The sequence below is a fragment of the Mesorhizobium neociceri genome (genome assembly GCF_013520985.1).
Taxonomy (GTDB): domain Bacteria; phylum Pseudomonadota; class Alphaproteobacteria; order Rhizobiales; family Rhizobiaceae; genus Mesorhizobium; species Mesorhizobium neociceri.
Map to the genome: position 1 here is coordinate 56,664 of NZ_JACDTY010000020.1, position 41,665 is coordinate 98,328.

Sequence of the window (41,665 nt, forward strand, 5' to 3'; positions counted from 1 at the left end):
GATGCACGGAGACGATCCCCTGGGAGTCTCGATCGAGCAGGGTGCTCCAATTTGTTCGAAGAAACTTGGCTGCGTCCGCGGTCGTTTTTGAGGCCTCATCGGACAGTTTTGGAGGGATGATGCTCACCTCCACCTCGCTGTATCGATTCGCAATGAACCCGAGGGTCGCGATGGACTTCCACCCCCACTTTAGCGCGGACGTGACCTGATCCACTGCTCTCTTGGATGCAGCCTGCAAATTGTCGCGTTGGGTCTTGAACCGAGAGAAGGCCTCTTCCGAGATCGTACGCAATGCGCTTCGGCTCACAAAACCACAAAAGGACGGAAATTCATTTGCGGCTTCGAGTGGCAAAAGCTCCGGCGGCGTATCATGTTCGGATTTGCCGAAAGCAATCCACTGATCAGACAGATAGTCGACTTCTGCCGCGATCCGTTTTTCATCCTCTCTTGCGACCCTTTCCCGCTCCGCCCTCTCTTTTTTCGCGGCTTCATCCTCAGCGGCCTTCAGTTGCCGCCAAGTTAGCTTCGGCTCTTGTATTTCTACTTCGATTTCGGGCGACCGCGTCCGCGTCCGTGGCACTTCGCGAGTAACCATCGGCATCCCCTCTATTCAGCGAAACATAATATACAATCTTTAAGATCGGTCTACGTGTGAAATCGAGCCGCTGAGTCGATGTCACATGCCTAGTCCGTAGCTTTGTCTGCATGCGAGCGGATCGCCCGGCAGTCAGATCAATGTATGGCTGCCAAGTCTCCTAATGCTGGTCACAACTCGTTACAGTAGTGGGACGCCGTTCTATTCCGCAGTCCGGCCAGGCGCCGCTGCGGGCGCTCGCCGGCTGCTTCGGCTTTTCCGGCGACGAGATAGAGAAGAAATGCCGCGTGCTGTCGGGCGGCGAGAAGGCACGGCTGGTGATGGCGCTGATGCTGTTCGATCCGCCCAATCTTCTGGTGCTGGACGAGCCGACCAACCATCTCGACATCGCCACCAAGGAGATGCTGATCACGGCGCTCTCCCAGTACGAAGGCACCATGTTGTTCGTCTCGCACGACCGGCATTTCCTGGCCGCGCTGTCGAACCGCGTGCTGGAACTGACGCCGGAAGGCATCCACACCTATGGCGGCGGCTATACGGAATATGTCGAGCGTACGGGGCAGGAAGCACCGGGGCTGAGGGGGTAGCCCCGCGCTCGGCAGAGACACGTCGCGCCCCCGCTGGTTCCCCTCGCTCATTGTCGATCGGGTCAGCCTGCGAGAAGCCACATTTCCACTGCGAAAACTCGCCGGTGTCGCCTAGAGCAATTCCAGGAAAGTGTGAAGCGGTTTTCCGTCCGGAATTGCGTCAAAACAAGGAGATAGAGCGGTTCTGCGATTCCGTGAAACGATGAACCGCTCTAGGTGTTTAGTCCCGGCATTTGCTGGAGCGGATCAAGCTTGAAGCGCTCGGGCTGTGTGGCCCAACCTTGCAGATGAACTCATAGGGCGTGAGGCCTTTGAGGGTCTTGAGCCTGCGGCCGAAGTTGTAGGCCGAGATGAAGTCGGCGAGGTGCTGGCGGAGCTGGTCGTGGCTCTCGTAGTAGAAGCGCCTGACGGTCGCATCCTTGATGGTTCGGTTCATCCTCTCTACCTGGCCGTTGGTCCATGGGTGCCTCACCTTGGTCGTGCGGTGCTCGATGTCATTCCTGGCGCAGGTGAGCTCGAAGGCATGGGCCCAGACAGTCTCGCCATTATCGAGAGCCTCCTTGATGAGTGGCACGGCCGACCCGCCGGCGCCGGGCGTGGTGAACTGGATGCCGTTGTCGGTGAGCACGGTGTGGATCTTGTAGGGAACGGCCGCGATCAGGCGCAGCAGGAAACCCTTGGAGACGGCCGTGGTGGCCTTCTCGTGCAGTTCGACGAAAGCGAACTTCGAGGTGCGATCGATGGCGACGAACATGTGCAGCTTGCCCTGTTCGGTGCGCACCTCGGCGACGTCGATGTGGAAGTAGCCGATCGGGTAGCTCTTGAACTTCTTCTTCGCCGGCTTGTCGCCTTCTACGTCCGGGAGCCGGCCGATGCCATGGCGTTGCAGACAGCGATGCAATGAAGACCGCGTCAGGTGCGGGATCGTTGGTTGTAGGGCATAGAGGCAGTCATCGAGCGGCAACAGCGTGTAGCACCGAAAGGCGACGATGACGGCCTCCTCCTCGGGCGAGAGCACCGTCGATCTCGGCTCTCTCGGACCGGTCGGCAGATCGGCGACCGAAGCTCGCCTCTTCCACTTCGCAACCGTCTTCTGGTTGATCCCGTAGCGTTTGGCCAGCGCCCTCAGGCTCTCTTGACTATGCTGTATCGCTCGACGGACCGCCTCTGTCGTCGTGGCGCTCCCGTGTAGAATTTGGCCCATAGTGCATCCCTTGATTCGGAGGATAAGGATGCCCCATCAAAGCTTGGGATCAAACATCTAGGGTTGCTCATATGCTGCGAGTGCCTTGGCGACGCCGGCAATGACGTGCTCAACATCGCTCGCGTGTTCGAAGGCGATTCCGGTTTGCGCAAACTCCAGTGGCGAATAATCAGGCGCTATCCGCTTGACCTCTGCCATGATGCGCTGGGCTTCTCCGAGATCGCCGAGTTGAGCGTGGCACGCCGCCAGCCTTGTCAGCCGCCAGGGGGTCTTCAAGGGGAGCTTGGACATGCTGACGAGCGCGGCCTTGTAGTCTCCAACCGAGTATAGCGCGATGGCGCGATCGGCGTGGTACCAGTCTGGATGGATTGGGTTGATCCGTATTGCGCCGTCAAATGCCGCAAGAGCCTCAAGAGGCCTGCCTCGCATCGTGAGTAAGTATCCCATTTGCGCGATTGTGTCGGCGTCATATGGGTTTAGCTGAAGTGAGCGTTGAAGGTGATGTTCAGCCGCTTCGAACCGGCGGGCAAAGAGGAAAGCCTGGGCGAGTACGCGATGACAGCGTGGCTCTTCCGGCGCCAAGGTCACCGCACACTCCGCGCGGTCGATCACTGAACCAAGCAACGCCGGGGATGCCTCGGCACAGCCACCGATAAGGAGATCGGCGAGCGCGATGTAAGAATGCGCCAAGGCATAGGTCGGGTCCTTTTCGACCGCAGCCTGGAAAAGACCGCGCGCGGCCTCATTGTCATCATCGCCGTAACCGCGCAGCCGGACCAGTCCACGCAGGAAAAGCTCGTATGCGGCCAGGCTGTCGGGAGGTTTTGGGGTTGCTTGCTTGACACCTGCGTCGTCGAGCCGAGCGACCAGCCGGTTCACCACACGGTGGGCGATTTCTTCCTGCATGTCGAAGATCTCGCCGCCGGACGCGGAAAAGGTTTCGCTCCAGAGGACTCCACCCGTCGAAGCAATAATGAGACTGACGGTGACCCGCATGCCGTCTGCGCGGGTCGTCGCCCTGCCGCGGACCAGATAGGTTGCGCCAAGGCTGTCGCCAATGGCACGCCAATCGGAAGCGGAACCCGAGACAAATTCAAATCCGGAATTGCGTGCCAGCACGACGACCGTTCCGAAGCGAGCCAACGCATTGACAATGTCCTCGGCGAAACCGTCGATCAAAGGGGTGTCTTCCGGCGCACCTTCATTGCTGAAACGCAGCACCGCAACACTCGGATATCCAGAGCACTCTTGCTTTGGCGCCTCGAGAAGAGAGAGGATGTAGCCGCGTTTGGCGACCGTGCGGATAATGGTTTGGCTTTCGTCGTGCAGCGCCTTTCGCAACTCCCTGACCGCCTGCGTCAGTGAGTCCTCGGTCACAAAGACATCGGGCCACACCGCGGACATCAGTTCCGACTTGGTCGCGACGCGCCCGACATTCCTGCTGAGATAGGTCAGCAGGTCAAACGCCTTGGAGCGCAGAGCAACAGGTTTGCCGTCGCACAGCAGCAAACCGCGGGCAAGATCAAGCTCGCAACTGCCAAGTGCCAGTACGTGCCCTGGGTTTTCTCGCGACATTGAATGCCGATCTGACCAGCTCGACCAAACGCTGCCTGATTGGGGTCTCAATCGGCGCGGACGTCAAGGGATCAGGAGAATTTGATCCGACTTCACCTTGGCTGGAGGTCATGCGCCTCTCCACGGCGATGATCTCGAGCATTTCGAACATTGTTCCAGGCATGGGCGCACAAGGGGACCCAGCCATGACGCTGGATGCAAATTCCAGGAGTTCCTGCCGGGCGGCTTGGCGCGTGTTCTCATTCGGTGACATGGTCGACCTCCTCCAGTTCGCCCTTGAGAACAATGAAGCCAAAGGACTGGCGCGTACCGGAAGATTTCTGAAATTCTGCTGAATCTTTCTGTCGATCCATATGTCGAGCACAGGGGACAGGAAGCGCCGGCTGCGGAGCTAGAGCCATTTCAGGAAACGGTTCTTCCGTCCGCAATTGCGTCAAGCAGGGTTTGTCAGCTCGCCGCCAGCCATTTGCGTGACTGGGCGAATGTCTTGAAGGCTTTTGCGTCCATCGGGTAGCCGAAAAGGAAGCCTTGCAGGATATCGCAGCCCAGCTCTTTCAGGATCTGCGCGTGCTCCATCGTCTCAACGCCCTCGGCGATCACTTCGATACCAAGCGACTTGCCGATGTCGATGATGGACGACACCAGCTGCCGCTGCGCGGTTGAGCTGGTGATGGGTGTGACCAGCTGGCGATCGATCTTGAGGCGACGCGGCCGCAACTTCAAGAGCGAGACGATCGAGGCATGCCCGGTGCCGAAATCGTCGATCTCGATGTCGATGCCGAGCTCCTTGATGTGTTCGATGTTCCAGCTGACCAGTTCGTCGTTTTCGTCGAGGAAAATCGACTCCACCAGTTCGAACGACACGGTTCCTTGCCTGATGGGAAGCTTGCGCAAACCCTTGATCAGGTCCCTGTCTTCCAGGCGCCTGGCGGAAACGTTGACCGACACGCGCGGGATGTTGAGGTGGCTGTGCGACCAACGCTCGAAATTATCAAGCGCCTGCTCCAGGACAGTGCGGTCGATAAGCGCCACGACATTGAGTTCTTCAGCCACCTTGATGTAGGCGTCGGGGGTCAGCATGCCGCGTTGTGGATGATCCCAACGCGACAGCGCCTCGACGCCGACGATCTCCAGCGTCTTGGCGTCGAACTGCGGCTGGTAGTAGACGACGAACTCGTTCCGCTCGAGACCGCCCAGAATTTCGTCGGCGGTTTGCTTGGTCCGCACGATCTCGCTCTGCAGCTCTTCGTTGAAAAACTCGTAACGGTTGCGGCCACGGCCTTTCGCCCGATACAGCGCGAGATCGGCATTGACGAGCAGCTGCTTGGCATCGACGCCGCTGTTGGCCGCAATGCCGATGCTTACGCCGAACCGGCACTGGTGACCCAGATAGTCGATCGGCTGGCGCATCGCATCGATGATGTGGTCGGCAAGCGCGGCAAGCTCCTTGTCGTCGCGTTCATGGCTCAGCACGAAAAACTCGTCGCCGCCGATGCGCGCAACGAAATCGGCCGGACCGACGCTGGCCTTGATGACTTTCGAAGCATGCACCAGCAGTGCATCGCCCGCCGCATGGCCGAGCGTGTCGTTGATCTGCTTGAAGCGGTCAAGGTCGAGATGCAGCAATGCTGCGCGGCCCTCGGCTTCGCGGTTTTCGGCTAGCATCTCGTCCAGATACCGACGGTTGGGCAGACCGGTCAGCGAATCGTGCAGCGCGACATGCTCGATGCGGGCCTTGGCCATGTTCAGTTCGGCATTTTTCGATTCTGAAAGGCGACGTTCGCGCACGAGATTCTCGTTGAGCAGCACGTCCCAGGTCACGTCCCATTCAGCGCCGATCATTTTTGATCCGCCGTTGATGTCCTGGAAGAAACTGGCGCGTGTGCGGACATGGCGAATGGTGCCATCTGGGCGCAGGAGCCGATACTGCGAAGAGTAGGGGCCCTGTGTCGCGGCAGCCGAATCGAAGTCCGCTTTCGCCCGCTCGAAGTCTTCAGGGTGGATCGACAGCGCCCAGTCGTTGTAGCCGCGGGTCTTTCCGTCGGCGGGTTTGCCATAGATTTCGTTGATGCGGTCGTCCCATACGAGCTCGTTGCTGACGATGTCGTGCTCCCACACGCCTATCCCTGAGGCTTCCAATGCCAGCTCCAGCCGCCGGGACAGGCGCCTCAACTCGGCGTCATTTTTCTGTCGCTCACCGAAAAGACGTCCTGCCACGAGGATCGGCAGCACCACCAGCGCGCCGGCGAGCGCCATGAGCGTCCGCAGCAGCCACTCATTTTTCGGACCGGTCGGCCAGCCGCCCTTCGGTATGGCCGAAATTTGCCAGGAGCCTGAAGGCAGTTGCACCTCTGCCGTCACTGGATTGCTGGCCACGACATTGTCGCCGCCGAAGAACAGTTCGCCACCGCCCCCAAGCGCATCCTTGCCGATGAGCGCGACATCGATGTCGAGCTCAGGGTCGGTCAGTCCGCTCGCGCTGTAGAGCCGATCGATATCGATCACGGCCGAGACAATCCCCCAAAACCGGTCGCCGCCACCCGCCGTCGGCACGAAGACGGGGATGCGGCCGATGAAACCTCGCCCGCCTTGTGCCAATTTGACCGGCCCGGCGAGCACCAGCGCGCGCTGGTCACGAGCGCGAAGCGCAGCCATGCGTTGCGCCTCGGTCTTGCGGTAGTCCAGACCGATGGCTTTCTCATTGCCTTCCAGCGGGTATATCAGCGTGATGACGAGATCGGGCGCGCCGGCGATATCGCGCAGTTGCGATTTTTGCTCGAACAAATTACGGGCGAGCGCCGCAAATCTCTGCTGGCCCATATAGGGCTCGGTAACGACCGCTGAAACGAGACCCTGAACCAGCTGGAGATTGCCGGTTATGTTGCCTTCGAGCTTGGCACGTATGATGTTGACCTTGGCCAGGACGTCAGCGCGCGCGAGCTGATCGGAGACCTCTCTGTTCCTCTGGTCGGCAACCAGGGCACAGACGAGAAGCACAACAAAGGCAATCGCCGCCGGCAAGTTGGCGGAAGAAAAAATGGCCCGTTTCAACCGGCCGGGATTGAACCTCGCTCCTGCCAATTCGATTTGGGTACCTTTCCAGTAGTCCGTTCGCCGACCATAGTAGCTAAAGTTTAAATTTGAACTTCAAGACGGTCCTGAGACTATACGTCGAGATCTTGGTTGTCAGCATAGGGGGCGAAAGCTGAGTGCCATGCGACGAAAACAAAGGTCCAGAGCGGTTTCCTGAACAATGAATTGCGCAAGCAGCATCGGGCGGCCGCTCGCAACTTTCACATCTGAAGTCGCAAAAAGCCGCCTGATCTTGCTGCGCAGGGCCCGTCCGGGAGCTTATTTTCCCGCCATCTGATCGGCCAGCGCCTGCGCCTGGGCGAGCAGCGCCGGGAAGGCCGGATCTCCCGGCAGATGCTGGCCCATGCAGGCGCGATAGTCGCTATCGCCCTTGTCCCAGGCGGCATTGGAGGACTCGAACGCTTTTTCGTCTTTGAGGTCCGAAGCCTGGTAGGCCTCCTGGAATTTCTGCGCGGCGGCATCCGCAGCAGCCCAGACGGCGTCGCAGGCGGGGATCTTGGGAACGGCAGGGGCCGCCGGCGCCGCTGTGATCATGACGCTGTTGCCTTTGACGAGCGTAACGATGACTTCCTGCTCGTAGATCGGTCCGACGTCCTGCGTCCAGCCGCCGAGCCGTGCGAAGGCAATGTCGGCGCCCTCAGGCCTCTTCAGCGGAAGGTCGAGCGTTCCCTCAAAGGCGGCGTCGCTGTTGATCGCCTGGGTATAGAAAGCATCGAGCTTCAGCGCCTCATCGATGCTGGCGGGCAGTTTGAAACTCTCGTCGGTCTCGGCGGCTTTGGCCTGGAGCCAGCGCTCCAGCAGCCCTCGCGTCGTTGCCACCAGGCTGGGGCCGTCGTCGCCTTTGGTGTATCGCAGCCCATCGAGCATGCCGTAGCCGATGTCGGAGTCGCTGAGGCTTTTGATATTGATCGTGCCGGTTGCCGGAAAATCCTTGACCGCCAGCGGGCCGATGATGCCGGCAAGACGTTGTTGCAGGTCGGCCAGCGCCTTCTCGTTCTGGGCGTCGATCGTTTCGGTTGCCGTGTTCGCGTCGTTCAGCGCCGCGATGGCCGCAATCGCCTTGTCACGCGCGGCGATATAGTCATCCTCCGGCGAGGCCGCGAACGCCACGCTGGTCGCCAGCGCGAACAGAAACGTCCAGACCATCCGCACGACGCAGCCCCCCTCATTGATGATCGACAGGCTCGAGAGTCTCCGGGGACTTCGCGGCTATTGCGTGGCGGAAATCAACGAGATGCGGTTTTCGACGCTTGAAGATCGAAGGCCTCAGCCTGTCTTGCGCTTCTCCACCTCGGCCTTCCTCAGCAGAAAACGCTGGATCTTGCCGCTCGGCGTCTTCGGCAGTTCGGTGACAAACTCGACCTCGCGCGGGTAGGCGTGCGCCGAGAGACGCTTCTTCACATGCTGGGCGAGCTCTTCGGCGAGCTCCGGGTTGCCCTTGTAGGCTGGCGCCAGCACCACGAAGGCCTTGACTATTTCGGTGCGCTGCGGATCCGGCACGCCGACCACCGCCGCCTCGTTGACCGCCGGATGCTCGATCAGCGCGCTTTCAACGTCGAACGGGCCGATGCGATAGCCGGCCGAGGTGATGACGTCGTCGGCGCGACCAATGAAAGACACCGAGCCGTCCTGCTCGTACTCCACCGTGTCGCCGGTGCGATAATAGCCGCCCGCGATGGCCGGCGTCTGCGCCTGGTGATAGCCATCGAACCAGCGCAGCGGCGACTTCGCGATGTCGACTGCGAGGATGCCGGGCTGGTTGGGACCGAGTTCATTGCCGGCCTCGTCGAGCACGACCATGCGGTAGCCGGGCATGGCAAAGCCGGCCGAGCCCGCGCGCACGACATGCGCCAGGCCATGATGGTTGTTCACCATCATGCCGTTCTCGGTCTGACCGTAATGATCGTGGATGGGCGCGGCGAGATTTGCGTCGAACCAGCGGATCACTTCCGGATTGAGCGGCTCGCCGGCGCTGCTCACCACGCGCAGCCTGCCTTTTACACGAGCGGCCGCCTGTGGCCCTTCCGCCATCAGCAGGCGATAGGCGGTGGGCGAGCCGGCAAGGCTGGTGACGCCGAGCCGCTCGATGATGTCGTAGGTACTTTTGGCGTTGAAGGCGCCCTCATAGAAGGTGGTGGCGATGCCGAGCTGCAACGGACCGGTGATGGCGTAATAGAGGCCGTAGGCCCAGCCGGGGTCGGCGATGTTCCAGAAGACATCGTCGGGCAGCAGTCCGATCGCCTCGCGCATATAGGCGCCGAAGGCCATCAGGGCGCGCAGCGGCACCGGCACGCCCTTGGGCAGGCCTGTCGTGCCGGACGTCGACATCATCATGAACAGGTCGTCGCCCTTGCGCATCACCGGCTGGCAGTCGGGCGAGGCCGCGGCAAGCGCGGCGCGAAAATCGATGTCGCCTTGAGGCAGAGCCTCGCCGGGGCCAAGAATGGTCGCGATTTGCGCCGGTGTTTCGACCTCGTCGAGCTTGCCGCGATTGGTCGGGTTGGTCACCACGATCTTGGCGCCGCTATAGCCGAGACGGTGCTCGATGGCCTTCGGGCCGAAGGCGGTGAACAACGGCTGGTAGACCGCGCCGATGCGCCATGTGCCGAGGATCAGCGCCACCAATTCGGGGATGCGCGGCAGCATGCCGGCGACGACATCGCCGGCACCGACGCCGGCGGCCTTGAGCACATTGGCGGCGCGGCCCGACATGTCGGCGAGATCGTCGAAACTGAACTCGCGCAATTCGCCGCTGGCCGAGATGGCGCGCAGCGCCAGCCGGTTTTCACCGGTATAGCGGCCGCAGCATTCGACATAGGCATTGATGCTGGTTGTAGGGTTACCATGCAACCGGGCCATCTCATCTTCGATGCGGAATTGCGCGAAGGCGTCGTCGTAACGCGGCAGATCGGCCGGCGTCTCGGTCATGGCAGTCCTCCCTTGCCGCCGCTCCATCTCCCCATGGTGCAGCCGGCGGCAGAATGCCTCAAATCGATGCTCTGGTCGATTGCGGCGAAAGTCGATGGGGCGGGAATGCGACGGAGAACAAGTCTGCGACAACCACCGCCCATTGACCTCACCGGCCATACGCTTGATAGCTCGCCCAAATTGCTGCCCTCCGAGACCCCGATGACCACAGACACCAATCTCAAAGCCGCCAATGCCGACACCGCCTGGCAAGACGACGTCCGCGCCGGCGTCCGCCACGTCCGCGATCTCGCCTCGCTGCCGCTGTCGCCTGCTGAACGCTCGGCGGCGCAAGAGGGGGCTACGCGGCACAAGGTGCGTGCCCCCAAAGCCTATCTCGACCTGATCGACTGGAACGATCCCGCCGATCCCATCCGGGCGCAGGTCATTCCGTCGCCGGATGAACTGGTGGAAACGGAAGGCGAGCTCGACGATCCGATCGCCGACCATCATTTCAGCCCCGTGCCGCGACTGACGCATCGCCACGCCGACCGCGTGCTGTTGTTCCCGACTTACCAATGCGCGGTCTATTGCCGTTTCTGCTTCCGCAAGGAGTCCCTGACGTCGATCGGGCGCGGTTATACGCGAGAAGCATTGGAAGAGGCCTTTGCCTATATCGATGCCCACACCGAAATCCGCGAGGTGATCCTGACCGGCGGCGATCCGCTGTCGCTGCCGGACAAGGCGCTGGCCGAAATCCGCGCCCGCATCGAGACGATCGCGCATGTCAGGCTTTTGCGCATCCACACGCGCGTGCCTGTCGTACTGCCCTCCCGCATCACGCCGGGGCTGGTTGGTGCCTTGCAGGGCCGGCTGATGGTCACCGTCGTCACCCATTTCAACCACGCACGCGAGATCACGCCGGCCACCGAATTGGCCTGTCGCACCATGCGCCAGGCCGGCTTCGTGCTGCTCAACCAGAGCGTCCTGCTCAAGGGCGTCAACGACACGGTGGAAGTGCTGGAGGAACTCTGCCGCGAGCTGATGTATCGGCTCGGCGTTAAACCCTATTACCTGCACCATGGCGACCTCGCGCGCGGCATGGCGCATCGGCGCACCACCATTGCCGAGGGACAGGCACTGGCCGGCGCGCTGCGCGCCCGCCTGTCGGGCATCTGCAATCCCGTCTATGTGCTTGACCTGCCGGAAGGCGGCGGCAAGGTGCCGCTGGGCCCATGCCATATCGAGGGGCAGGACGGGCGGGACTGGCGCATTCGCGGCCAGGATGGCGAGGTGAGGGTGTATCGGGAAGTGGTGGGGTAGTAGGAAGGCGTAGCCTTAGTTTGCTGTCGACGCCGTCAGCCGTGACAGCACCGTTCGCATTCCGTATATTGACATAAAGATATCCTTATGTGAAATTTGTCGCGCAAGGATAAAAAATGTCGCAGAATTCTGCATCGCTGGACGCATTGTTCGGCCCCGTCGCGGCCAAGCCCGACGGCTCCGAAGTGCTTGCGGCGCTCACCGCGGCCGCGCGCGAGCGCATCCTCATCCTCGATGGCGCCATGGGCACGCAGATCCAGGGTCTCGGTTTCGACGAGGAGCATTTTCGCGGCGAGGCTTTCGCCGGCTGTGCCTGTCACCAGCAAGGCAACAACGATCTCTTGATCCTGACCCAGCCGAAAGCGATCGAGGAAATTCACTATCAGTATGCCATCGCCGGCGCCGACATCCTCGAAACCAACACCTTCTCCTCGACCTCGATCGCCCAGGCCGATTACGGCATGGAGGACGCGGTCTATGCGCTGAACCGCGACGGTGCGCGGCTGGTGCGGCGCGCCGCCATCCGGGCGCAGCAGGAAGACGGCAAGCGCCGCTTCGTCGCCGGCGCGCTCGGGCCGACCAACCGCACCGCCTCGATGTCGCCCGACGTCAACAATCCCGGCTATCGCGCCGTCACCTTCGACGAATTGCGCCTGGCCTATGGCGAGCAGCTGCGCGGGCTGATCGATGGCGGCGCCGACATCATCCTGATCGAAACCATCTTCGACACGCTGAATGCCAAGGCGGCGATCTTCGCCTGCAACGAGATTTTTCTCGAGAAGGACGTGCATCTGCCGGTGATGATTTCCGGCACCATCACCGATCTCTCCGGCCGCACTTTGTCGGGTCAGACGCCGACCGCCTTCTGGCATTCGGTGCGTCATGCCAGCCCCTTCACCATCGGCCTCAACTGCGCGCTCGGCGCCAACGCCATGCGCGCGCATCTGGCCGAAATATCTGATACCGCCGACACGTTCGTCTGCGCCTATCCGAATGCCGGCCTGCCCAATGAATTCGGCCGCTATGACGAGAGCCCGGAATTCATGGCCGCGCAGATCGAGGATTTTGCCAGGGAAGGGCTGGTCAATGTCGTTGGCGGCTGTTGCGGCTCGACGCCCGACCACATCCGCGCAATCGCCGAAGCCGTGAAAAAGTATCCACCGCGCGCCATCCCCAAGATCGAACGCAAGATGCGGCTGTCCGGGCTGGAGCCGTTCACGCTGACCGACGAGATCCCCTTCGTCAATGTCGGCGAGCGCACCAATGTCACCGGATCGGCCAAGTTCAGGAAGCTGATCACGGCGGGCGACTATGTTCCCGCCCTCGACGTGGCCCGCGATCAGGTCGCCAATGGCGCGCAGATCATCGACATCAACATGGATGAAGGCCTGATCGATTCGAAAAAGGCGATGGTCGAGTATCTCAACCTGATCGCGGCCGAGCCGGACATCGCCCGCGTTCCGGTCATGGTCGACAGTTCGAAATGGGAGATCATCGAGGCCGGCCTGAAATGCGTGCAGGGCAAGCCGCTGGTCAATTCCATCTCGATGAAGGAAGGCGAGGAAGCCTTCCTGCATCACGCGAAACTGGTGCGCGCCTATGGCGCGGCCGTGGTCGTCATGGCTTTCGACGAGGCCGGCCAGGCCGACACCAAGGCGCGCAAGGTCGAGATCTGCACCCGCGCCTACAAGCTGCTCACCGAACAGGCGGGCTTCCCGCCCGAAGACATCATCTTCGACCCCAATGTCTTCGCGGTCGCCACCGGCATCGAGGAGCACGACAATTATGGCGTCGACTTCATCGAGGCCACCGGCGAGATCACCTCGACGCTGCCGCATGTCCATATCTCAGGCGGCGTGTCGAACCTGTCCTTCTCGTTCAGGGGCAACGAGCCGGTGCGCGAGGCCATGCACGCGGTGTTCCTTTACCACGCCATCCAGCGCGGCATGGACATGGGCATCGTCAACGCCGGCCAGCTCGCCGTCTACGACACGATCGAGCCGGAGCTGCGCGAGGCCTGTGAGGACGTCGTGCTCAACCGCGTGCCCAAGGCCGGCGGCACCGCCACCGAGCGCATGCTGGAGATCGCCGAGCGCTTCAAGGGCGCCGCCGGCAAGGAGGGCAAGGAGCGCGACCTCGCCTGGCGCGAGCTGCCGGTCGAGCAGCGGATTTCCCATGCGCTGGTCAACGGCATCACCGAATTCATCGACGCCGACACCGACGAGGCGCGGCTCGCCGCCGAGCGTCCGCTGCATGTCATCGAAGGTCCGCTGATGGCCGGCATGAATGTCGTCGGCGACCTGTTCGGCGCGGGAAAAATGTTCCTGCCGCAAGTGGTGAAGTCGGCGCGGGTAATGAAGCAGGCGGTGGCCGGATTGCTGCCGCATATGGAGGCCGAGAAGCTGGCCAACGCCGCCAATGGCATCGACAATGGCGAGCGCCAGACGGCGGGAAAAATCCTGATGGCGACGGTGAAGGGCGATGTCCACGACATCGGCAAGAACATCGTCGGCGTCGTGCTGGCCTGCAACAATTACGAGATCATCGATCTCGGCGTCATGGTGCCGGCGGCCAAGATCCTGCAGACGGCGCGCGAGAGACAAGTCGACATCATCGGCCTGTCCGGCCTGATCACGCCGTCGCTGGACGAGATGGTGCACATGGCCGCCGAGATGGAGCGCGAAGGTTTCGACATCCCGTTGCTGATTGGCGGCGCGACGACCAGCCGCGTGCACACGGCGGTGAAGATCCACCCGCGCTATTCCAAGGGACAGACGGTTTATGTCACCGACGCCAGCCGCGCGGTCGGCGTGGTCTCGGCGCTGCTGTCGAACGACGGCAAGGCCGACTATGTCGACACGGTGCGGGCCGAGTACAAAAAGGTCGCCGACGCGCATGCCCGCTCGGAAGCCGACAAGCAGCGGCTGCCGCTGGCCAAGGCGAGGGCCAATGCGCACAAGGTCGATTGGTCCGCCTACCAGCCGCCGAAGCCATCTTTCACCGGCGTGAAAGTGTTCGAGAACTGGGACCTGACGGACCTCGCGCGCTACATCGACTGGACGCCGTTCTTCCAGACCTGGGAGCTGAAGGGCCGCTACCCCAAGATCCTCGAGGACGAGGCGCAGGGGCCGGCAGCGCGCCAGCTGTTCGAGGATGCGCAGGCGATGCTGGAGAAGATCATCGCGGAAAAGTGGTTCGCGCCGCGCGGCGTTATCGGCTTCTGGCCGGCCAATGCGGTCGGCGATGACATCAGGCTGTTCACGGACGAGGCACGCTCGCAGGAGCTGGCGACCTTCTTCACGCTGCGCCAGCAGCTGACCAAGCGCGACGGCAAGGCCAATGTCGCGCTGTCCGATTTCGTCGCGCCTGCGGACATCGGCAAGCCCGATTACATCGGCGGCTTCATCGTCACCGCGGGGATCGAGGAAGTGGCGATCGCCGAGCGTTTCGAGCGCGCCAATGACGATTACTCCTCGATCATGGTCAAGGCGCTGGCCGACCGTTTCGCCGAAGCCTTCGCCGAACGCATGCACGAGAAGGTGCGCAAGGACTTCTGGGGCTATGCGGCCGACGAGAATCTGGCGCCCGACGAACTGATCGGCGAACCCTATCGCGGCATCCGGCCGGCGCCCGGCTATCCCGCGCAGCCCGACCATACCGAAAAGGCGACGCTGTTTCGGCTGCTCGACGGTGAGGGCAACGCCGGCGTCAGCCTGACGGAAAGTTATGCGATGTGGCCGGGCTCGTCGGTGTCCGGCATCTATCTCGCACATCCCGAAAGCTATTATTTCGGCGTCGCCAAGGTCGAGCGCGACCAGGTCGAGGACTATTCGCGCCGCAAGGCCATGCCGCTGGCCGAGGTCGAGCGCTGGCTCGGCCCGATCCTCAACTATGTGCCTCAGCACTATGCCGAGGCGGCGGAATAGCGCTTGCACCCCGGTCGGGAATTTTCCCGTATTGGGAAAATTCTGCTTGTTCCCAATATGGGAATATCCTATATCGAGCTATGCAGGTCATTGCCAAGAAGGCGCTGAGGGACTTCTGGGCCAAGCACAATCAGGCAGAAGCGCCTTTGACTGCGTGGTACGTGACTGTCGACAAGGCTGACTGGAAGACCCCTGCCGACATCAAGGTTGCGTTTGGCGCAACGGTTGATTTCGTCGGCGACAATCGGGTCATTTTCGACATAGGCGGCAACAAGTACCGCTTGATCGTCCATGTCGCCTACAAGTTTCATCGTGTCCTGATCAAATTCGTCGGGACGCACAAGGAATACGACAAGATTGATCCGGAGAAGGTGTGATGGAAAACATTCGACCCATTAAAACCGAAGCCGATTACGATTGGGCGATTTCCGAGATCACCAGATATTTTGAGAACGAGCCCGAGGTGGGTTCTGCCGATGGTGACCGCTTCGATGTTCTCGCGACCCTGATCGAGGCGTATGAGGACAAGCACTACCCAATTGAAGCGCCGGATCCTGTCGAAGCCATTCGTTCACACATGGAACTGTTCAAGCTCTCGCGTAAGGCCTTGGCTGACGTAATCGGGTCATCGCCTCGCGCGAGCGAAGTGCTGAGCCGAAAGCGTGCCCTCACCATGGATATGGTCTTCAAGCTCAACAGGGAATGGCACATTCCCGCGGAAGTTCTTGTGCGGCCCTACCACCTTGCGAAGGACAAGGAACGCAAGCGCGCTTAGCGCATTTTGCCATTCAGCAGCCTGACCACGAGCGAACGGGACGGCAACAAGTTCAAGGGCGGCGCCAGATGAACTGGCGCCATCGGTGGATCGAGGCCACCGGGCAAGTCCGGCACGCGGCTCTTTGTTGGTTTCTCCCCGTCCAAAAAAATCTCACCGCACCAGGGAATAAAGCACGGCCCTTGCGGGTCTTGTTATCAGCGGGGCCATTCCGGCCCGCGACCCAGAAACGAAACAAGGGATTTTGGACATGACCAAGCTCGCTTTCAGCGTGGCAGCGATGCTGCTTGCCTCGAGCGCTGCCTTTGCCGGCAGCGACCACTTCGGCACCAACAACGCAAACCAGCCTGCCGTCGACACCAATGCGACGGCGTCAATTCCCTACACAGCGCAGCAGGACGGCGTCGACACCAAGGTGACGACCGGGCCGAAGCAGGGCTCGGTGCAGGACATCATTGACCAACATAACCGGGACGGCATCTGGGGCCGCTGAGTTCACGAGCGCCGGCGCCGGATCCGGCGGCGCCCGCCTCATCAGGACGGAGAGCCAGCGCTCATCGTCATCTCTTCCGCGACTTCAGACACCACTCACAAGAGGAAATCACCATGTTCAGCATGACACGTCGCACACTGCTTGGAACCACGCTCGCCGCGACCGCCTTCGGCCTCGCAGGTAAGCTTGAATTCAGTCGCCCGGCCTTTGCCGAAACGCCCGTCGAGCCGTCGGTCGGCTTCTACAAATACAAGGTCGGCGATATCGAGGTCACCGCCATCTATGACGGCATTTGGCGCAAGCCGCATGACCCGGCCTTCATCAAGGACGTGTCGGTCGACGACACCAAGGCCGCGCTCGCCAAGGCGGGGCTGACCACCGAGTTCATGCCCATCCCGCTCACCGTCGTCGTGCTCAAGATGAACGGCAAGTTGATCATGATGGATGCCGGCTCGGGCGTCGGCCAGTGGCAGACCAACGCCACGCATCTGCCGGCCAACATGGCTGCCGCGGGCATCGACTACAAGGCGATCGACACCATCATGATCTCGCATTTCCACCCCGACCATGTCTGGGGCCTGATGGAAAAGGGCACCAACGCGCCGGTGTTCCCCAATGCCGAGCTGATCGTCAACGCCACCGAATACAATTGGTGGACCGACCCGAGCCGGCTAGGAAAACTGCCCGAGGGACGCAAGCCGGCGGGCAAGCGCATCGCCGAAAATTTTCCGAAATGGAAGAACTGGAAGCTGGTCGATGACGGCGCCGAGGTCGTGCCCGGCATCCAGATCATCGCCGCGCCCGGCCACACGCCGGGCCACTCGGTCTACCTCGCAAATTCCGGCAAGGAACAGCTGATGATCTCGGCCGACACCATGTATGTGCCGGCCCTTCTGGCGCCGCATCCGGAGTGGCAGGGCAGCTACGACCAGGACGGGCCGACGGCGATCGCCACACGCCACAAGATCATCGACCGGGTGATCGCCGACAACATCCGCATTTCCGGTTCGCACTTCCCGTTCCCCGGCACCGGTGTCTTCGACAAGGACGGCAACGCCTACGGCTTTACGCCGGTTCAAATCTGAGCACGCGCTGCCAACCAAAGCGAGAAAGACAATGAGACAATCCTGTCTGGGCAGAAACGCCCTGTTCGGCCTGCTCGGCGCCATTGCCGTGCTGACCGTGGTTCCCGTGGCCACCATCATGCCGGCCTATGCGGTCGACGACATCGAGGGCACCGACGCCCCCGACCTCACCGCCGTCCGGGCCAAGATCGCCGTCAAGGACTACAAGGGCGCATTGGCCGATTTGCGCGACCTCGCGCAGGACAACCAGCAGGCCGACGTCTACAATCTGCTCGGCTTCACGCTGCGCAAGACCGGCGATTTCACCACCGCGCTGACCTACTACAACAAGGCGCTGGAGCTGAAGCCCGATCACAAGGCCGCTCGCGAATATCTGGGCGAGCTCTATGTCGAGACCGGCGACATGGCCAAGGCCAACGAGCAACTGGCGTTTCTGCAGAAGCTGTGTCCCGCCGGCTGCGAGGAACTCGAAGACCTGCAAAAGGCCATCGACACCAAGGTTACGCAGTAAGGCTCGGCGCGCCTTTCCTCTCCCCCCGCAAAGCGGGGGAGAGGTGGCTCGGCAAAGCCGAGACGGAGTGGGGGGCCTTGGCGCTACCCCAGCCCATCACAGCTTGGGCGTCCGTGGCCGGCGCCCAAAAAGCCGGAGCCGGCAAGCTTCCCTCGAGCCGGCTCCAGCCCCTCAGACATCACCCACGTCCAGCGCAGTTCCTGCGTGGCCCACCCGGAGCGCGGCGCATGCCTGCACCCAAAATCCGGAGCCTGACCATGACCCTGACCGACCAAGCCGCGAAGCTGCACACGCTCGCCGCAAAATACCACCTCAAGGACATCACCCTGCTCGCCGCCCGCCTGCTGCTGTCCGTGCTCTTCCTGCACGAAGGCCTGACGCTGGCCACCCATTTCGACGCCGCCGCCAAGGCGATGGCAACCCAAGGCATCAGTCTGCCGCTGCTCATCGCCACGCTCGCGCTGCAACTCGGCGCTGGGCTCAGCATTGCATCCGGCCTGCTGACCCGCCTCGGCGCCATCGGCCTCGGCCTGTTCTGCCTGGCGACTGCCACGCTCTTCCACACCAACCTCGCCAGCCAGAACGAACTGCTGCATTTCGAAAAGGACCTGGCCATATCAGGCGGCATGTTCGTGCTGGCCATATCAGGCGCCGGCGCGTTCTCGCTGGACCGGCTGGTGACGTGTTATTTGCAAAAGCGCCAGCGCGACAAGGAAATGGTGGCAGCACTTCTGGCTGCGGAGAACAATATGACGGTGCGGGTGACGCTGCCGGTTTGTGGGTCGGCCAGACCGTAGGCCCGTCGCGCGTGCTTTTCTGGAACAAGCCTTGATGTCCCGCATTCTATTAGCAGGGACGGAAGGAGTGTCGAGTGAAAGCGGTTTTGGGATTGGTCGGCGGCTTCGTGCTGACCCTTGCGGTGTTCGGCAGCGGGCTGGTCTTCGCAGCCTGGCTACTTGCCGCCAAGCCTGCGCGCGAGGCAAGGCCCGCCGTCAGCGTGGCGGAGCTGTGGACCCGGAAAGCGCGGCCGGTGAACAAGGCGGCGCAATACCTCGAACGTGTGCCGGCCGGGCAGCCCGCGCATGCCGACATCGCCGCCAAGGAGCCGGCCCAGGGCCGGGTTAAGCCGCAGCCCGATCCCACCGTCACCGGCGCCATCGCGCCGGCCGAACTGCCGCCGCCGCATCTCGCCTGGTGCGCCAACCGCTACCGCTCCTATGATCCCGATGACAACAGCTACATGTCTTATAGCGGACAGCAGCGCACCTGCGTCTCGCCCTATCTCGCCGCCGACCGCGCCGCGCCGCGAGCCGCCGAGGCAAGCTATGTCGAGGGCGCGGGGCTGGGCGCCTACGCGGTCACCGGCGGCGACGCGGACCATGTCGCCTCCTGCTTCAGCCGCTATCGCTCGTACCGTCCGGAAGACAACAGCTACCAGCCATATTCCGGCGAGCCGAGACGGCAATGCGAGTAGCGCGGGCTGGCGAGCCCGCGTGACGAAGGGGGCGCCGCGAGCGATTGCGACCGGGCGATTTCTGGGATCGTTCGGATCGGCCTCGAAGCCCAGAGGAGGAACAACCATGGAAGACGACCGGCATGAGAAGATCCAGAAGCGCACATACCAGATCTGGCAGCGTGAAGGCGGCGGCGACCCCGAGCATCACTGGCATCGGGCCGAGGCCGAGATCGACCGCGAAGCCGCCCTGCCGCTGACCGCCGACGACGCGCTGCCGCGCGAGATCGCCAGCGCCGACGTGCTGACGGTCGAGGAACTGGCCGTGCGCACCGGCATCTCGGGCGACGAGGCGCAGGAGTTGATGGACAGGCTTGGCACCGACCGCGCCGCGATTGAGCAGGCGGCGCGTAGCCTCAAGGCGAAGCGGCGGCGGGCGTCTTGATCGGGGACCTAGGTGCGGGCCGAAAGCTGCTGCAGGCTTACTTCCGTCAGCGCGGTGTGAGCGTAAGTTTTTCGGTCTAGCAGACACGGCGTGCCGGAACTCATTGGGCTTCAGGATTCATGCTGCGTTTAGTGCCGCGCGCACTCGTTGATCCGCTGCTGCGCCGGGTGTATCTGTGCTGGCGAGGCGCGCCATTGATCGCCGGGCCGGATCTACTGCGGCGCCCGCGCACTCTGCCAAAACCAGATTGCGAGCGAGCCGGATCGCCCACGGATCTGTGTCTCCACAGGTCCTCTTAAAGCACCGGATTTGAACAACGCGCAGTCGCGACCGGCGACAGCAAGCATTTCGTCACTCACCGCCACTTCGGCTTTCTGGTCGGCAGCGATCTCCATCAAGCGACTTGCAACGTTGACGGTGTCGCCGATGGCCGCGATGTGCTGACGCCCTTCGCCGCCGAGTCGAGAGGCCACGATTGTTCCATAATGCGCTCCAATCTTGAAGCCGATCCGGGATGCGGTCGAGGCAGGCAACGAGGCGAGCCAATCGTTGGTGCGGCTGGAGAGCCCGGCACAACAGCGGGCAGCATTGGAGGCGTCGTCTGTCGCCGGTTCCGGTAGGCCGAACAGGATCATGGCGCCGTCACCCATGAAACTCGTGACAACGCCACCGCAGCTTGTCACTTCTTCGTCCACCAGCGCGTGAAAATTGTTCAGGAGTTCGCGCGTGGCGCTCGGTCCCAATGTTTCACTCAGTCCGGTGAAGCCGGACAGGTCGATGAACAGGATGGCGGCATCTGTCCGGACGGGTTCCGAGAGGAAGTCGCCATGCTTGGCGAGCCATGCCCCCAGTCCTGGGGCTTCAACGCGTTGAAGCAATTGGCTCTGCGTGGCGAAATATTGGGCCCGGCTCCTGCCCAGCCAAAGCTGCGCGGCCCCAAACAGGATTGCCGGCGGAACGGCAGCGGTCATCGGCAGCGCGGCGCTCAGCCAGATATGGTGCAGGAAAGCGGTCATGTTGACCACGAACCAGATCAGGATCACGCCGGCGACCGCCGCGAGGCCGATGGCGTTTCGGCGCCACGCTAACAGGCCGACAAGAAGCATGGGCAGCGCCACTGCAAAGCCCGCGTCTGCAAGTCGAACGTTCTGGTCGCGCACGATTCCGTCGCCGGCCATCAGATGGGCAATCGCCGTCGACATGACCTCGACACCCGGCAGTATGGGATCGAACGGCGTCGGGAAGACATCGCCGGTGCCGGTTGCGGTCGCTCCTATCAAGACAATTCGACCCCGGATAGCGCCGGGATCGAATTGGCCCTCCAGCACGGTCGCGGCGCTGATCGTGCGGATCGTGCCGCGCGGGCCATAGAATGTAAGAGGCAGGATGTGACCAATGTCCGTACGGATCGACCGTCCGTCCAGCGATAGATCATCGGGCGCAATTCCAGGGTCCTCTCCCGCCGCCATGGCGGCAACACGCAAGCAGAAGGACGCTTGCAACTGATCTCCGGCCCGAAACAGCAACGGCACGAACCGGGGCGTTCCCGTCCTGTCGGTGACCACGTTCACGACGCCCACAGCGGCGGCGTCCGAAAACGCTTTCAGGGGCCACAGGAACCGCTCGGCATTCGGCACGCGGGCGAGGGGTCCTTCGCCCACGGCCAGCGTCCATTGTTTGCCTCCGGGGTAGATCGCCGCTGCGGCGATTACGCTTCTACTCCTGCTCAGCGAACGCGCGAGCGCCTCGTCAGTGTCTTTTGCCCCGGGGTCGACCAGCAGCAGGTCGAGCGCAATGGCTTTCGGCCCAAGCGGCTCTATCGTATCGATGATTCGGGCAAGCGTGGCGCGGCTGAGGGGATAGCTGCCCTCGCGCCGCACTGTTTCATCGTCTATTGCGACAATGGTGATCAGCTCCGGCGGCTTTGCCGTTCCTCGAACAAGCGTTCGAAGATCGGTCATCGTTGCCTCGACGCGATCGAGAAACCACAAATTGCCGCGCCAGTGCGCGAAGCCCAGGCCGGCGCCCCAAAGACCCGCCAGAATGAGCGCGATCAGCGTCGGAAGCCCTCGTCGGCTCATTGCAAGCTCATTGGGCAAGCTCACTGGCCAAGCTCACTGGCCGAAACGGGCCAGCAATGCGGAAACGCGCTTGGCGGGCCAGTGCTTGACGATGAGTTTGCCGGTCCCGGCCTCGACGTCCACGCCATCGCCCGGTGCGAGGACCACGACGGCGGTGGATGCCGGTCTTTGCACGGCGACGCGACCCCTCAGGACGAAAACAGACGTCTTGCCATTGCCAACGTCGACTGTCCATTTTGTGCCTCGCACCGCGGCGATCGCCTGCGGGGTGACAACCGCGAAGCCACCCTGGACCGCACCGGCCGGAGCATCGAGCAGCAGCGCTTTGCGCCGCAACCTGACCGCGTCGGGACTGCCGTTTCGATCGCGATCCTCCAGCGTAAAACGAGCGCCACCTTCCACAATGACGGCAAGGCCTTCCCGACATCTCAGAATCTGTCGGGACGTACTGGGCACAGGCTCGAAGGTACACCCTGCATCCTGCGCATGGGCGGCACCCACCCAGAAGACACCGGCAAACAGGACAGCCACCAGACTACGGAAAAATCGGCCCCTTGCGCTCATCGACGTCTCCTTACTTTGCGAAGCCCTGAGGCAGGAAAATCTTCTGCCGTCAGCCTGCCCGCATGTTTGGTTCACGAGCCGGCACTTGCAGCCGCGTTGGCTTGAGGGATGCCGACCGGCATCGTAACACGACAAGCTGCTCCTGCGTTAAGGGCTCAAAATTATACGATTAATTGCACCGGGATCCTAATCGACAAGGCCTTGGCACGGGAGAAATAGACGCCATTCTCGTTCATAAGCCCAGCGATGGTGCTTGGTTGAAAGAATCCACTTTGCTAACTTGCGAGGATCCTGAAGATTGCTGCCCATGTCGAGCAATCGATCTGCGTAACTAACGCGAGAAAAACTATTTCCATCTGGTAGCGTTTGGCGAAGTAATTGAAAATCGTCTTCAATGCAGATTTCGAAAAACGAGTCGCCGTAGTGTGCCCACATTAGAGCCTAATCCAAACCTCGCTGAACCAAGCAATGCCAACAGAGGCTTTCCTGTTGCGGATTAATGTCCTCGCCGTTTCCCATTGAGGGTGTCCACGTACTCCATCACCAACCTCGTACAACCCGTCCATCGCATCGTTTAGGTTATGGTATTCGCCGCACCAGAATTTGCCTTCGACTATACAGCCGACCTCGCTAAGCATGGTTGCGCTTTTAAGGTTGGCTGAGTCGCCAACCTTTCGAAAGCAGTATAATAGAGAAGGCGGGGCGTATGTTTCTATGGTCGCAGGCATAAGAATCCCCGGAGCGTTGTTGAAAATTTAGGGGGGAATATGCTGTCTTTTCAAGACGCAATCAATGATTCAGCACAGTTTTCGAAGCGCCATCTGATTCTTGGAAACGGCTTCAGCATTGCACTCAGGCCTGACATCTTTCACTACGGCTCCCTGTTTCAGAGAGCTGATTTCTCGACGTACCCCCAGCTTCCAAAGGTGTTTCAAGCATTGGGAACCCAAGATTTTGAAGTTGCAATTCGAAGTCTGGAAACCGGCGCCAAACTTGCACCCATTTATGGAACCTCCGCCTCTTCCGCGGCAGCAATGCTGACCGATTCAGCGGCCCTTAAAGAAATTCTTGTTGAGACGATCGCTGCAAATCACCCGGATATCCCGGCAGATATTCCGGACCTCAAGTTTTGGGCTTGCAGAACCTTCCTTCGTCATTTTCTTGGTCCAAACGACGGGCAAATATTCACCTTGAACTACGACTTGCTTCTGTACTGGGCTCTTATGCATGAGGACAATCCGTTTGGTACGCGCCCAGTTCCCATTGTGACTAATGATGGGTTCGGCAATGACGAAGACGACCCCGGCGCAGACTATGTAGTTTGGCAAGGCGAAACGGCCGCCCACAGTGCCAAGGTGCACTTCTTGCACGGCGCCCTCCATCTGTTTGATGCGGGCACTGATCTCCAAAAATACACTTGGGTCCGAACGAATACCCGGCTAGTGGACCAAGCCCGCAGTGCCATTGGCAGCAACAAATTTCCACTTTTCGTGGCGGAGGGCACCAGCGGACAGAAGAAGGCAAAGATACGCCACAACGCATACCTTTACCAGGGCTTCAAGCAATTGGTAGCTAATGTCCAGCAGCCCAAAGTTTGCTTCTTCATTCATGGTCATTCATTGGCGGAAAACGATGACCATATACTAAGGCGGATCGGCGCAGGTCGTTTCCCCAAGCTTTATATAAGTCTGTTTGGTGAAATGGTCTCAGAAGGCAACCGGCAGGTTATAGCGCGGGCGAACGCTTTGTCGGCTATGCGAAAGCCATCATCTCCGCTCAAGGTAGAGTTTTATGACGCGGCCTCCGCCAAGGTGTGGGGATAAGCTCGGTTCAACGGATGATTTGAATAGGTTAGTCCTGAGAACCTAAATGAAGGCCGAAACGTATGCTTGTGCGTCGTTCCTCGTAGAGGATGTGGGGCTTTATGTGCCCAAAGCATGGGGCGGTTGATTACAGTTACAGATGGCGAACTTTTAGCGCGCCGTCCCATTTGGAGTTGAGATATTCACAGACGAGTCGCCGGTGGCAATGGTGCGGTTTGTCCTCCGAACAAAGTAAACAGCTATCCTGAAACATCTCTGGCGTTAGGCGTTGCTCGATCTTTCGCTGCCGCATAAGATTTATGAAAGATATTTCGTATATTTTCCAATCACCTTTGTCGCGCTTAAATTCCTTCAAAATATCATCTGTAGGTGCCAAGATTGGTTGGTGTATGTAGCTTATTTGACAAATCTTGTTTAAGAAGTATGAAAGATCATCCGATTTCGCAAAGCCTGAAAGTTGCGATGTATTGTGCAAACGAACATCAATGACTTTTTTTACACCAGCGCTTTTCAACCTATCGAAAAAGCGAGATGCCGTTGATTTTGTGAATCCGATTGTCGCGACGTTAATGTCGTCCAAATTATTGCTCCACTATCGCCGATTTTTTTGAATTGTCCTTCCGCTCAGAGAACGCAACTTTCGTGGCTCGATCGCGATACGCCGACGCGATTTGCTTCGCGGGAGGTTCGAAGAGGTCGATATCACTTTTGCCGGACATCTCCATCAGCCTGGCCTCTATCTGGTTATGGTCGACGAGTTGCCCGCTGCTTAGGATGTGCCGGACGATGATTCCGCGTTCGTGCAGCGCCCGTCCGACCAAGAGGCAACGATGGCAATCCATTGGGTCGTGCTCAGAGCACATCAGAGCGATGCGGAACTTTTTTGCACCTTTAATAACTCGGTCAAGTCCGCGAGCAAAATCGTCCGTTTCAGCCATTTTTTCGTAGTCGGCCACACCATCGCAGAAGAATTGCGTGTCCTTCGGTCGGCCGCCGAGCTCCGCACCTAGGAAGACGTATGCGACTTTGTCCTGACGCAATTCCTCGCACAATACATCTCGATTAAAATGAGGAAAGTGCCTCGAGAAAGGCGCGGTCCTTACATCCGCGATCGCCGTAACCGACGCTTGGCGTAACAGCGCGAGAAAACGCTCGTATGGAAGCGTCGAATGCCCAATTGTGAGCACCTCAATAGCCCTATTTGCCAAATCTAAGCCTCGTTATGTTTCGAAGAGTCGCCCATTACGATCTCCACAAACGACTACGTCCTGCCATGTAACGGTAGATTACTCCACACCGAGATGGCAGGCCACCCTGGGCCAAAGCGGCCAGCATTGGCTCTAGCACAGGCTTTGCTACCTTTCCGCCGCATCCCTGACGTAGGAAGTCGACCCGTCTAGAGGAAGAGGACTCCGTTAACTTGAGCATAGCAAGCGTTGGGCATTGCTTGAAAAGGTCGACAAAGCCCCACACGGACATGGACTAAATCGCATGCTTCCGCATCAGATTGAAGTGCCGCAACGCCCGCAGTCAGAAACCGAGTGCGAGCGAGGTCAGCTGGTACCGAAAGGTCATATTCCACGCCATCTTGATCGATTGTCGCGCGTAGCCGTCGTTTCCCTGCTGGCGTTACTTCTTCATAAAATGCAATCTGACTGGGGTGGATCTCGATCGCCCCCAACGAGTTCGTTTTGATGTTCGCAGGTACGTACGCTTTGCCGCTGCTAGCGCGCACCAAATGACCGTCAAATATGTCCTGCAGCGAACAGGAAACGCTGCCAGCCACCGCCTTAGCTAGTTTAGCATCGGTCAAACTCTTGACTACAGATAGTTGGCTTCCACCGGTGACAAGGCGATCCTCCGTCGCATGTGGAAACGGAAAAGTCTTAGGTGGTTTTGAAGCATCGAGAGACACAATATTTCCAACGGAAAAAATCGTTCCGGGACCGGCAAACCGAGCGTTCCAGAACCGAGAGGGCTCAACCGCCGGGTTGGCGACTGCTGGTTCTGGGCGCACCATGCAGTCATCGTCGACATCCCATCCCGCAACGCAGTATAGATCGCCGTAACACGTCACGTCCGTAATGCCGATGTTGTACCTCGCCAAGAAAAGCCTCCCTATCGCCCTCGAAGAATTTGGTAAATATTTGAGCATTGGCAGCTGTGAATTCAAGAGCCTGGGGATTGAAATACGCTGCGCTTTGGGCAGGCCTGGCGGCTCTACCGCGAGGCGTTCGACTCTCAACGCAGCTGAGCCTCTCCGTTAACCTTTCATTAACCATACCACGGCTAGCGTTTACCTCTCAGTAAGGAATCGCCCGCCGTGACCTTTGCCGCCCCCGTTGAGGCCAAATCCATTCGCTTTCGCGCCCGCTCCTTCGTCGCTTTCACGCTGACGCCGGAGGCGCCTTTGGATGTCTGGCTGGAGAGCCTCGATCGCTGGGTCGGCAATTCGCCGGGTTACTTTGCCGGGCGCCCGGTGGTGCTCGACCTGAACGTGCTGAAGCCCGATGTCGTGGCCATCGAAGCGCTGGTCGGCGTGCTCGGCCAGCGCGGCATCCGCGTCTATGCCATCGAGCTCGACGGCGGCGCCGAACTGGGCGCGCATCTGCCGCCGGTGCTGGTCGGCGCCAAGGAGGCGACCACTGACGGGTTGCTGCAGCCGAGCCGCAAGGCGGGCAGGGCGGAGGATGCGACAACGGCTAGCGACATGAAGCCGGCAAGTGATGCGAAGGCGGATTTGAAGGCGGGCGATTTGAAGGCGGCGGGCGAGGCAAGGCCTCAGGACGCCAAGTCCGGCGCACCGGACGCCGGCACGTTGATGATCCGCTCGCCGATCCGTTCGGGACAGCTCATCTTCCATCCGCATGGCGATGTCATCGTACTAGGCTCGGTCGCTTCCGGTTCCGAGATCGTCGCCACCGGCTCGATCCATGTCTATGGCACGCTGCGCGGCCGCGCTTCGGCAGGTGCGCAGGGCAATACGGCCGCCCGCGTCTTCTGCCGCAGGAACGAGGCCGAGCTTCTCTCGGTGGATGGCTGGTATTGCACCGCCGAGGAGATGGACCCGTCAGTCCGGGGCAAGCCTGTGCAGGCATTTCTCGACAACGGCATGCTGCGCATCGCCCCTTTCAGCTAATGCGGCGGGCGCTGCTCGCGCCCGACAACGACATAACGAACAACAACGGAGGCTTTATTGATGGGCAAGGTAGTGGTGGTCACCTCGGGCAAGGGGGGCGTCGGCAAGACGACCTCGACCGCGGCTCTGGGGGCGGCGGTCGCCAAGACCGGCAAGAAGGTGGCGCTGGTCGATTTCGACGTCGGCTTGCGCAACCTCGACCTGATCATGGGCGCCGAGCGGCGCGTCGTGTTCGACCTCGTCAACGTCATCCAGGGCTCGGCAAAGCTGTCGCAGGCGCTGATCCGCGACAAGCGGGTCGAGACGCTGTTCCTGCTGCCGGCCTCGCAGACGCGCGACAAGGATGCGCTGACCGAGGAGGGGGTGGCAGAAGTCATCGGCAAGCTGCGCTCGGTCTTCGACTATGTCTTCTGCGACAGCCCGGCAGGCATCGAGCGCGGCGCCCAGCTCGCCATGCGCTTTGCCGACGAGGCGGTCATCGTCACCAATCCGGAAGTGTCGTCGGTGCGCGATTCCGATCGCATCATCGGCCTGCTCGACGCCCGCACTTTGCGCGCCGAACAGGGCGAGCAGATCGCCAAGCATGTGCTGGTCACGCGCTACGATGCGGCGCGCGCCGCGCGCGGCGAAATGCTGTCGATCGACGACGTGCTGGAGATTCTCTCGACGCCGCTGCTCGGCATCATTCCGGAGAGCCAGGATGTGCTGCGCGCCTCCAACCTCGGTTCGCCGGTGACATTGTCGGAGCCGCTCAATGCCGCCGCCAAGGCTTACATCGATGCCGCAAAGCGGCTCGAGGGCGAACAACTGCCGGTCATTGTTCCCTTCGAACGAAAGGGCTTCCTCGACCGTCTGCTGGGAAGGAGGGCGGCATGAACCTGCTCGACATCTTCAAGCGGCGCACCAGCGCGCCGGTGGCGCGCGAACGGCTGCAAGTGCTGCTCGCCTATGAGCGCCGCAACCGCAGCCAGCCCGACCTCGTCTCCATCCTGCGCGAGGAGATCATGGCGGTCATCGCCAAGCATGTGCAGATCGACCAGGATTATCTCCAGGTCTCGATGGACCGCGGCGAGACCATGTCGACGCTGGAGATTGATATTCAGATCCCCAACAAGAGCCCGATGCCGCTGGCAATGGCGGGGTGAGGGGCTTTACCCTCCCCCTTGTGGGGAGGGTCGATCCGCAAAGCGGATCGGGGTGGGGGTCTGCGCGGACCTCCGCCGTCTTGGTTTCCTCGCCCCCGCAAAGCGGGGAGAGGTGTCCGCGAAGCGGACGGAGAGGGGGCCGCGGCGCTGGCGGGTTCCCTCTGTATTCATTCAAGGCCGAGCCATTCCCCCTCTCCGTCGCGGCTTCGCCGCGCCACCTCTCCCCCACCTTCGTGGGGGCGAGGAACCCAAGCTTATGAACTCCCAAAAAACATTCAACCAAACAGTTGACTATCTGAAACCGCGCCTCTATATTCAACTACATGGTTGAATTAGAGACGCCCCAGATGGACCAGGTTTTTCACGCCCTTAGCGACACCACGCGCCGGCATATGCTTCATAGCCTCGCCGGCGGCGAGCGCACGGTGAGTCAGCTGGCCGAACCCTTTGCCATGTCGCTGGCCGCAGCCTCCAAGCACATCAAGGCGCTGGAGCATGCCGGGCTGATCCGTCGCGAAGTGCGCGGCCGTACCCATGTCTGCCGCCTCGAGGCCCGCCCGCTGGCCACCGCCTATGAGTGGCTCGGCTCCTACGCGCGTTTCTGGAACAGCCGCCTCGATGTCCTCGAACAGCTTTTGCGCGAGGAGGCGGGGCGCAAAACGTCGACAACGCAGACAACGCCGGAGCCGGCAAATCCAGCCAAGCCGGAACCGTCCAAGCCATCACCCCAGCCAGAATCACCCAGGCCAACACCATCCGAAGGAGACGACCAATGAACCAGATGACAAGCTTCGACGGCTACGCCCAGTTGATCCAGCCGGCCACCTTGAGGATCGAACGGCTGTTGCCGGGAACCAGGGAGCGCGTCTGGGAATACCTGACGCAGAGCGACCTGCGCCGCCAGTGGCTGGCGGCCGGCGACATGGATTTGGAGGAGGGTTCTTCTTTCGAGCTGGTCTGGCGCAATTACGAACTGACCGACCCGCCGGGCGAGAGGCCGGCCGGCTTCGGCAGCGGCGAGCAGAGGATGCACAACCAGATCGTCGAGTGCGACCCACCGCGCAAGCTCACCATCTCCTGGAACGGCAGCGGCAATGTCACGTTCGAATTGGCGCAGCGCGGCGACGACGTCCTGCTTACCCTGGTCCACCGCCGCCTGCCGGATCGTTCGAGCCTGATGATGCATGCCGCCGGCTGGCACATGCATCTCGACATCCTGGCGGCCCGTGTGACGGGCGAAAAGCCGGAGCCGTTCTGGGACGGCTGGAGCCGTCTCATGACGGACTATGACCAGCGCCTGCCGGCCTGACACAACGTACGCATTTCCACCTGACCTCGCGCCGCATGGCGGCGCGAGGGCCGGAAAAACACGTCCCAACTTTGGAGAGAAACAATGCTTGCATTCAGAAAAGTCGCCCTGGCCATGGCCGTCGGTTTTGTCGGCCTGTCGGCAGCCCAGGCGGCGGACATGACCATCGACCAGATGCCGGCCCAGCTCGAAACCCGTTATGCGCTCAGCGCCTTGCCGCCGGCCTTGCGGGATAAAGCAACCGTCTATCTGCTCGACCCCGCGAAGGGCTACCAGCTTGCCCGGCAGGGTACGAGTGCCCTGACCTGTATTGTCGAGCGCACCGCCTGGGAACTGGGCGACTTCCGCAACGACATCTATTTTCCGCTTTGCTACGACGCCGCCGGCACCAGCACCTATTTGAAGGTCATCATGGATGCGGCCAAGCTTCGCGCCGAGGGCATGGACGCTGCCGCGCTGAAGGCCGAAATCCAGAAGCGATACGACGACAAGACCTACAAGACGCCCGACAAAGCAGGCCTGTCCTACATGGTCGGTCCCGTCATGCGCACGATCGGGCCGCCCGACATGCAGGTCCACACCATGCCGATGCCGCATCTGATGTTCTACGCCGCTGGTATCACCAATGAGGACATCGGCGCCGCTCCAGACCTCGCCAATCCCTCCAGCCTTCTCAACCCGTTCATCGACAGGCTGGGGAACGCCGAGCAGAGCTACATGATCCAGATGGTGGGCGAGACGGAGAAGGCGAAAATACTGGCCGACGAAAAGCCGCTTCTCGATGATCTCTGCGCCTATCGCGATGTCCTTTGCCTGACCGGCCAGATGGATATGGACCAACACTGACCGCCACGTCCCCACGCCACGGGGACAATGCAACGGGATGGTGGCGAACCGGCCATCCCTGAACGACCGCGCAGCCTCCGGCATTCGACCATGGAGGCTCGCATTCACCGCAGATGAAACGAAGCAACGTGCTTGCGTCCCGCAAGCCTGAAGGAGGAAGTCATGCGTAAATTGATCACCGGAATGAAGATCTCCATCGACGGCAAGATGGAAGGACCCGAGGGGTTCGCCGACTGGGTCGACAACTGGTCGGAGGAATACGGCCTGATGTCCGAGATCGACGCCTGCCTGCTTGGCGGCGTCATGTATGCCGGCTACGAGCGCTACTGGAGCGCGATCCAGCAGAACGAGCCGGACCAGCCGCTGCCGATGACCGGCAAACTGGTCGACCCGGCCGAACTCGAATGGGCGCGCTTTGCCGCCAAGACCCCGCATTATGTGCTGTCGAACACCATGACTTCGGCAGCCTGGGCCTCGACGCGCTTCCTCCGCAGCCTCGACGACATCGCGGCGCTGAAGCGCGAGCCCGGCAAGGACATCTACCTCATGGGCGGCGCCCGCATCACCGCCAGCCTGATCGAGGCCGGGCTGGTCGATGAGATGCGGCTCATCGTCTATCCGCTGCTCGCCGGCGACGGCAAGGCGCTGTTTGGCACGGTGCACGCCCGGCACAGACTGGAACTGCGCAAGGCCGAGGCGCTTTCGGATGGACGGGTGAGCCTGGTGTATGGGATCGCGAACTAGCTTCTTTTCCTCTCCCTCCGGAGGGGGGAGAGGTGGCGCCGCGAAGCGGCGACGGAGTGGGGGAAGGCGCTCATGAAACCCACGGTCGCCGCAAAATAGGTGCGACGAAGCGAGCGCGAAATCTCCGGCAAGCAGGCAATCAGGCGGATGTGATGAACGGTCGACCCCCACTCCGTCGAGCTTCGCTCGACACCTCTCCCCCGATCGACGGGGGAGAGGAAATAGCGTTGCGCCCCATCAACAGCTCGCTCGTGCCACACGACAGCGACCCGGCCGTGCCACACGACAGCCAGGCCCGTTGCTCCTATCTCGGGACTGCGCAGGGACGCGCTGGCCGCGTCGTTGCGGGAGGGACTTGAATTGACGTCGACGCCAATCGCCGCAGCCGAAGCGAAGAGCTTGCCGATTGGCGCGCTGCTAGGCGCCATGGTGTCGATCCAGATCGGCGCCACCTTCGCCAAGGGCCTGTTTCCGCTGATCGGCGCCAACGGCACCACGGCGCTGCGGCTGGTCGTCGGCGCGCTGATGCTGGCGGTGGCGCTGAGGCCGTGGCGGGTGCGGCCGTCGCGTGCTGTGCTGCCCTGGCTCATCGCCTATGGCGTGAACCTCGCGGCGTTGAACCTTTTGTTTTATGCAGCACTCGCCAGAATCCCGCTCGGCGTCGCGGTGGCGCTCGAATTCTCCGGTCCGCTCTTGGTGGCGACGCTGTCGTCGCGGCGCGCCGCCGACTTTGTCTGGGTGGCGCTGGCCGTCGCCGGCATCGTGCTTCTGTCGCCCTTCATCCACTCCGGCAGTGCGCTCGACCCGATCGGCGTGATGCTGGCGCTGGCCGCCGGCGGCTGCTGGGCGCTCTACATCGTCTTTGCGCAGAAGGCCGGCGCCGAACTCGGCAGCGAGACAACCGCTTACGGGCTGATCATCGCGGCCGCTATCGCCCTGCCGTTCGGCATCGCCGAGGCAGGCGCGAACCTCATCGCCCTTCGATCCTGGTCAGCGCGCTGCTGGTCGGGCTGTTTTCCAGCGCCTTGCCGTTCTGGCTGGAGATGGAGGCGTTGACCCGCATGCCGGCCAGGCTCTACGGCACGCTGACCTGCCTGGAGCCGGCGCTGGGCGCGCTGGCCGGCTTTCTGTTCCTGCACGAAATCCTGAGCCCGCTGCAATGCGCGGGCATCGCCGCCGTGGTCGTCGCCGCCTTCGGCGCAGCGCTGACCACCAAGCCGCCGGTGCCGTCACCGGAATAGTTGCCTGCAGCCGAGACGACTACCTGCCCGACGCGTGAATTTTCGCTATACCTGCTGACTGGCGCGGGGGCGGGGATGTCGGTTTCAACTCGGTTAGCGGCTTACAAAGCCTATCTCGAAGCAGAATTTTCAGAGGATCCGCCAAGTCTTGGCTGGCGAGTTCGCGCCCTGCTCACAGGCCATCCATCCAAGGGATTGGCTATGTTGGACGACGGATCTTATCGCAGTGGCGACTATTTCCGACTCACCTTGTACCGACGCCGGATTGAGGCGCGAAATCTGTCTCTTTCGCAGGTTCTTTCCAACAAGCTCGACCAGAAGCTCTGGCTCGATGTCGTGATGCCGTCGGTCGCTCCACCGACCACACACTATCTCGCCGGTCGAAAGCTCATAAGCCTCAGCGGCGATGGCGAGGTCCAGGATCAGCGTGCTCTGCTCGCGCTGCTGGCCGAAAAAGGCGAATTGTTCATAAAACCGTCGGGCAAGGGGCAGGGTGCAGAGGCGTTACGACTTGTGCAGACGCCCGACGGGATTCTCGCCAATGATAGGCTCGTTGCCGCGCCTCAATGGCTGGAGGGGTTCTCGAGGAAACATATCAATGGCTACATCGTGTCGGACATCATTGCTCAGGGAGCATGGAGCGAGGCGTTCTTTCCCAGGACATTGAACACGCTTCGCGTTTTGACCGGGACGCATTTTTCGGACCACCGGCCGATCGTTCTCGCTGCTACAATGAAGATGGGCAGGCCGGCAACCTACCCCACCGACAACTGGAAGAAGGGCAGTGGCGGGGTTGCGGCCCTTGTAAATGTCGATAGCGGTATTCTGTCTGCAGGTTTGTTCTACAACAAAAAGACCAGGCAGCGGGATACCATTGAAGCCCATCCCGAAAGCGGTGCGCGGATTCTTGGTGCGTCCGTTCCCAACTGGTCGGTGGTGAAATCGATAATGCTGAAGCTTGCAGCAATGTTACCGTTTCCGGGCCTCGTTGGTTGGGATGTGGCACTGACGGAAGCGGGCATCGTTGTCGTCGAGGGCAATATCCGCCCCGGCCTGGATATCCATCAATGCCATGGCAGCTTGAAGCAGACCGCCGAGCAGCGCGCTTTCTGGGCGGAGATGCGCATGTAAGGTCATTGGAGCGCCACCCCGACGGCTCTACAAACAATTCGATCCGTTATATGCAAAGCTTGGTTTGCCCGAGAATTTCGAAGAGGAGTGACAGCGGTGCATTACCTGGCCACGCTCGGAACGATAGTCGCTGTCGGGCTGGCTGTGGTCGTCGCGCTGGCAACTTTCGCCTGGCGTCGGGCGCGTAAGCGTCGCAAGGCGCAGCGCCGTCAAAACCCGGCAAATGACTACGTTGTGCGCCAGGATTGGTCGGTCAGCCACGACAGCCTCAACCACTCATCCTTCGTCTATTTCGATATCGATCGCGACGGCAGATACGGCCTTGGGGACCGTCCGATGGGCGGCGTTATGGTCAGGCTGCACGATGCCAACGGCCATTTCGCTTCCCAGGCGCGTACCAACCGCAGCGGCTTTGCCAATTTTACCGTGTCGACCAAACACGGCAAGGCACCGATCCACTTGCCGGGCACCTATCGGTTCACGGTCTCGGTGCCGCCGGGCTGGCGCGCAAGCAGTTCCAACGAAATCCAGTCGCAGCACTTTCAGCCGTTGCCGGGCTCACCCGCCGGAATGGTCTCGGAGGCAATGCTGCAGCCTGTCGGCCTTTTCCCGATACGGCGCCTTGGTGGGCATGCAACGGCACCGGCGACCATATCCGTGGAGAAAAAAGGTCGGATTCTGGCTGTACACCCGGTTGGCGATGGCGAGGATTTCAGCCTCGATCTCGCAGATGATGCGGACGCGATCGTCGTAGATGGCCGTGGTTTCGCGCGCAGACTGGCTTTGTCAGCCTATCCGACCGCTCTTGGCCTGCTTTCGTCCAAAATCCCAGGCATCGCCGACGACGCGCCCCTGCAAACCATCGGGTTCGACGATGTCACAGCGCGCGATTTTCGAAAGCTGCCGTCAGGCTATGCCGGGTTCAACTGGTTCAACGTCAATGCCATTTCGCGCGATTACGTGAAGGATGGCGAAGGCTATGTGAACGGCAATGTTTCGGGAGACCACGTCTGCTACACCAGCAGCGGACACCCCGCCGAATTCAGCAGCGAAAGACCTTTTGGTTTTCACTCCGTACTTCTGGCTGCGGCGTGGTTAAAGTCCGAGGGGGAAGTTGCGCGGATCGAGAGTTGGCTCGGCGACCAACTGATTGCCAGCGATGCCATTACTCTGTCTGCGCTGACGCCCGTTCACTACGCGCCGATGCTCGGTCAGGTAACACGTGTGAGATTTTCAACCAGGCGCTACTGGCAACTGGTGTTGGACGACCTGATTGTCGCCCGATGAGCTATGTATTAACGGAAGCCTGGCCGTTAGCCGTTAGAGCTTGCCTGCTCGCCAAGCTTATTACTGAGGGATGGGACCGGAAATAATGATCGGGCCGTTTTCAGCCGTAATGGTCGAAAGGTTCCCCTTTTTCACAAGCACTGGCTTTGAATAAGTTTTCTTCATTTCATTTCCCCACTCATATATCCCACGATAATGTCACACGGCCTATTGTTGTCAACCTTTAGGCGCGGCTATCCCCGGTTGGCCTTTTGTCGCCGATGCGCTTACCTGCAATCCACCTTCATCGAGAAACCGTTGTTCTTGGCTCCGCATGGCGCGGCTGAGGATAGGGTTGCGGTGCGGGAAGCGTCCGAAACGGCGGATGATGTCGCGATGGTGTTTGGCCCGCTTCAGGCCAGCGCACCATAGGCGCCGCCCAGCCGTTGCAATTGCAGCTAGCGGTTGCAAAATATCAGACTTAAGTCTGACAATTTTATAAAAAAGGTCTGTATCGGCTGAGACAAGGGTCGTAAGCCGCTTTCGCAGAACGTCGATTTTGTGGATGCTGTTCTGGTAACAACGCCATTCCGGTTGTGGACAGATCGGATCGGTCCTCGCTGACGGGAGAGGAACAGATTACGCGCTTGCGCCAACTCTGCTGGCTTGCCTTGCGGGCGTCGACGACGCTCGCCCTGGTTCTTGTGCCCTATCACCTGAGCTTTGACGGCGCCGCCAAGATTGCCGCCAGCAATGCCTTCGCCAAGGATGGCGGCAATGGCGGCGGCGGCGGCAATGGGGGCGGCGGCGGCAATGGCGGTGGCAACGGAAATGGCGGCGGCAACGGCAACAGCGGTGGAAACGGTAACAGCAACAGCGGCGGTAACGGCAAGGGCAAGGGCAATACCGGCGCCGGCAAGGCCAGCCATGTAAATTCTGCAACCGGCGACCAGGTCGAGGTCGACGCTACCGGCATCACGGTCACTCATCCCAACGGCATGAAGGAAGATATCCACAATGGCCGGTTCACGATGAAGGATGCGCTCGACCGCACCATCATCGAACGGACGGCGACCGCCGCCGATGTGGCACGTTTGAAAAGTTTGTGAGCCGCTTTCGCACGGATGTTTTTTCCTCAGTACCTCGTGCGGACGGGTGTCGTCCGTGCCCCGCGCGTCAACTCGCGCGCTCCCGCGCCTCGCGCATCAGCAGCGCCGCCTCGGTGCGGTTGCGGACATTGAGCTTGGCCAGAACCCGCGTCATGTGATGCTTGACCGTCTTCTCTTGCAACGAAAGCCGTGCGGCGACTTCCTTGTTGCTCAAGCCTTCCGCCACCAGGCGCAGGATATCGGCCTCGCGGCCGGTGAGCTGCTGAATGGGATCGGCCTTGCGGTTCGCCGGCTGCAACAGGTCCGACAGAAGCCGGGCCGACAGTGTCGGCGAGACATAGCTTTCGCCAGCCGCGACATTGCTGAGGATTTCGGCCAGCGCCTTCGAACCGACGCCTTTCAGCACATAGCCGCGCGCGCCGGCATTGAGCGCCTGGGCAACGTCGGCGTTGGCTTCCGACACGGTCAGCATGACGACCTTCTGGCCAGGGTGTCCGGCCATGATGTTTGCCGCGGCGGTGAGCCCGCCGCCCGGCATGCTGATGTCGAGCAGCACGATGTCGGGGCGCATGGCCGCGACCAGCCTTTCGGCATCCTCGGCACTGGCGCCTTCGCCGACGATTTCGAAACCACCGATCTCGCCGAGGCTGCGCGCTACACCCTCGCGAAACAACGGATGGTCGTCGATAATGGCAATGCGGATGGCGTGGGTCACGATTGCTCCTCAATGGTCAATGTTATCACCAGTCGTGTGCCTTGTGGGCCGGATACGGTTTCGAACTGGCCGCCGATGCTCTCGATACGCTCCCTGAGACCGGCAAGCCCAAGGCCCTCGCTTCTTGCCGGGTCGAATCCGGGGCCGCCGTCGAGCACCTCGACGAACAGTTTGCCGCCTTTCATTGCCGCTTTCACCGCCTGATCCCTGCCTTTTCCGTGGCGATAGGCGTTGTTCAAGCCTTCCTGGACAAAACGATAGATGCTGATCTTCTCGGAAGGACCGGGTTCGCGCAAGCGCTTCGGCAGCGTCAGCAAAACCGAGGTTCCGGTCCGCCGTTGGTGTTCGGCGACGGCCAGCCGCAATATGTCCAGCACCGCCGCCGTCTCGATCTGCGGCAGGACGAGACCGTTGCAGATGCCGCGTATCTCGCGGATCGCTTCGTCAAGCGTTTTGTGGATGTCGGCGATCTCGGCTTCGCGCAGCGCGGTGGAGGCGCCGGGATCAAGCAAGATCGGGCTGTCCATCCTGAGTGCCGCCAGCGCCACGAGCTGGGCCGGCCCGTCGTGAAGATCGGCGCCGATGCGCCTGAGATAGCGTTCGTTGAGCGCGGTGGCGCGCCGCGAGGCGTGCTGCACGCGCTCGCGCAGCGATGAATTCTGCGACAGCAGCGCCCGCAATTCGGCGATCTTGGCCTCGAGCGCCGCCCGTTGGGTTTGGATGGTGCGGCTGCCGCGAAAGACGATGCCTGACAAAAGCACCAATGCCGCCGCCGTGGCGCCGGCCACGACCAGCCAGCTTTGCCACAGGGCGGCGTTCAGCGACGACTCGAAGTCGTCGGCAACTTCGTAGAACTCCGAAACGGCGACGACTTCGCCCGACCAGGGTTCGCGCACCGGATTGTAGATTTCCAGCAGCGGTCCAGCCACCGTCTTTTTCTCGTATCGGCTCTCGGCGTCGTCGTCGAGGTCGTTGTACTCGGCCACGACATTGCCGCTGAAGGCGGAGACCAGGTTGGCGTTCGGCTCGAACACCTTGCCGATCAGCGTCGTATCCTTGGCGTAGAGGATCGTGCCGTCGCGCCGCCACAGCTTGAACGACGCCAGCCGCTTGCCGAGCGCACCCTGGTCGAGCGTTTCGTCGAGCGCCCGCTTGACGGTATCGTCGAGCTCGCGGCTTTTGCGCATGTCGGGCAATAGCGGCGCTATCACGCTGTCGACATAGAGCGCCGTGGTCGCGGCGGAATTGCGCATGACGCCTTGCCGGATTTGCGAGGTCACCCACACGCCGACCACCAGCATCACCACCAGCAGCCCGATACCGCCGGCAATGAGGAACTGCAGGGCCAGCGACAGTCTGCCCCAACGCGGCAAGAACTCTCCTAGGAAAACCCCAAGCAATCGCACGATCCACCCTTCCCACCCGTGCCTGTTATAGAGGCTCCGCAGCCTTTGCGACATTGTCTGTGCAAGATTTTGGTCTGTGCAAGATTTTTGGCCTGTGCAAGATTCTGGCCGCCGCGGTTCGGCATCCGCAGCACCGCCGCGCCGGGTATCTTACAGGGCCGGCGAAGCCGGACAGACCGGCTGTCGCGGGCATCTGCATTGGTTTCATTGCCGTCCCGTCCGGGCGTCGTGCGCGATTTGACCGGCCACCAACTGAAAAAGCTCGCCTCGCGAGGAGACCTGCAATTTGCGGTAGATATTGTTCATGTGGATTTTCAGCGTGCCTTTCGAAATGCCGAGATCGAGCGCGATCTGCCCGTTCGGCCTGTTGGCGGCGGCGAGCCGGGCGATCTCCATCTCGCGGACGGTCAGCAGCGACGAAAGCTTTCGCCATCTGATCCGCCGGGTGGCCTCGCTTTCGACAGCGTCACCGACGATCTCGGCGGGCAACCAGCGTCCGCCCGCGGCCACCTGACGGATACATTTGGCCAGCGTCTCGACCGTGGCTTCCTTGAACACGATACCGGCGACGCCCGCCATCACGGCATCATAAAGCTCGGCGTTGGAAGCGGTTGCTGTCAAAAGCACGCAGCGCGTGGTGAGCCCCAGCCTGCCGAGTTCCGCGGCGATTTCAGGTCCGCTCAGCCCCGGCATGCGCACGTCGAGCACCGCGACATCCGGCACCTCCTGCCGGATCATCGCCAGCGCGCTCCTACCGTCCAGCGCCGACCCGACAACCAGGAAGCCGGGATCGCGGGCTATTAGGTCGGCCAGCCCGTGCAGCAGCAGCGGATGGTCATCGGCGATGAACACCGTGGTGACCATGTTCAGTTCCCCTTATGGGACGGCGTGAACGGCGGCGGCCGCCGGCCTACAAAGCGCCATGCCGGAGCGGCGCCATTGTTTTCGTCCGGCTGAAGCGGCAATCGCCTATGCTTAATCATCAACAGTATTCCTCCACTGAAATCAAAGCACTGCGGTCTTGCGCCCAAGGGCGGCTCCCGCGTTGCTGTGCCTATGCCTGCACACCTCCTGGCCGGAAACGGCCCCCGACCCCGAACCCGGCCCGCTCCTCCTCATATGGGAGCCATCCCGGCATTAGCATCGTGCTTCCGACAAGAATTAGCAAATACGTAATCAACCTCCACGTGCTGCCGGCAGCAAGGTACTTGGCCGCGGACTGAAAGCAGACGCGATGCCGCCGCATAATTGCCGGCCGGTCGCTTGATGAGACCACGGCACTGGTTCCAATAATCTCGTCCAGGAAAGTAAAATTTGACGAATTTGGAAACAATTCGGTCGTGTCAGAGGAATTCGACTTGAATATGAAAGAGATTTACCGGCGTTGAATTTGCGTTCGCGTCTATAACCACGGTTATATGGACGCACCAATTGCAACCTGCGTAATATGGTTAGGGGAATGTTAATGCTCAGGCGGTCGACGTAGATCGCGCGAGTTTTGGGGTATGGGGCGTGAGCGTGACAGTCAGTCCGACGACGGATCGATTCCGTCATCCGGGGGTAGTTGTGTCTGGCGAACGGGCGCAGCCGCCCCGCCAAGGCCTTCCCTGTTCAACGCCGCTTATGTCACGAACGGCTCTTTGCTGGCGATGCCGCGTTCCGCGGGCACGCCCGGCGTTGCAATAGGTCTGGGGTAGTCAGCCGCCTTGTGCGGCCAACAAGGGAACGCGCTTGCAAGCGCAAGGGGAGTTAAGAAAATGGCCGATACCGTAGTCGATATCAGTGGTGCAACCACCTCCGCCACATTGACCGATGGCACCGTTTTCACAGCCGAGCCACAAGGCGACGCCGGTACAGGCAACTACGACACCTTCCTTGTGCTTGGTGCGAACGGCACGGAAAGCGGCTTCAACACCGATGGCACTCCGTTGCCGCTGGATGACAAACAGCAGGAGCATACGAACGCGCTTCTGCTGAGCGACATGCAGGTGGTGACCCTGGACGGCCACGACTATTATGTGTTCAAGCTCGACGCCAACGAGCCGAACAGCACCAAGGGGGAGTTGCTGTCCCTCAACTCATTGCAGATCTATTCGGCCTCGGATCCGAATATCACAACCCTTCCGACGCTTCAGACCCAGCAACTGCTCTATGATCTCGATGGGAACGCCACCGACGGCGACGTGACCGTTCAGTTGAGTGCCGGCAAGGACGCGCCGGCTGGCAGTGGCAAGGGCGACATGTTCGTCTACATCCCCACCAGCTTCTTCGACAACGCAACCGGTAACTATGTCTATCTCTATTCGGCGTTCGGCGATCCCAGCGATTCGGACGGCGGGTTCGAGGAATGGGGTGTAATCACCAAGGCCGGTGTCGACAACGCTCCAGCGGTCGCGATCGAGAAGACGGTCGAACCGGGCGAGATCAACGAAGGCGAGGCGACGACCGTCACCTACACCTACAAGGTGACAAACACGAGCGCGGACGGAGCAGCCGATCCGCTGACGCTGACCTCGCTGATCGACGACAATGCAACGCCAGGCGATGCCACTGACGACATCAACCTGCTCAACGGCTTCGTGGCCAACAGCACACATGGCACCCACTATGTGTCCGGCGACACCGACAACGACTACCTTGTCGACAGCAACGAGACCTGGATTTTCACGGCCGATGTCAACATTGCAGCCCACGATGCCGGCAGCAGCATCGTCAACACGGTCGTGGTGCATGCCCATGACGACGACACCACCAACGACGTGACCGCCACCGACGACGCGACGGTGACGGTGACGGATGTGGCGCCATCAATCCACGTCGCCAAGACGGCCGACCCGACCTCGATTGACGAGGGCTCCGCCACCGACGTCACCTACACCTATGAAGTGACGAACACGAGTGCGGCCGGCGCGTTCGACCCGCTGACATTGACCGGGCTTGTGGACGACAATGCAACGCCAGGCGATGCCGCTGACGACATCGATCTGCTCGATGGTTTCGTGGCGGGCAGCGATCACGGCACCCACTACGTGTCCGGCGACATCGATGACGACTATTTGGTCGACAGCGACGAGACCTGGACGTTCACCGCGACGGTCGGCATCGACGCCCAAAATGCCGGCAGCATCGTCAACACGGTCGTGGTGCATGGCCATGACGACGACAGCACCGACG

At 61.2% G+C, this 41,665-nt stretch carries 40 protein-coding genes and 2 pseudogenes (1 of these 42 running past the window's edge); 26 read left to right on the top strand and 16 right to left on the bottom strand.

Annotated features, from left to right (window positions below; all coding sequences use genetic code 11):
• Window positions 1-595, bottom strand: the start of a protein-coding gene (locus H0241_RS28670) for a hypothetical protein (protein WP_181061140.1). The gene continues 860 nt to the left of window position 1, outside the view; the window shows 595 of its 1,455 coding nt (coding positions 1-595); it begins with the start codon at window positions 593-595; its stop codon lies beyond the left edge, outside the window.
• 200 nt (window positions 596-795) lie between these two features.
• Between H0241_RS28670 and H0241_RS28675 the strand changes: the two are divergent.
• Window positions 796-1,182: pseudogene (locus H0241_RS28675) on the top strand (ATP-binding cassette domain-containing protein); the annotation flags it as partial.
• A 212-nt stretch (window positions 1,183-1,394) separates the two neighbouring features.
• Here H0241_RS28675 and H0241_RS28680 read toward each other — a convergent pair.
• Window positions 1,395-2,386 (bottom strand): annotated as a pseudogene (locus tag H0241_RS28680) (IS481 family transposase).
• Between the two features lie 57 nt (window positions 2,387-2,443).
• Window positions 2,444-3,961, bottom strand: coding sequence for a winged helix-turn-helix domain-containing protein (locus H0241_RS28685; RefSeq protein ID WP_181061141.1), 1,518 nt, complete (start codon window positions 3,959-3,961; stop codon window positions 2,444-2,446).
• On the opposite strand from H0241_RS28685, the gene H0241_RS28690 reads away from it, so the two are divergent.
• The gene (locus tag H0241_RS28690) at window positions 3,961-4,296 is read left to right on the top strand and encodes a hypothetical protein (protein ID WP_235984534.1); all 336 of its coding nucleotides are present in this window, start codon (window positions 3,961-3,963) and stop codon (window positions 4,294-4,296) included. The two genes, H0241_RS28685 and H0241_RS28690, sit on opposite strands and share 1 nt — an antisense overlap.
• Before the next feature lie 112 nt (window positions 4,297-4,408).
• On the opposite strand, the gene H0241_RS28695 is transcribed toward H0241_RS28690, so the two are convergent.
• The 3 genes from H0241_RS28695 to H0241_RS28705 form a co-directional block, all read right to left on the bottom strand.
• Window positions 4,409-7,012 (bottom strand): bifunctional diguanylate cyclase/phosphodiesterase, encoded by a 2,604-nt coding sequence (locus H0241_RS28695; RefSeq protein ID WP_181061142.1) that lies wholly within the window; start codon window positions 7,010-7,012, stop codon window positions 4,409-4,411.
• 300 nt (window positions 7,013-7,312) lie between these two features.
• Window positions 7,313-8,200, bottom strand: coding sequence for a hypothetical protein (locus H0241_RS28700; RefSeq protein WP_210285114.1), 888 nt, complete (start codon window positions 8,198-8,200; stop codon window positions 7,313-7,315).
• A gap of 120 nt (window positions 8,201-8,320) precedes the next feature.
• Window positions 8,321-9,982 carry an acyl-CoA synthetase gene (locus tag H0241_RS28705; RefSeq protein WP_181061144.1) on the bottom strand — a complete coding sequence of 554 codons (1,662 nt, stop codon included), beginning with the start codon at window positions 9,980-9,982 and terminating at the stop codon, window positions 8,321-8,323.
• A gap of 201 nt (window positions 9,983-10,183) precedes the next feature.
• Here H0241_RS28705 and H0241_RS28710 point away from each other — a divergent pair, with 201 nt between their 5' ends.
• The 10 genes from H0241_RS28710 to H0241_RS28755 all read left to right on the top strand — a co-directional run bounded on the left by H0241_RS28710 (window position 10,184) and on the right by H0241_RS28755 (window position 19,972).
• Entirely contained in the window at window positions 10,184-11,284 is a 1,101-nt protein-coding gene (locus H0241_RS28710; protein ID WP_181061145.1) for a KamA family radical SAM protein, read from the top strand.
• Window positions 11,285-11,400: 116 nt separating this feature from the next.
• Window positions 11,401-15,210 carry a methionine synthase gene (gene metH / locus H0241_RS28715; RefSeq protein ID WP_181061146.1) on the top strand — a complete coding sequence of 1,270 codons (3,810 nt, stop codon included), beginning with the start codon at window positions 11,401-11,403 and terminating at the stop codon, window positions 15,208-15,210.
• 80 nt (window positions 15,211-15,290) lie between these two features.
• On the top strand, window positions 15,291-15,587 hold the full coding sequence (locus tag H0241_RS28720; protein ID WP_181061147.1) for a type II toxin-antitoxin system HigB family toxin: 297 nt from the start codon (window positions 15,291-15,293) through the stop codon (window positions 15,585-15,587).
• On the top strand, window positions 15,587-15,985 hold the full coding sequence (locus tag H0241_RS28725) for a helix-turn-helix domain-containing protein (protein ID WP_181061148.1): 399 nt from the start codon (window positions 15,587-15,589) through the stop codon (window positions 15,983-15,985). The genes H0241_RS28720 and H0241_RS28725 overlap by 1 nt, the downstream gene beginning before the upstream one ends.
• 250 nt (window positions 15,986-16,235) lie before the next feature.
• Window positions 16,236-16,478: a DUF680 domain-containing protein gene (locus H0241_RS28730; RefSeq protein WP_181061149.1), complete on the top strand. Its 243-nt coding sequence runs from the start codon at window positions 16,236-16,238 to the stop codon at window positions 16,476-16,478.
• A gap of 113 nt (window positions 16,479-16,591) precedes the next feature.
• Window positions 16,592-17,563 carry an MBL fold metallo-hydrolase gene (locus tag H0241_RS28735; RefSeq protein ID WP_181061150.1) on the top strand — a complete coding sequence of 324 codons (972 nt, stop codon included), beginning with the start codon at window positions 16,592-16,594 and terminating at the stop codon, window positions 17,561-17,563.
• A gap of 31 nt (window positions 17,564-17,594) precedes the next feature.
• Entirely contained in the window at window positions 17,595-18,074 is a 480-nt protein-coding gene (locus H0241_RS28740; RefSeq protein WP_181061151.1) for a tetratricopeptide repeat protein, read from the top strand.
• Between the two features lie 257 nt (window positions 18,075-18,331).
• Window positions 18,332-18,871: a DoxX family protein gene (locus H0241_RS28745; protein WP_181061152.1), complete on the top strand. Its 540-nt coding sequence runs from the start codon at window positions 18,332-18,334 to the stop codon at window positions 18,869-18,871.
• A gap of 74 nt (window positions 18,872-18,945) precedes the next feature.
• Entirely contained in the window at window positions 18,946-19,548 is a 603-nt protein-coding gene (locus H0241_RS28750) for a BA14K family protein (RefSeq protein ID WP_181061153.1), read from the top strand.
• A 106-nt stretch (window positions 19,549-19,654) separates the two neighbouring features.
• Window positions 19,655-19,972 carry a DUF2934 domain-containing protein gene (locus H0241_RS28755; protein ID WP_181061154.1) on the top strand — a complete coding sequence of 106 codons (318 nt, stop codon included), beginning with the start codon at window positions 19,655-19,657 and terminating at the stop codon, window positions 19,970-19,972.
• Between the two features lie 212 nt (window positions 19,973-20,184).
• On the opposite strand, the gene H0241_RS28760 is transcribed toward H0241_RS28755, so the two are convergent.
• The 3 genes from H0241_RS28760 to H0241_RS36490 all read right to left on the bottom strand — a co-directional run bounded on the left by H0241_RS28760 (window position 20,185) and on the right by H0241_RS36490 (window position 23,052).
• Complete coding sequence (locus tag H0241_RS28760) at window positions 20,185-22,053, bottom strand: CHASE2 domain-containing protein (protein ID WP_181061175.1); 1,869 nt, start codon at window positions 22,051-22,053, stop codon at window positions 20,185-20,187.
• Between the two features lie 33 nt (window positions 22,054-22,086).
• Window positions 22,087-22,617 carry a FecR domain-containing protein gene (locus H0241_RS28765; RefSeq protein WP_181061155.1) on the bottom strand — a complete coding sequence of 177 codons (531 nt, stop codon included), beginning with the start codon at window positions 22,615-22,617 and terminating at the stop codon, window positions 22,087-22,089.
• A 186-nt stretch (window positions 22,618-22,803) separates the two neighbouring features.
• Window positions 22,804-23,052: a DUF2971 domain-containing protein gene (locus H0241_RS36490; protein ID WP_181061156.1), complete on the bottom strand. Its 249-nt coding sequence runs from the start codon at window positions 23,050-23,052 to the stop codon at window positions 22,804-22,806.
• A gap of 332 nt (window positions 23,053-23,384) precedes the next feature.
• On the opposite strand from H0241_RS36490, the gene H0241_RS28775 reads away from it, so the two are divergent.
• Window positions 23,385-24,440, top strand: a complete 1,056-nt coding sequence (locus tag H0241_RS28775) for a DUF4917 family protein (protein ID WP_181061157.1) — start codon at window positions 23,385-23,387, stop codon at window positions 24,438-24,440.
• A 133-nt stretch (window positions 24,441-24,573) separates the two neighbouring features.
• Here H0241_RS28775 and H0241_RS28780 read toward each other — a convergent pair whose 3' ends face one another.
• The 3 genes from H0241_RS28780 to H0241_RS28790 all read right to left on the bottom strand — a co-directional run bounded on the left by H0241_RS28780 (window position 24,574) and on the right by H0241_RS28790 (window position 26,547).
• Window positions 24,574-25,020, bottom strand: coding sequence for a DUF488 domain-containing protein (locus tag H0241_RS28780; RefSeq protein WP_210285115.1), 447 nt, complete (start codon window positions 25,018-25,020; stop codon window positions 24,574-24,576).
• 1 nt (window position 25,021) lies between these two features.
• Window positions 25,022-25,648 carry a DUF488 domain-containing protein gene (locus H0241_RS28785; RefSeq protein WP_181061158.1) on the bottom strand — a complete coding sequence of 209 codons (627 nt, stop codon included), beginning with the start codon at window positions 25,646-25,648 and terminating at the stop codon, window positions 25,022-25,024.
• A gap of 188 nt (window positions 25,649-25,836) precedes the next feature.
• Window positions 25,837-26,547, bottom strand: coding sequence for a dual OB domain-containing protein (locus H0241_RS28790; RefSeq protein ID WP_181061159.1), 711 nt, complete (start codon window positions 26,545-26,547; stop codon window positions 25,837-25,839).
• Window positions 26,548-26,763: 216 nt separating this feature from the next.
• Here H0241_RS28790 and minC point away from each other — a divergent pair, with 216 nt between their 5' ends.
• From minC to H0241_RS28840, 11 genes are all read left to right on the top strand, one after another.
• Window positions 26,764-27,579, top strand: coding sequence for a septum site-determining protein MinC (gene minC, locus H0241_RS28795; protein WP_181061160.1), 816 nt, complete (start codon window positions 26,764-26,766; stop codon window positions 27,577-27,579).
• Between the two features lie 60 nt (window positions 27,580-27,639).
• Window positions 27,640-28,455: a septum site-determining protein MinD gene (minD, locus tag H0241_RS28800; protein WP_029869303.1), complete on the top strand. Its 816-nt coding sequence runs from the start codon at window positions 27,640-27,642 to the stop codon at window positions 28,453-28,455.
• The gene (gene minE, locus H0241_RS28805) at window positions 28,452-28,724 is read left to right on the top strand and encodes a cell division topological specificity factor MinE (RefSeq protein ID WP_181061161.1); all 273 of its coding nucleotides are present in this window, start codon (window positions 28,452-28,454) and stop codon (window positions 28,722-28,724) included. Before minD ends, minE begins: the two co-directional genes overlap by 4 nt.
• A gap of 323 nt (window positions 28,725-29,047) precedes the next feature.
• The gene (locus tag H0241_RS28810) at window positions 29,048-29,500 is read left to right on the top strand and encodes an ArsR/SmtB family transcription factor (RefSeq protein WP_181061162.1); all 453 of its coding nucleotides are present in this window, start codon (window positions 29,048-29,050) and stop codon (window positions 29,498-29,500) included.
• The gene (locus H0241_RS28815; protein WP_181061163.1) at window positions 29,497-30,033 is read left to right on the top strand and encodes an SRPBCC family protein; all 537 of its coding nucleotides are present in this window, start codon (window positions 29,497-29,499) and stop codon (window positions 30,031-30,033) included. Before H0241_RS28810 ends, H0241_RS28815 begins: the two co-directional genes overlap by 4 nt.
• 84 nt (window positions 30,034-30,117) lie before the next feature.
• Entirely contained in the window at window positions 30,118-30,879 is a 762-nt protein-coding gene (locus H0241_RS28820; RefSeq protein WP_181061164.1) for a hypothetical protein, read from the top strand.
• A gap of 162 nt (window positions 30,880-31,041) precedes the next feature.
• Entirely contained in the window at window positions 31,042-31,623 is a 582-nt protein-coding gene (locus H0241_RS28825; RefSeq protein ID WP_181061165.1) for a dihydrofolate reductase family protein, read from the top strand.
• A 360-nt stretch (window positions 31,624-31,983) separates the two neighbouring features.
• The gene (locus H0241_RS28830; RefSeq protein WP_407941781.1) at window positions 31,984-32,679 is read left to right on the top strand and encodes an EamA family transporter; all 696 of its coding nucleotides are present in this window, start codon (window positions 31,984-31,986) and stop codon (window positions 32,677-32,679) included.
• Window positions 32,634-32,864, top strand: a complete 231-nt coding sequence (locus H0241_RS36495; RefSeq protein WP_456238137.1) for an EamA family transporter — start codon at window positions 32,634-32,636, stop codon at window positions 32,862-32,864. The genes H0241_RS28830 and H0241_RS36495 overlap by 46 nt, the downstream gene beginning before the upstream one ends.
• 75 nt (window positions 32,865-32,939) lie before the next feature.
• On the top strand, window positions 32,940-33,995 hold the full coding sequence (locus H0241_RS28835) for a sugar-transfer associated ATP-grasp domain-containing protein (RefSeq protein ID WP_181061166.1): 1,056 nt from the start codon (window positions 32,940-32,942) through the stop codon (window positions 33,993-33,995).
• 96 nt (window positions 33,996-34,091) lie between these two features.
• Entirely contained in the window at window positions 34,092-35,282 is a 1,191-nt protein-coding gene (locus H0241_RS28840; protein ID WP_328824855.1) for a hypothetical protein, read from the top strand.
• Window positions 35,283-35,498: 216 nt separating this feature from the next.
• Here H0241_RS28840 and H0241_RS28845 read toward each other — a convergent pair whose 3' ends face one another.
• Window positions 35,499-35,732 carry a DUF924 family protein gene (locus tag H0241_RS28845; RefSeq protein WP_407941783.1) on the bottom strand — a complete coding sequence of 78 codons (234 nt, stop codon included), beginning with the start codon at window positions 35,730-35,732 and terminating at the stop codon, window positions 35,499-35,501.
• Window positions 35,733-35,908: 176 nt separating this feature from the next.
• On the opposite strand from H0241_RS28845, the gene H0241_RS28850 reads away from it, so the two are divergent.
• A complete protein-coding gene (locus H0241_RS28850; protein ID WP_181061167.1) occupies window positions 35,909-36,370 on the top strand; it encodes a hypothetical protein in 462 nt (153 codons plus the stop codon).
• A 67-nt stretch (window positions 36,371-36,437) separates the two neighbouring features.
• Here the strand turns inward: H0241_RS28850 and H0241_RS28855 are convergent, their stop codons facing one another.
• The 3 genes from H0241_RS28855 to H0241_RS28865 all read right to left on the bottom strand — a co-directional run bounded on the left by H0241_RS28855 (window position 36,438) and on the right by H0241_RS28865 (window position 39,355).
• Window positions 36,438-37,085: a response regulator gene (locus H0241_RS28855; RefSeq protein WP_181061168.1), complete on the bottom strand. Its 648-nt coding sequence runs from the start codon at window positions 37,083-37,085 to the stop codon at window positions 36,438-36,440.
• Window positions 37,082-38,458, bottom strand: coding sequence for a sensor histidine kinase (locus H0241_RS28860; RefSeq protein ID WP_407941784.1), 1,377 nt, complete (start codon window positions 38,456-38,458; stop codon window positions 37,082-37,084). Before H0241_RS28860 ends, H0241_RS28855 begins: the two co-directional genes overlap by 4 nt.
• Before the next feature lie 237 nt (window positions 38,459-38,695).
• On the bottom strand, window positions 38,696-39,355 hold the full coding sequence (locus tag H0241_RS28865) for a response regulator (protein WP_181061169.1): 660 nt from the start codon (window positions 39,353-39,355) through the stop codon (window positions 38,696-38,698).
• 893 nt (window positions 39,356-40,248) lie between these two features.
• On the opposite strand from H0241_RS28865, the gene H0241_RS28870 reads away from it, so the two are divergent.
• Window positions 40,249-41,665: hypothetical protein (locus H0241_RS28870; RefSeq protein WP_181061170.1), on the top strand; the 1,417-nt coding region annotated here is incomplete at its 3' end.

Coding starts and splice junctions, on each gene's coding strand:
- H0241_RS28815 (WP_181061163.1), top strand. CDS start 29,497: ATGAACCAGATGACAAGCTTCGACGGCTACGCCCAGTTGATCCAGCCG.
- H0241_RS28835 (WP_181061166.1), top strand. CDS start 32,940: ATGTCGGTTTCAACTCGGTTAGCGGCTTACAAAGCCTATCTCGAAGCA.
- H0241_RS28810 (WP_181061162.1), top strand. CDS start 29,048: ATGGTTGAATTAGAGACGCCCCAGATGGACCAGGTTTTTCACGCCCTT.
- H0241_RS28765 (WP_181061155.1), bottom strand. CDS start 22,617: ATGAGCGCAAGGGGCCGATTTTTCCGTAGTCTGGTGGCTGTCCTGTTT.
- H0241_RS28700 (WP_210285114.1), bottom strand. CDS start 8,200: ATGGTCTGGACGTTTCTGTTCGCGCTGGCGACCAGCGTGGCGTTCGCG.
- minD (WP_029869303.1), top strand. CDS start 27,640: ATGGGCAAGGTAGTGGTGGTCACCTCGGGCAAGGGGGGCGTCGGCAAG.
- H0241_RS28685 (WP_181061141.1), bottom strand. CDS start 3,961: ATGTCGCGAGAAAACCCAGGGCACGTACTGGCACTTGGCAGTTGCGAG.
- H0241_RS28710 (WP_181061145.1), top strand. CDS start 10,184: ATGACCACAGACACCAATCTCAAAGCCGCCAATGCCGACACCGCCTGG.
- H0241_RS28865 (WP_181061169.1), bottom strand. CDS start 39,355: ATGGTCACCACGGTGTTCATCGCCGATGACCATCCGCTGCTGCTGCAC.
- minE (WP_181061161.1), top strand. CDS start 28,452: ATGAACCTGCTCGACATCTTCAAGCGGCGCACCAGCGCGCCGGTGGCG.
- H0241_RS28820 (WP_181061164.1), top strand. CDS start 30,118: ATGCTTGCATTCAGAAAAGTCGCCCTGGCCATGGCCGTCGGTTTTGTC.
- H0241_RS28725 (WP_181061148.1), top strand. CDS start 15,587: ATGGAAAACATTCGACCCATTAAAACCGAAGCCGATTACGATTGGGCG.
- H0241_RS28825 (WP_181061165.1), top strand. CDS start 31,042: ATGCGTAAATTGATCACCGGAATGAAGATCTCCATCGACGGCAAGATG.
- H0241_RS28745 (WP_181061152.1), top strand. CDS start 18,332: ATGACCCTGACCGACCAAGCCGCGAAGCTGCACACGCTCGCCGCAAAA.
- H0241_RS28760 (WP_181061175.1), bottom strand. CDS start 22,053: ATGAGCCGACGAGGGCTTCCGACGCTGATCGCGCTCATTCTGGCGGGT.
- H0241_RS28755 (WP_181061154.1), top strand. CDS start 19,655: ATGGAAGACGACCGGCATGAGAAGATCCAGAAGCGCACATACCAGATC.
- H0241_RS28730 (WP_181061149.1), top strand. CDS start 16,236: ATGACCAAGCTCGCTTTCAGCGTGGCAGCGATGCTGCTTGCCTCGAGC.
- H0241_RS28705 (WP_181061144.1), bottom strand. CDS start 9,982: ATGACCGAGACGCCGGCCGATCTGCCGCGTTACGACGACGCCTTCGCG.
- H0241_RS28775 (WP_181061157.1), top strand. CDS start 23,385: ATGCTGTCTTTTCAAGACGCAATCAATGATTCAGCACAGTTTTCGAAG.
- H0241_RS28735 (WP_181061150.1), top strand. CDS start 16,592: ATGTTCAGCATGACACGTCGCACACTGCTTGGAACCACGCTCGCCGCG.
- metH (WP_181061146.1), top strand. CDS start 11,401: ATGTCGCAGAATTCTGCATCGCTGGACGCATTGTTCGGCCCCGTCGCG.
- H0241_RS28740 (WP_181061151.1), top strand. CDS start 17,595: ATGAGACAATCCTGTCTGGGCAGAAACGCCCTGTTCGGCCTGCTCGGC.
- H0241_RS28720 (WP_181061147.1), top strand. CDS start 15,291: ATGCAGGTCATTGCCAAGAAGGCGCTGAGGGACTTCTGGGCCAAGCAC.
- H0241_RS36490 (WP_181061156.1), bottom strand. CDS start 23,052: ATGTGGGCACACTACGGCGACTCGTTTTTCGAAATCTGCATTGAAGAC.